Annotated in this window: 44 protein-coding genes (2 of these 44 only partly in view); 28 read left to right on the top strand and 16 right to left on the bottom strand. The window is 63.6% G+C overall.

Features of this window, described 5'->3' with window-relative positions; translation table 11 throughout:
- The 4 genes from flhF to ACERK3_10210 all read left to right on the top strand — a co-directional run.
- Positions 1 to 356: the 3' end of a flagellar biosynthesis protein FlhF gene (gene flhF / locus ACERK3_10195; protein ID MFA9478666.1), read on the top strand. Its footprint begins 1051 nt before the window's first position; 356 of the gene's 1407 nt are visible here — the last part of the coding sequence; its start codon lies beyond the left edge, outside the window; its stop codon occupies positions 354 to 356.
- Positions 353 to 1228, top strand: coding sequence for a MinD/ParA family protein (locus ACERK3_10200; GenBank protein MFA9478667.1), 876 nt, complete (start codon positions 353 to 355; stop codon positions 1226 to 1228). The genes flhF and ACERK3_10200 overlap by 4 nt, the downstream gene beginning before the upstream one ends.
- Positions 1229 to 1517: 289 nt before the next feature.
- The gene (locus ACERK3_10205; GenBank protein ID MFA9478668.1) at positions 1518 to 1838 is read left to right on the top strand and encodes a hypothetical protein; all 321 of its coding nucleotides are present in this window, start codon (positions 1518 to 1520) and stop codon (positions 1836 to 1838) included.
- Between the two features lie 103 nt (positions 1839 to 1941).
- Positions 1942 to 2757, top strand: a complete 816-nt coding sequence (locus ACERK3_10210; protein MFA9478669.1) for a FliA/WhiG family RNA polymerase sigma factor — start codon at positions 1942 to 1944, stop codon at positions 2755 to 2757.
- Positions 2758 to 2914: 157 nt separating this feature from the next.
- Here the strand turns inward: ACERK3_10210 and ACERK3_10215 are convergent, their stop codons facing one another.
- From ACERK3_10215 to ACERK3_10225, 3 genes are all read right to left on the bottom strand, one after another.
- On the bottom strand, positions 2915 to 3790 hold the full coding sequence (locus ACERK3_10215; protein MFA9478670.1) for a hypothetical protein: 876 nt from the start codon (positions 3788 to 3790) through the stop codon (positions 2915 to 2917).
- Positions 3791 to 3973: 183 nt separating this feature from the next.
- On the bottom strand, positions 3974 to 4978 hold the full coding sequence (gene hemB, locus ACERK3_10220; protein ID MFA9478671.1) for a porphobilinogen synthase: 1005 nt from the start codon (positions 4976 to 4978) through the stop codon (positions 3974 to 3976).
- Between the two features lie 184 nt (positions 4979 to 5162).
- Entirely contained in the window at positions 5163 to 6053 is an 891-nt protein-coding gene (locus ACERK3_10225) for a HEAT repeat domain-containing protein (protein MFA9478672.1), read from the bottom strand.
- A 288-nt stretch (positions 6054 to 6341) separates the two neighbouring features.
- On the opposite strand from ACERK3_10225, the gene cdaA reads away from it, so the two are divergent.
- The 4 genes from cdaA to ACERK3_10245 all read left to right on the top strand — a co-directional run bounded on the left by cdaA (position 6342) and on the right by ACERK3_10245 (position 9597).
- The gene (gene cdaA, locus ACERK3_10230) at positions 6342 to 7232 is read left to right on the top strand and encodes a diadenylate cyclase CdaA (GenBank protein ID MFA9478673.1); all 891 of its coding nucleotides are present in this window, start codon (positions 6342 to 6344) and stop codon (positions 7230 to 7232) included.
- 17 nt (positions 7233 to 7249) lie between these two features.
- A complete protein-coding gene (locus ACERK3_10235; GenBank protein MFA9478674.1) occupies positions 7250 to 8317 on the top strand; it encodes a hypothetical protein in 1068 nt (355 codons plus the stop codon).
- A gap of 194 nt (positions 8318 to 8511) precedes the next feature.
- Positions 8512 to 8787, top strand: coding sequence for a hypothetical protein (locus ACERK3_10240; GenBank protein MFA9478675.1), 276 nt, complete (start codon positions 8512 to 8514; stop codon positions 8785 to 8787).
- 348 nt (positions 8788 to 9135) lie between these two features.
- Positions 9136 to 9597 carry a hypothetical protein gene (locus tag ACERK3_10245; protein MFA9478676.1) on the top strand — a complete coding sequence of 154 codons (462 nt, stop codon included), beginning with the start codon at positions 9136 to 9138 and terminating at the stop codon, positions 9595 to 9597.
- Positions 9598 to 9775: 178 nt separating this feature from the next.
- On the opposite strand, the gene ACERK3_10250 is transcribed toward ACERK3_10245, so the two are convergent.
- Positions 9776 to 10450: a radical SAM protein gene (locus ACERK3_10250; protein MFA9478677.1), complete on the bottom strand. Its 675-nt coding sequence runs from the start codon at positions 10448 to 10450 to the stop codon at positions 9776 to 9778.
- Positions 10451 to 10493: 43 nt separating this feature from the next.
- Entirely contained in the window at positions 10494 to 11021 is a 528-nt protein-coding gene (gene folK, locus ACERK3_10255) for a 2-amino-4-hydroxy-6-hydroxymethyldihydropteridine diphosphokinase (GenBank protein ID MFA9478678.1), read from the bottom strand.
- 155 nt (positions 11022 to 11176) lie between these two features.
- Between folK and ACERK3_10260 the strand changes: the two genes are divergently transcribed.
- From ACERK3_10260 to ACERK3_10270, 3 genes are all read left to right on the top strand, one after another.
- On the top strand, positions 11177 to 11716 hold the full coding sequence (locus ACERK3_10260) for a hypothetical protein (GenBank protein MFA9478679.1): 540 nt from the start codon (positions 11177 to 11179) through the stop codon (positions 11714 to 11716).
- 26 nt (positions 11717 to 11742) lie between these two features.
- On the top strand, positions 11743 to 13491 hold the full coding sequence (locus ACERK3_10265; protein ID MFA9478680.1) for a peptide ABC transporter substrate-binding protein: 1749 nt from the start codon (positions 11743 to 11745) through the stop codon (positions 13489 to 13491).
- A 117-nt stretch (positions 13492 to 13608) separates the two neighbouring features.
- Complete coding sequence (locus tag ACERK3_10270; GenBank protein MFA9478681.1) at positions 13609 to 14544, top strand: ABC transporter permease; 936 nt, start codon at positions 13609 to 13611, stop codon at positions 14542 to 14544.
- A gap of 113 nt (positions 14545 to 14657) precedes the next feature.
- On the opposite strand, the gene lgt is transcribed toward ACERK3_10270, so the two are convergent.
- The 3 genes from lgt to rnr all read right to left on the bottom strand — a co-directional run bounded on the left by lgt (position 14658) and on the right by rnr (position 19341).
- Complete coding sequence (gene lgt, locus ACERK3_10275) at positions 14658 to 15710, bottom strand: prolipoprotein diacylglyceryl transferase (protein ID MFA9478682.1); 1053 nt, start codon at positions 15708 to 15710, stop codon at positions 14658 to 14660.
- Between the two features lie 55 nt (positions 15711 to 15765).
- Positions 15766 to 16719, bottom strand: coding sequence for an ion transporter (locus ACERK3_10280; protein MFA9478683.1), 954 nt, complete (start codon positions 16717 to 16719; stop codon positions 15766 to 15768).
- A 123-nt stretch (positions 16720 to 16842) separates the two neighbouring features.
- The gene (gene rnr / locus ACERK3_10285) at positions 16843 to 19341 is read right to left on the bottom strand and encodes a ribonuclease R (protein MFA9478684.1); all 2499 of its coding nucleotides are present in this window, start codon (positions 19339 to 19341) and stop codon (positions 16843 to 16845) included.
- 275 nt (positions 19342 to 19616) lie between these two features.
- Here rnr and ACERK3_10290 point away from each other — a divergent pair, with 275 nt between their 5' ends.
- Positions 19617 to 20021 carry a YlbF family regulator gene (locus tag ACERK3_10290; GenBank protein ID MFA9478685.1) on the top strand — a complete coding sequence of 135 codons (405 nt, stop codon included), beginning with the start codon at positions 19617 to 19619 and terminating at the stop codon, positions 20019 to 20021.
- Between the two features lie 42 nt (positions 20022 to 20063).
- Here the strand turns inward: ACERK3_10290 and ACERK3_10295 are convergent, their stop codons facing one another.
- Entirely contained in the window at positions 20064 to 21881 is a 1818-nt protein-coding gene (locus ACERK3_10295) for a hypothetical protein (protein ID MFA9478686.1), read from the bottom strand.
- Between the two features lie 134 nt (positions 21882 to 22015).
- Between ACERK3_10295 and mutL the strand changes: the two genes are divergently transcribed.
- From mutL to gndA, 5 genes are all read left to right on the top strand, one after another.
- Positions 22016 to 24037: a DNA mismatch repair endonuclease MutL gene (gene mutL / locus ACERK3_10300; GenBank protein MFA9478687.1), complete on the top strand. Its 2022-nt coding sequence runs from the start codon at positions 22016 to 22018 to the stop codon at positions 24035 to 24037.
- Positions 24038 to 24325: 288 nt separating this feature from the next.
- The gene (locus tag ACERK3_10305; protein MFA9478688.1) at positions 24326 to 25771 is read left to right on the top strand and encodes a sigma 54-interacting transcriptional regulator; all 1446 of its coding nucleotides are present in this window, start codon (positions 24326 to 24328) and stop codon (positions 25769 to 25771) included.
- 135 nt (positions 25772 to 25906) lie between these two features.
- Positions 25907 to 26092, top strand: coding sequence for a YqaE/Pmp3 family membrane protein (locus ACERK3_10310; protein ID MFA9478689.1), 186 nt, complete (start codon positions 25907 to 25909; stop codon positions 26090 to 26092).
- Between the two features lie 228 nt (positions 26093 to 26320).
- Complete coding sequence (locus tag ACERK3_10315) at positions 26321 to 27301, top strand: phosphoglycerate dehydrogenase (protein MFA9478690.1); 981 nt, start codon at positions 26321 to 26323, stop codon at positions 27299 to 27301.
- A 117-nt stretch (positions 27302 to 27418) separates the two neighbouring features.
- Positions 27419 to 28927: an NADP-dependent phosphogluconate dehydrogenase gene (gene gndA, locus ACERK3_10320; protein ID MFA9478691.1), complete on the top strand. Its 1509-nt coding sequence runs from the start codon at positions 27419 to 27421 to the stop codon at positions 28925 to 28927.
- A 103-nt stretch (positions 28928 to 29030) separates the two neighbouring features.
- Here the strand turns inward: gndA and ACERK3_10325 are convergent, their stop codons facing one another.
- From ACERK3_10325 to ACERK3_10340, 4 genes are all read right to left on the bottom strand, one after another.
- Positions 29031 to 30674 (bottom strand): nitrite/sulfite reductase, encoded by a 1644-nt coding sequence (locus ACERK3_10325; protein MFA9478692.1) that lies wholly within the window; start codon positions 30672 to 30674, stop codon positions 29031 to 29033.
- 243 nt (positions 30675 to 30917) lie between these two features.
- Complete coding sequence (locus ACERK3_10330) at positions 30918 to 31208, bottom strand: FliM/FliN family flagellar motor switch protein (protein ID MFA9478693.1); 291 nt, start codon at positions 31206 to 31208, stop codon at positions 30918 to 30920.
- A gap of 289 nt (positions 31209 to 31497) precedes the next feature.
- On the bottom strand, positions 31498 to 33129 hold the full coding sequence (gene trpE / locus ACERK3_10335; protein ID MFA9478694.1) for an anthranilate synthase component I: 1632 nt from the start codon (positions 33127 to 33129) through the stop codon (positions 31498 to 31500).
- Between the two features lie 120 nt (positions 33130 to 33249).
- Complete coding sequence (locus ACERK3_10340; protein ID MFA9478695.1) at positions 33250 to 33633, bottom strand: hypothetical protein; 384 nt, start codon at positions 33631 to 33633, stop codon at positions 33250 to 33252.
- 116 nt (positions 33634 to 33749) lie between these two features.
- Between ACERK3_10340 and ACERK3_10345 the strand changes: the two genes are divergently transcribed.
- Positions 33750 to 35279 (top strand): hypothetical protein, encoded by a 1530-nt coding sequence (locus ACERK3_10345; protein ID MFA9478696.1) that lies wholly within the window; start codon positions 33750 to 33752, stop codon positions 35277 to 35279.
- A gap of 497 nt (positions 35280 to 35776) precedes the next feature.
- Entirely contained in the window at positions 35777 to 36628 is an 852-nt protein-coding gene (locus ACERK3_10350) for a hypothetical protein (protein ID MFA9478697.1), read from the top strand.
- 200 nt (positions 36629 to 36828) lie between these two features.
- On the opposite strand, the gene lpdA is transcribed toward ACERK3_10350, so the two are convergent.
- The 3 genes from lpdA to ACERK3_10365 form a co-directional block, all read right to left on the bottom strand.
- Positions 36829 to 38217 (bottom strand): dihydrolipoyl dehydrogenase, encoded by a 1389-nt coding sequence (gene lpdA, locus ACERK3_10355; protein MFA9478698.1) that lies wholly within the window; start codon positions 38215 to 38217, stop codon positions 36829 to 36831.
- Positions 38218 to 38335: 118 nt separating this feature from the next.
- Positions 38336 to 39610 carry a 2-oxoglutarate dehydrogenase complex dihydrolipoyllysine-residue succinyltransferase gene (gene odhB, locus ACERK3_10360; GenBank protein MFA9478699.1) on the bottom strand — a complete coding sequence of 425 codons (1275 nt, stop codon included), beginning with the start codon at positions 39608 to 39610 and terminating at the stop codon, positions 38336 to 38338.
- 176 nt (positions 39611 to 39786) lie between these two features.
- Entirely contained in the window at positions 39787 to 42714 is a 2928-nt protein-coding gene (locus ACERK3_10365) for a 2-oxoglutarate dehydrogenase E1 component (protein MFA9478700.1), read from the bottom strand.
- 684 nt (positions 42715 to 43398) lie between these two features.
- Between ACERK3_10365 and ACERK3_10370 the strand changes: the two genes are divergently transcribed.
- The 9 genes from ACERK3_10370 to ACERK3_10410 all read left to right on the top strand — a co-directional run.
- A complete protein-coding gene (locus tag ACERK3_10370; GenBank protein MFA9478701.1) occupies positions 43399 to 44949 on the top strand; it encodes a S8 family serine peptidase in 1551 nt (516 codons plus the stop codon).
- 290 nt (positions 44950 to 45239) lie between these two features.
- On the top strand, positions 45240 to 47366 hold the full coding sequence (gene thrS / locus ACERK3_10375; protein MFA9478702.1) for a threonine--tRNA ligase: 2127 nt from the start codon (positions 45240 to 45242) through the stop codon (positions 47364 to 47366).
- 213 nt (positions 47367 to 47579) lie between these two features.
- The gene (locus ACERK3_10380; protein ID MFA9478703.1) at positions 47580 to 48242 is read left to right on the top strand and encodes a sigma-70 family RNA polymerase sigma factor; all 663 of its coding nucleotides are present in this window, start codon (positions 47580 to 47582) and stop codon (positions 48240 to 48242) included.
- Positions 48239 to 49168, top strand: a complete 930-nt coding sequence (locus ACERK3_10385; GenBank protein ID MFA9478704.1) for an anti-sigma factor domain-containing protein — start codon at positions 48239 to 48241, stop codon at positions 49166 to 49168. The genes ACERK3_10380 and ACERK3_10385 overlap by 4 nt, the downstream gene beginning before the upstream one ends.
- A 219-nt stretch (positions 49169 to 49387) precedes the next feature.
- Positions 49388 to 50149: an AAA family ATPase gene (locus ACERK3_10390; GenBank protein MFA9478705.1), complete on the top strand. Its 762-nt coding sequence runs from the start codon at positions 49388 to 49390 to the stop codon at positions 50147 to 50149.
- Positions 50150 to 50238: 89 nt separating this feature from the next.
- Positions 50239 to 51123 carry a PHP domain-containing protein gene (locus ACERK3_10395; GenBank protein ID MFA9478706.1) on the top strand — a complete coding sequence of 295 codons (885 nt, stop codon included), beginning with the start codon at positions 50239 to 50241 and terminating at the stop codon, positions 51121 to 51123.
- A gap of 613 nt (positions 51124 to 51736) precedes the next feature.
- Positions 51737 to 53191, top strand: a complete 1455-nt coding sequence (locus ACERK3_10400; GenBank protein MFA9478707.1) for an MFS transporter — start codon at positions 51737 to 51739, stop codon at positions 53189 to 53191.
- A gap of 250 nt (positions 53192 to 53441) precedes the next feature.
- The gene (locus tag ACERK3_10405) at positions 53442 to 56519 is read left to right on the top strand and encodes a PAS domain-containing protein (GenBank protein ID MFA9478708.1); all 3078 of its coding nucleotides are present in this window, start codon (positions 53442 to 53444) and stop codon (positions 56517 to 56519) included.
- Positions 56520 to 57210: 691 nt separating this feature from the next.
- Positions 57211 to 57671, top strand: partial view of an outer membrane beta-barrel protein gene (locus tag ACERK3_10410; protein ID MFA9478709.1) — the 5' portion only. It continues 64 nt past the right edge of the window; 461 of the gene's 525 nt are visible here — the first part of the coding sequence; its start codon is at positions 57211 to 57213; the stop codon falls past the right edge of the window.

A 57671-nucleotide genomic window follows, 5' to 3' on the forward strand; every position in this document is an offset into this window, starting at 1 on the left:
TGCTCATCGACACGGCCGGCCGATCGCAGCGCGACGACCCTCGCCTGGGCGAGTTGCAGTCGTTTATCGCGGCGGCGAAGCCGCATGAGGTGCATCTCGTGCTGTCGTCGACGTGTACGCAGAAGGTGCTCGAAGACACGATCGAACGGTTTGCCAGGATTCACACGGACCGCATCATTTTCACCAAGCTCGACGAAGCGGTGACGTTCGGCGTGGTGCTGAACGTGATGCGTAAGGTTCGCAAGCGGTTGAGTTACATCACCACAGGTCAGGAAGTGCCGCACCAGATTGAGCCCGGCCGACCCGATCGGCTGGCGGCGCTGGTGCTCGGGGAAGGGGTCGTTCAAGAATCATGATTGCGGATCAGGCGCAGGCATTACGCGGGCTCGTCGCCGACCAGCGACGGGCATCCAACGCGCCCCGGGCGCGGACGTTGGCCATCACCAGCGGCAAAGGCGGCGTGGGTAAGACCACGATGTCGGTCAATCTGTCGGTGCAGCTTGCACAGATGGGCAGGCGGATCGTGCTCATCGATGCGGACCTTGGCACGGCCAATGCAGACGTGCTGTGCAACGTCGCGCCGCGCGGCAGCCTGGCGCACGTCGTGGCGGGGCGGATGTCGCTTGATGAAGCAATGGTCGACGCGCCGGGCGGCTTTCGCCTCGTGCCGGGCGCGTCGGGTTTGGCGCAGATGGCGGCGCTGAGCGAATACGAACGCACCCGACTGATGGACCAGATGCATCAGCTGGAGTCGGCGGCGGACTTGATCATGATCGACACGGGCGCAGGCGTGGGCCCGAACGTGCTGGGCTTTCTCGTGGCGGTCGATGAAGTGCTCGTGGTGACGACGCCCGAGCCGACGGCGATCACCGATGCTTACGCGCTGATCAAAACACTCGTGCGTGCGAAGCGTGAACAGAACGAAGAGCCCTCGGTTCGCGTGCTGGTGAACCAGGTTCGCGACGAGGATGAAGCGAAGGCGGTGTACGATCGGGTCGCGGCGGTGTGCCAGCGGTTTCTGCAGATCACGCCGCGACTGGCGGGGCATGTGGTCAGCGACGCGCGGGTGTCGTTGTCGGTGCGTCGTCGCACGCCGTTTGTGCTTGAGAGTCCGTCGTCATTGGCGAGCACGTGTTTGAATCGGTTGGCGCATCGATTGGACCGTCACGCAGCGCAGCCGCCTGGCCGTAGCCTGTTTCGTCGGATGACCGGCTGGCTGGTGGGGTGATAGCGATAATATTTTTTTGGCTAGCGTGATCGGCTGAAAGCGCGTGTAGCGCGGTGAGCGCAGGTCGCGTGATGAAGTTGCATATCACGGACTTTTGCACAATGTGCAAAGGGATCTTTTTGTGTTATAAGGAGTCTCCCGCACCGGTGCGGCAAGAATTGCCTTTTTCGGCTTGATTTGCGATATGAATTGAAAAATTTTCGCATGAGCGCCGGGGCGAGGCTTCACAGAAGCAGTTGCTGTCTTTAGAATGAATTAACTCAGGATTGATTTCTAATCGGGCAAAGGAGTGCTCGCGATTCCATCAAGAGTCATCGCATCTAGTTTTGCGCTGGTCAGTTTCGCTGCAGCGTTGCTGATTGGTCTGCTGTCGGGCAACAGTGCCGGCGTGCTGATCTGGCGCGCGACGTTGGTGATGATTGCTTGTTGGATCATCGGCCGCATCGTTGGCGCAATTGCGCAGCGGGTTGTCGACGAACACATCGAACGCTACAAACAGGAGCATCCTATTCCAGGGGATGAGGTGGAAGACGCCATGGCCGGCGTTGCGGAGACCTCGAATGGCGAGGGGCAGGATCGGGCCGACCGTGCGGTGGCTGCGTCGGTGTGACGGATCACACCGGTTGACGTAAGCCAGGCGAACGGTTGGCGAAATGAAAACAGGCCCAGGGACGGGCCGAGGTTTGGGGGACAGCGTGGTCAAGGAGCAGACAATGGCGAAACCCCGTCAGGCCAGTACGCGGACAACCTCCGCGGACCAGGCAGCAATTCAGGAAGTCTGGAACGAATACAAGATGACCGGCGAGGAGGCGTTGCGAAACCGCCTCATGGAGAACTATCTCCCGCTGGTCAAATACAACGCCGAGCGGATTCACCAGAAGCTGCCCGACGAGGTCGATGTGGACGACCTGATGAGTGCGGGGATCTTCGGCTTGATGGACGCCATCGACGCGTTCGACCGCGACCGCGGCGTCAAGTTCGAAACCTATTGCGCACCGCGCATCCGTGGTGCGATTCTCGACGAGCTGCGCTCGATGGACTGGGTGCCGCGCCTCGTGCGTTCGCGCTCCAGCCAGGTGGACCAGGCGCGTAAACGCCTTGAGATGCGCATGGGTCGCAAGGCGACCGATGACGAGATCGCCAAGGAGATGGGGCTCAACCAGGACGAGTTCGCCAAGATCCGCAAAGACGCCGGCGCGGTCGGCGTTGTGTCGCTTTCGCGTAAGTGGTTCGAGACCGACTCGAACAAAGACGTACGCGAGATCGACGTGTTGGAAGACAATCGACAGGTCAACCCCTTTTCGGCCGTGTCCAAGCGGGACATGAAAGAGCTCGTCACGAAGGGCCTCTCGCGAGCCGAGCGACTGATCATCATCCTCTACTACTACGAGGAGATGACCATGAAGGAAATCGGCGTCACGCTCGACCTTTCCGAGTCGCGCGTCAGCCAGATGCACAGTTCCATCCTCGCGCGACTGAAGGCTCAGCTTCAGCATCGAGGCAAAGAGTTGCAAGCCGAGTCGGAATGAGCCGGCGGTGACTCGCGCGGGTTCAACCCCGCTTTCGCGAACATGTCAAGCATGGTGGTTCGTTGCGCCCACGGGTGGCTACGTGGGCTAACCGCGACGATTTGATTGCCGGCGCACTGGCACGCGATCCATTCAAGCCTTGCGGTGGAGCGTTGCGTTATGCGGGCGTGGCGAGTGCTGCTCGCGAGTGTTCGATGGACTGGTGCATGCCGAGCCCTGCCGTGACGCCGACGAGTCCCGCGCCAAGGTAGTGGATTGGCAAGGCGAGCGCCGGCCCCCACACACCGCTGACGTACCACGCGGCGTAGAGTTCGACGGCGTCGCCGTACTGCACGGGCACGTGGGCGTAGGCGACGATCGCCAGCAGCGCCGGCGAGATCAGCAGCGGCAGCGGGTTGCTCTGGGGCACGATGGACTGCGTCACCACCGCTGCGATGCCGAACGCGAGGACGAGCGACCCGATCACCTGCCCGGTGTCGCTGACCGCGATCAGCAGCGTCGCCAGCGCGCCGCCCACGCCGGCACAGACCAGCCCGGCGATCAGCGCCCGCCCATCGGGCAGTCGTACGCCCGGGTCGGCTTTGCCGAAGTGGTCGGTCGTCGTCAATCGGGGCAGTGCGTCGCGGATTGGCTGGCGGGCCGCGTCCATCAGCACAATGACGCCGAGCAATGCCCCGGTCCAGACGATCATCTCGACGATCAGCAGGACATAGGCCGTCGGCTCACCATGCCGCCACAGCCAGCCGTCGATCCGCCCGCCCATGATCGCGGGAAACAGCAGCGCTACGCCGAGCACGAACAGTCCGCTGAGCGGGTTGCCCATCGCCCCGACGAGTACCGCCAGCACGATCGCGACGAGCCCGGTCAGCAGCATCAGCAGCACCGCGAACACCACGCCCACCTGCGCATCAAACAGGCTCAACCCCCCGCGCCCGTCGGCCGCTTCGATCAGCGGCGCCGCCCAAAGCCAGGCCATGCCGGCAACGATGGCAGCGATCGGAATGAACACGCGTTGGAAGAGAGGTGGGAACATTTGGAATTTCGAATTTGGGATTTCGGATTTCGAATTTGAGAACTCAAGGCAATGGGAGCAGGCCATAAGCGTTTTTTGCGCGCTGTTGCCGGGTCCAGATTCTACCGAGTTTCTTCCGCCACCACGCCGTCCGCCCCAAATCCGAAACCCGAAATCCGAAATCCCAAATTCGAAATTCCACACTCAAACCCACATCGCCAGTTGCGGTGCAAAGTACGTCACCACCAGATCCGCGCCCGCGCGGCGGATGGCGTATGTGCTTTCCAACGCGGCTTGCTCCAGATCCAGCCAGCCACGTTCCGCGGCGGCGTGCAGCATCGCGTACTCGCCGCTGACGTGATATGCCGCCACGGGCACGTCGCATGATGAGCGCACCTGTTGCACGATGTCCAGGTACGCCATCGCCGGCTTGACCATGACCATGTCAGCGCCCTCGGCGAGGTCGGCGTGCAACTCGCTTTGCCACTCGCGCGATCGGCGGTAGTCCATCTGGTAGCCCCGCCGGTCGCCGAACTGCATGCCGCCGCCGCCGGCTTCGCGGAACGGGCCGTAGAAGCTCGAGGCGTACTTGATGGCATAGCTGAGGATGGCGGCGTGTTCGTGGCCTGCCGCATCGAGTGCCTGGCGGATCGCGGCGACCTGGCCGTCCATCATGCCCGAAGGCGCGACGACATCCGCGCCGGCCTCGGCCTGGGCGACCGCCGTCTGGCCGAGCAGCGCGAGCGTGCGGTCGTTGTCCACCGTCCACACCGCGCCGGTCGGCGTCGACGTATCCAGCAGCGCCCCGCAATGACCATGCTCCGTGTACTCGCAGAAGCAAAGGTCCGCGTAGAGCACGGCGTCCAGCCCCGCCTCGCGAGCAGCGCGGAGCGTACGATTCACCGGCGCATCGGGCGATGCGGCGAAGCTGCCGTGCGCGTCTTTGTGTTCGTCCGCCGTGACGCCAAAGAGGATGAACTGTTGCACGCCCTGCTTGATGAGGTCGCGCATCGTGTTCACCGCCGCGTCGACGGGCAGTTGTTTGACGCCCGGCATGGAAGCGACGGGCTTGGCTTCGCGCATCTCGCCGACGAATAGCGGGTATATCAGCCGGTCGGCCGAGAGGCCCACATCAGCGACAGCGTCGCGCAGCCGCTGCCCACGTCGCAACCGTCGAAGGCGTTGTTGGGGGAAGGAGGAATCGGACATGGGAGCATGATAGGGGATGGGGGGAAGTTTCGAGTTTCTGGTTTCGAGTTTCGAGTTGGGCAACACCGGAGCGTTCATGCCGGTAGGGGGGACAAACGCTACGAACGTACCTTCAACTCGCCCGCTGAATTGCAGGCCGAGCGTCAACTCGAAACCGGAAACTCGAAACTAGAAACGCTCCGCCTCACCCGTTATCCGACTCGATCCCCGCCGGCCGTTGGGGCTCGGCGAGGGGGTCGGCGAAGTATCGGCCGGGGCGTTTGAAGAAACTGGGGATCGGCGTCCAGGGCTGGTATGTGTACTGCCGGGCATTGGCAAACAAGCCATCGCGACCGCGACGGTCGGCGGCCCAGCTCAGCCAGTCGCGGGCTTCCGTGCCCTGGTCTTCGCCGGTGAGGGTGATCAGCGCATCGCGGGCCGCGCGGGCGACGCCGTGGTTCGTGTCGTGCAACGCACCGACGAGCGACTGGAAGGCCGTGCTCGTACGGTACTGGCCCAGCGCTCGCGCCGCGTCTTGCCGAACGTCTGCGTCTTCGTCGTTCTGCACCGCCGCGGCCAGCGGCGACACAGCCGCGGGGTCGTGCAGCTTCTGCAACGCCTTGGCCGCTTCCCATCGCACGAACGACGCGTCTTCTTCGAGCATCGGCAAGATCCGCCGTACATCCGCCGGCGAGCCGTGCAACCCCAGCGCTTTGACGCACGACGCCCGTACGGACGCGTCGGGGTCGTCGATGAGCAGGCGGTACATGCGGACATAGACCGGCTCGCCGCCGAAGGGCGCGGCGCTGAGGCGGTCGACTGCTTCGCGCCGCCGGTCGGGGCTGTAGACGTAGAACGCATCGCGCGCGATCTGCCCAGCGGTCGGCTCGCCGAAGCCGGGCAACAGGTCGGCGAGCCAGTGCGGTTGATCGCTGGCGGGCCGCTGACGGGCCGACTGGCAGCCGACGAGCGTCATCGGCAACAGCATCGCGACGAGGGACAGTGCGTGGATCAGACGAAAGTTGCGCATCACGTGAAAGAGTGTATCGCCGGTGGCGTGCGCCTGCACATGCACGGCAGCGTTTGGGCGAAACAATGACCCTGCTCGCGATTTGTGCGTACAGATGTGTACAACGATGCGGTTTCGCGGTTGCAACATTTAGCCGCGGTGCTTGCACCGCGCTCTTTTGGCGTGAAGCGCGTCGCAAGCGACGCGGCTAAATGGGGTCGCGGAATCGCGGTCGCGTGGTGGGATCAGCAGCACAACTCGGCCGATTGGGGCGGAAGATTATCGGTCACGCGGCGTTTTGGCACGATTCGGCCATTTATAGCCGATAGAATGTTCATTGTCGTTCGGGCAGGTAAACCGTGATGGGATACGATTTTGACCTTTGACCGCCTGGAGCAGTTGCTTCGCCGCATCCAGGGCTACCTCTGGACTGAACCGCTCGAAGTTCTCATCGAGATCGCGGTCATCTGGGTGGTGGTTTACGTGATCCTGCGCTTCCTTCGCGGGACGCGCGGGGCTCGCGTGATCAAAGGCATGGCCGTCGTGCTGATTATCGGTACGCTCGCGATTCAGATCCTCGGTCGGCAGAACGCGTTCGAACGGCTGAACTTCCTCTACACCAACTTCCTCGCCTTCGCGTCGCTGATGCTCGTGATCGTCTTCCAGCCGGAGCTGCGGCGGGCGCTGGTTCGGCTGGGCGAAGCGCGATTCTTCCGACAAAGCGGCCTGCGCAAGGCTCGCGTCGTTGAAGAAGTGCTCGGCGCGGTGCAGTACCTGGCACGCAACAAGATCGGAGCGCTGATCGCCATCGAGCGACAGGTCGGCTTGCAGGGCATCGTGGAACTGGGCACGCGCCTCGACGCGGAGGTGTCCAAAGAACTGTTGAACACGCTGTTCTGGCCCGGCTCGGCGTTGCACGACATGGGCGTGGTCGTCCGCGGCGACCGGATCATCGCGGCGGGCGTACAATTTCCGCTGGCCGAGGGTGAAAACATCCCGCAGGAGCTCGGCTCCCGCCACCGCGCGGCGTGGGGGCTCTCGCAGGAGGCCGACGCCCTGGTCATCGTCGTCAGCGAAGAGACCGGCGCGATCAGCGTGGCCGAACGTGGCGAACTGACCCGGGGCCTGAGCCCGGAAGAGCTGCGACCGATCCTCATCCGCGGCCTGGGCAGCGTGACCATCGCCGAACGAAACGAGACCAACGGCAGCGATGCCGGCAGTGACAGCACCCTGAGCAATGAAGGCGCCCTCGGCTCGCGAAGCTGAGGCAAGACGAGAAACGCGTGGGCAAGCGAAACCCGGCCAACCCGAACCCCAGCCCGACGCTGAGCGTGGATATCCCGACGCTCGGCAAGGGGGAGCACCGCGCGGACCGTGGCGTGCTGGACAAGATTCAGACGGCCGTGCTTGTCACGATCATCGCCGTGCTCGTCTGGCTCTACGCCGAGGGCGAAGCCGTGCAGGAGCGCCCCAAGCAGGTGCGGATTCAGTTCGTCACGCCGGGCACGACCGACGTGGGCATCGCGCCCAACAGCCCGCTGACCATCGGCGTCACGTTCCAGGCCTCCACCGGACAGATCACGCAGGTCGAGCAACTGCTCAGCCGGGGGCCAATCGAGATCCCCGTCACGCCGGAGCAGACGAATGACAACCAGCAGGTGATCGTGCTTCGCGAGGCTCTCGAGCGATCCGCGCTGGGCGAGTTGGGCGTGAACATCAAAGAAACCAGCCCGGCGACGCAGACGGTGCGCGTGGAACAGTTGCAGACGGTCGCGCTGGATGTGGCGTTGGAGTTGGCCCAGCCGGAGATGGTGGCCCCTCGGCCGCGGATCGACCCCAGCCGTGTGTCGGTGACCGTGCCGGCGAGCATGGTGGGGCAGATGCGCGGGATGCGGGCGATCGCCCGGCTGGACGACCTGAGCACCTTCGAGCCGGACGAGCAACACACCACCAGCCTGCGCGTGACGCTGCCGGATACGCTGGACCCGACGTGGGTTCGCGTCGAGCCGGGCACGGTGGACGTGACATTCACCCTGCGCGAGCAGACAGACGAGATAACACTGACGAGCGTATCGATCAACGTGGTGCTCTCCGCGCCGCTGGCTCGGCAGTACATCGTCGAAGTGCCGGAAGAGCACAATGTGCTCCGCGACGTGGTGCTTCGCGGCCCGGCGGACCAGATTGACCTTATCCGTCGAAAAGAACGGCCGATCCGCGCCTACCTCCGCCCGACTGCCGACGAACTGGACCGCGGCGTCGAGATGCTGAACGTCGAATTGGACAAGCCTGGCAGTGTGTCCGTCGAGTCGCCGCTGCCGTCCGTGCCGGTGGTGGTCAGCCGACGGGATTGATCAAGCCCCGGATCGGCGGAATTTCTAATCGCTGATTTCTAATCGCTGCCCACATCGACAAACCACCCACGACCAGCCCGAAACCCGAAACAAGAAACCACAAACCGCCTCCCATCCTCCCTTTGCCATTTGACACCCCCGGCGGAAGTGGGCACAATTTCAGTGGTATCCCTCCGTTCATGAAAGGATTTGCGATGCGCAACGCGTTTCACGCCTCGCTCAAGTGCTCCGGTGCGGCCGTCCTGGTTGTGATGATGCTGGTGTTTGCCGGCTGCCACTCGCCGACGTCGGCTGCGGGCGTGCGGGCCAACTTCAGCCCGGAACTGCACTCCACTGCAAATTCCTACGAACAGCACCTGAATCGCGAAGCCCGCACGAGGGACATGAACCTTCGTGGCGTGTGGGACGACGGCTCGCGGCTGCTGCTGCTGGACCGCCCCTCGCGCCTGTCGCCGTACCCGATCCCCTGATCGGCGTGCACTGGTGGAAATCAACGTGATCCAACCGACCCACGCTCTAACCGGCGTGGGTTTTTATTTTGACGGTGTGAAAATTTATCTGCCTGCATGAAGGGTTTTTGCGTTTATCGTCGAAGTTCAATGGAACGTTGACCGATAGATATCGTAAGAACCTAACGGTTATCGCTCGCCGGTTCAGTGGATCAAGCAAGTTTTGCTGGCCACGATGGTCATTGCACGTCGCGATGCCCCACCCGACCGGCGTGTGCAACGTTAAGGGGGGTCTTATGTTAACGTCCCAATCGCCCGGGCCAATCCCGCGCGGTCGAGGGGGCGATCCCGTCCACGCTGGAGTTTGCGATGCCTGGGAGCGGACCGCTTAACCTGCTTGAAGAACTGAAACGGCTCGAAACCCTTCGAAGTCCGAAATCCGACGGCCAGCGTCGTCATCAGCGGTTCCTCCTCCGCACCGACGCCGAGCTGCACCCGATGAGCCCGCAGCAGCTCGACCGCACGCCGTTGGATATCAAACTACGCGATATCAGTCGTTGCGGGATGGGCTTCATCAGCCAGACACCCCTGCCGCAAGGCTCAACCTGGCGCGCCTGCTTCATGCAACGCGGGCATGTCGTCGGCCAGCAGGGCCTGCTCGTCCGGCACTGTCGAAACGTCGGCGATGGCCTCTACCTCATCGGTGGCCAGTTCTGCATCGACACCGGCCTGCTGGTCACCCTCGGCGTCGAACCCAATCGCGTCTACGAAGGCGACGCCCACTACGGCGACGAAGACGACGCCTTCATCCCCCCCGGTGACGTCGACTGACCCCCCGCAACCACAAACCAGAGCAGCTTTAATCCAAATTCAGCGGCATGCTCCATGTTTAGCCTCCGCGGCCACGCGGGGTGCTTCCGGGGGGGCCGCCGTAGGCGGCGGGGCTACGTAACATCTGGGTTCAACCTGCGATAGAAACTACAAACCGCAAACCACAACCCCTTCCCAACTACACCCCCCGGGCCGCCGGGTCCCAGATCAGCTTGTGCAACTGCGTCTGCAGCCGCACCGCCAAACCGTCTTCCAGCACCCACGCTGCCAGATCACGCAGCGACAGCCCCGTCGCCCCCGGCAGCTCTCGGCCGGGCGGAATCTCGTGCACCGCACTCAGCAGTACCGCCTTCACCCGCTCCGGCAGCCGATGCTCCGCGATCACCTGACGGGCCCACGCGTAGTCTTCGCGCGAGGTGAGCACGAGCTTCACCTCGTCGCGCTGCGTGAGCTGTTCGATATTCGACCAGCGGTTTCGCTCGACCTCGCCGCTGCCGGGCGTTTTCAGGTCCATGATGCGGATGACCCGCTCGTCGCAGGCTGCGATGTCGCACGCCCCGCTGGTCTCCACGAGCACCGTCTTGCCCGCATCGCATAGCCGACGCATCAGCTCGTGCACGCTCGGCTGAAGCAACGGCTCGCCGCCGGTCACTTCCACCAGCGAGCACCCGCCGCCGATCCGCTCGACCTCGGCCAGCACGTCGTCCACCGCCCATCGTTTGCCCTCGTGAAACGCATATTCCGTATCACAGTACCCGCAGCGCAGATGGCAACCCATCAGCCGAACGAACACGCAAGGCAGCCCCGCCCACGTGCTCTCGCCCTGGATCGAGTAGAAAATCTCGTTGATCATCAACGTCGCCGACTTCACAATTGCACCTGCTTACGGTTTGTCTTCATCGTTCATCTTCCGCCCCCAGGCCCGCCGACGCTCGTAGCGCGTCCGGCGCGTGCCGCCGTGCCGCCGCATCCGCCTCAACCGCCTCCAGCATCGCCGCCACCGACGCCCCGGTCAGCGGATGTCGCCACGCCGGGCTCGCCACATCCGCCAGCGGCCGCAGCACAAACCACCGCTCATGCAGCCGTGGATGCGGCACGTGCAGGCCCGGCTCGTCGATCACCCGTTCATCGTAGGCCAGCACATCCAGATCCAGCGGCCGCGGTCCCCAATGCGTCCGCTCCGCCCGGCTCGGCCGACCCGCCGACCGCTCCACCGCCTGCAACGCAGCCAGCAGCTCGCTCGGCGAAAGCGTCGTCTCCAACGCCACCACCGCGTTCAAAAACGCCCCCTGACCGCTCGGCCCACCCACCGGCGCCGTCTCATACACCCCGCTCACCGCCGCCACCCGCGTGTCCGCCAGCGCCGCCAACGCTTGGCAGGCCGCCGTCAGATGCCCCCAGCGGTCGCCGAGGTTCGAACCCATTGCTACATAAACCCGCGCCATTCGGCCATTGTCGCCACCAACCCCGCCACAGCAAATCCCACGCCCCCCAAGCCCCAAGCCTCACGCCCAATCCCTCAAGCCCCAAGCCCCCACGCCTCACCCCACACCGCCCCCGGCGCGGTAAACTGCCGCTCATGCCAATCACCATTCTCAGTCCGTACTCCGGCCGTCCGGTCAAGGTCCGCGATCAGGATCTCGGCCGAGCGATTCGCGACGAGGAAGGCCGTATCTTCTACGTCATCCCCCGCAGCGATGGGCAAGGCCACTACGCCGCCCCCACCCGCAAGGGCTCGGAAAAGGATGAACAGCGTTACCGCGACCTCGAACGCAAGACTGCCGAGCAGGGCGAGATCGCTCGCGAAGTGCAGCAGCAGCCCGCGCACGACGCGACCGGCCCCGGTCGGCCGGTGAGCCCCGTACGGCTGATCGTGCTGCTGATCGTACTGCTGGCCGCGATCGCCGCCGGCCTCTGGCTGCTGCTGGACATCGACATCACCCCGCTCTCGCCTGACGAGCCCGCCCCCGTGCCCGTGCAGCCGACCGAGCCTGCCGACTCGCCGCAGAGCGGGTGGATCATCGAGGGTGGCGTGGCGTACAGCTTCGAGCCGATGATGATCACGATCGGCCAGCCCGCTTGCGTGACCTCGCAAGCGATGCGCCTGGGCGAAACCTGAACCCGCAAACGACGGAACGAAAACACATGCGACACGGATGGTCGATTTTATTTGCGATCGCGTTCACCTTCGCCAGCCTCCTCGCCGTCGGCTGCGGCCGACAGCCCGAGGCCGACGTGATCTTCCTCACCACCAGCGAGCACAACGACCTCGACCCGCAGCGGATCAGTTGGCTGCACGACTCGCGCGTCGTCGAGCAGATGTTCGAGCCGCTGGTCGTGCACGACTTCACCACACACGAAACAAAGCCCGGCGTCGCCGAGTCGTGGGACATCTCCGACGACGGGATGACCTACACCTTTCACCTCCGCGAAGACGCCCGCTGGTCCAACGGCGACCCGGTCACCGCCAACGACTTCGTCTTCGCCTGGCGTCGCGCGCTCACCCCCGATCTCGCGGCCCAATACGCCCGCATGCTCTACCGTATCGAAGGTGCGGAGGCGTTTCTCCACTGGCGAACCGAGCAGATCGAGCAGTACGCCCAGGTCAGCCGTGACGCCAACGGCGGCCGCGGCGAAATCGCCGAGCAGGTCTGGCAGCTTGCAGAGGATCGCTTCGAGCAGTCCGTCGGCGTCACCGCGGAAGACGACCGTACGCTCGTCGTCCGCCTCGAACGCCCCGCGCCCTACTTCCTCGAACTTGTCGCGTTCATCACCTTCTACCCCGTCCACGCCCGGAGCGTGCAGGAAGCGATGACCCTCGACCCCGCCACCGGCATGTGGCGGATGGACACCCGCTACTGGTCCGACCCCAACCGCCTCGTGAGCAACGGCGCGTACAAGCTCGCCGGCCGACGGTTCCGCCAGTACGTCCACATGACCGCCAACGAGCACTACTGGAACGCGGGCCAGGTGCAGAACGCCTCGATCATGGAACGCATCGTCAGCGACCCGCAAAACGCCATGACCACCTACCGCCGCGGCGGCGCGAACTTCTGGCCCGGCGTGCCCGCGGGGGCGATGGCCTCCGAACTCGTCCGCGACGACCGCCGCAATGACGTGCACACCCAGACCATGGCTGGCACGTACTTCTACAACTTCAACTGCATGCCCCAGCTTCGCGACGGCCGGGACAACCCCTTCGCCGACCCCCGCGTCCGCCGAGCCTTCTCCAAGGCCATCGACCGCGACACGATCGTCCAGCGCGTCACCCGTATGAACCAGCCCGTCGCCATGAGCTACATCCCTCCCGATGTCATCGGCGACTACAACCCACCCACCGAACACGGCATCACCTTCGACCCCGAGCGAGCACGCGAACTACTGGCAGAGGCCGGCTATCCCAACGGCGAAGGGCTCACCGGCCTGAGCATCCTCTACAACACCGGCGCGGAACATGGCGACATCGCCCAGGCCATCCGACGCATGTGGGAACAGCACCTCGGCGTCTCCGTCAGCCTCGAATCGGTCGAGGTGAACGCCTTCTTCGACCGCCTCCGCAGCCAGGACTACGTCATCGCCCGCGCGTCATGGTTCGGCGACTACCCCGACCCGACCAGTTGGCTCGACCGCATGCTCAGCGACGACGCGAACAACAACACCGCCTGGTCCAACGAAGCGTTCGATGCGCTGCTCACCGAAGCCGCCAACGAAACCGAGCCCAGCGCCCGCCTTGCCCTGCTGCGCGAAGCCGAAGCGTTGCTGCTCGACGAGCAGCCGATGGCCATGATCTTCCAGTACGTCTCCGTCAACCTCTGGAACCCCGACCAGCTCGAAGGCCTCAACGCCAACCCCTGGGCAAAATGGAACATGGACCGCATCCGCGTGAGACGTTAGTTTCTAGTTTCGAGTTCCGGGTTTCGAGTTGGCGCTCAACCCGGCCACTCCCCCGAACCATTCACCGGCCGATGCTCCCCAACTCGAAACTAAAAACTAGAAACTAGAAACTGATTTATGACCCACCTGATCTTCTGGCGAATGATGCAACTGCCGGCGATCCTGGGCGTGATCTTCCTGGTCACGTTCCTGCTGGTGTGGGTCGTGCCCGGCAATCCGCTCGAAGCGCCCGAAGGCCAGCGCCCCCCGCCCGAAATCGCCGCGGCCATGCAACGCCAGTACAACCTGCACAGCCCCACCGCCTTCGCGCAAAGCTACCTCTCCGACCTGCTGCTGCGCGGCGACTTCGGCCCGTCACTGCAATACCGTGACCAGCGCGTGAACGACATCCTCGCCGACGGCCTCGCGGTCAGCGCCAGCCTCGGCGTGCTCGCAATGATCATCGCCATCTTCCTCGGCAGCGCCGCAGGCATCATCGGCGCGCTCCGCCCCGGCTCGGCGCTGGACTTCTCCAGCCTCGCGATCGCACTGATCGGCATCAGTCTGCCCGCGTTTGTCACCGGCTCGATCCTGCTCGTGGGGTTTGTCGCCATCGTGCTCGCACTGCCGCCGGGCACGATCGACCCCAACCTCGATCAGCTCATGACGCGCTGGATCCTCCCCGCCATCACGCTCGGCGTCGCGCCGGCGGCGTACATCGCCCGCCTTGTCCGCCTCGGCCTGGCCGACGTCATGTCCAGCGACTTCATCCGCACCGCCCGCGCCAAGGGCCTCTCCCAACGCCAAGCCTTATTCAAGCACGCCTTGAAAGTTGCTTACCTGCCCGTGCTCAGCTTCCTCGGCCCCGCCGCCGCCGCGGTCATGACCGGCTCGTTCGTCGTCGAAGAGGTCTTCAACATCCCCGGCATCGGCGAACACTTCGTCAACGCCGTCCGCAACAAAGACCAGTTTCTCATCCTCGGCGTCGTACTCGTTTACTCCGTCATCCTCGTGGTGTTCAACCTCATGGTCGACGTCGCCTACGTCTGGCTCGACCCGCGAATCGAGTTGTGATCGAGCGTTGGGAATCACGCCAAGACGCCAAGACGCCAAGAAGAAGAAACCCTTTTTGAAGAAGAAACCCTTTTTCTCTTCTGCCGGTTTCGACGTCTCCGTGCTTCTGCAATTCAATCCGCTTCCCTGCCTTTGTTTTTCACTTGGCGACTTGGCGTCTTGGCGTCTTGGCGTTGCAACTCGCTCGCCGTTTGAGTCCAAGGCCCGCGCCGCCAACCGCCCATCGCCGGCAGCTTCTGGCGCTGCACCCACCACACCAGCCACACGCCCAACGCCAGTAGCCCCAGGCTCAGCAACTGCCCGCGCGTGATCGCCAGCCATGCAAACTCCGCGTCCTGAATATGCACGTCCGGCCGACGGAAAAACTCGTTCACAATCCGCCCCGCCGCATACGTGATGCAGAACACCCCCGCCACCAGCCCCGGCACGCGCGGCTTCCGCCACAGCCAAAGCAATACAAGAAACACCACCAGCCCTTCGAGCACCGCCGCGTATAGCTGCGACGGATGTCGCGGCGTGAGCATCGGCTCGACCAGCGCGATCACGTGCTCATTGCCACGCTGCACCTGCGTCACGATCTGCGGGATGCTCAACTCCTGCAGCGCGCCCGGTGCCTGCTCCCACTGCTCTCGGGTCCAGTCGTACATCTCCTGCGGAAACTTCACCGCCCACGGCAGCCACTCCGGGGCAGCACGGCCGATCAGTTCGCCATTGATAAAGTTCGCAATCCGCCCGAACACCACGCCCAGCGGACCCGCAAAGACGATCAGGTCGAGCACATGTCGCATGGGCAGCGCATGCCGACGTGCGAATAACCAACTCGCGACAATCCCGCCGAGCATCCCGCCATGGCTCGCCATGCCGCCTTCGTTGATCGCCAGCACACCCCAGAACGGCAGGCCGGGGTAAAACGTCCACATCAGGTCCGGCCGATAGAACAGCACATAGCCCACCCGTCCGCCGACGATGATGCCGATCGCCACCGCGACCACCAGGTCACTCGTCTGCACTGGCTTCAACGGCGTGCTGCCGACGGTCAGCACCCGCCGAATCAACAGCCACGCAATCGCGAAGCCCGCCAGATAGGACAGCCCGTACCAGCGGATCGGTCCAAATGCTAACGGATCAAGATCATGCAGCCAGGCAGCAAGCGTAAAGTCCATCATCGTCTCAGTCCCCGTATCTCGTTAGCCGCGAAGCGCCAGCGGAGCGTCGTCCGCCTTACGACTTCGCTTCGCTTCGCCTCGTCTCCCGCTCCACGGCGTCCATCTTACGGCCGGCCGCCATCTCCTCCCGCACACGGATGCGAACCATGTGCAAATGCCGCTTCATGCTGTCCAGCTCATACTCCATCATCTCGATTTCCTGCTCGGTGGTCAGGCCTTCATCCGTCGCGCGGGCGACCGCCAATGCTTCGCGGTCGCGTTCGTCCTGCGCTTCCTGCATCGAGCTGAGGATCACGCCGATGACCAGGTTGAGCATGATGATCGTCCCCAGCAGCACGAAGCTGACGAAGTAGATCACCGCCACGAAGGGCATCGCGTAGGGGGTGGGCTCAAACGGCGGCGTGCCCTGCGGCGGGTAGACGTCCGACCCGTACATCTGCGTGTAAAGCACGTCCGTCCAGTCCTCCAGCGTCACCACGCGAAACAGCGTGATCATCGACGTCTGCAGGTCTGAAAAGTGAAACGGATCGTTCGCGCGGAACAGGAACACGCCCATCACCGCGTAAATGTAAAACAGCAGCAGCAACAGCAGGCCGACGTATCCCATGCTCGGCAATCCGCGCAGCAGACTGGAGACGATCAACTGCAATCGCGGGATCGCACTGATCAACCGCAACGTTCGCAGCACGCGGGCAAGGCGGAACACCGCCGCGTAAGGCCCCACCGCCGGGATGAAGCAAAGCGTCACGATCGTAAAGTCGAAACAGTTCCACGGGTCGTTGAAGTAGCGGTAGAACCGCCTGCCATGCGCCGCCATCTTCATCACCGCTTCGATCGCGAAGATCCAGATGATGATCCAGTCCAGCGTGATCAGCAGCCTGCCGTAACGCTCCATCAGATGCGGGTACGTCTCCAGCCCCACGATAACCGCCGCCGCGCCGATCATCAGAAGGATGAAGTTCTGGAACGCGGCGGAGTTGACGATGCTGTCGAGCCAACGCACGATCATGAGCAGATTGATTTCCAGGGTGGTAGGGGGGTTCGTGGATTCACGGCGGATCGCCACGGCAAGCGATATAACGTAGCGATTTCCACCGCTGACGACACCCCCCCCGTTCACGTGCCCGCAGACCTATTTCCCGCGACGTCGGCGGCTACGCGAACTCGACTTGCCCTTACTGCTTTGGCCGCTTTGGCCAGGCTCGGCCTGCTGTTTGGACTGCTGCTTGACCTTCTTCGTCGCTTCATGGGCCTTACGCGCGCCCGGCGACTGTCTGCGGGGCTTTTTCTTCGTCGATTTTTCGCCCGATTTCTCACCTGATTGCTTGCCCGACTGTTTGCCGCCGCCCTGGTCTTCGATGATCACCAGGTCCATCTGCCGACGTGCCAGGTCCACCTTCGCCACCCGCACTGTGAACTGATCGCCAATCGTGATCGCTCGGCCGGACCGCTGCGCCGTCAACGCTCCCGTGTTCGGGTTCATCTGCCAACGCTCGCCCTCCGGCCCCGGCAGGTCGGCGGCACGCACCAGTCCGTCCACCAGGTAACGGTTCAACTGCATGAACACCCCCATGCCCGTCACGCCCGTCACCGTCGCGGCGAAGTCTTCGCCAAGATGCTGCGTCAACAATTCCATCACCAGATAGCTTCGCAACTCGCGCTCCGCCTGCTCGCTGTTGCGCTCCGTGGTCGAGCAATGCTTGCCAAGGTTGTGCAGGCGATCTTCGTTGGGCACAAGATGCGAATCCATCACCGCCCGCGCAACCTGCTTGCGCTGCTTGGGCGACCCCACCCCCTTCTGCCCGTTGTCCGTCACCTTCAAATACGCATCCAGCCCGCGATGCACCACGAGGTCCGGGTATCGGCGAATCGGGCTGGTAAAGTGCGTGTAATGTTCGCTCGCCAGCGCGAAGTGGCCCACCAGGATCGGCGAGTACTCCGCCTTGCTCAGCGTTCGCAGCACCGCCAGATGCACCGCATGCTGCGCCGGCTTGCCGCGCACCTGTTCGAGTAACTGCTGCAACTCTTTCCGTGAGGGTTTCGCTGGGATGTTGAACCCCGCCACACGCGCGAAGTGTCGCAACTCGCCCACATCATGCGCGTCCGGGTCCGGGTGCACTCGGCGGATCATCGGCACGCCAAGCGAGTCGAACAGCCGCGCCGCCGCTTCGTTCGCCTCCACCATGAACATCTCGATCAGCGTATGCGTAAACGCGTCGTCCTCCGGCTGCGCATCGACCACACGCCCCGCCTCGTCAAAGACAAGCTCCACCTCAGGCAAGCCGAGCACGATCATGCCCTCGCTCATCCGACGCTTGCGGATTGTCTTCGCCAGCTCGTCCATCTGCTTCAGCGCCTGAATGATCGGCCGAGGGTACTTCGCCTCCGATCGCGTATGCTTCACCGCCTCGCGCAGATCGTCGTCGATCAACGCCTGCGCTTCGAGATACGTCAGCCGTTTGTCCGAGTGAATCACGCTGCGCGAAAACCGTTGCCCGACCACTCGCCCGTCCGCGTCGTAATAGATGAACGCACTTTTCGTAAACCGGTTCACACCGTCCTGCAGTGAGCATACGCCGTTGCTCAACAGCTCCGGCAGCATCGGGATCACCTTCCGCGGCAGGTAGGTGCTGTTGCCTCGCTCGTACGCTTCCTGATCCAGCGGCGAATCGAGACGCACGAAATGCGACACGTCCGCGATGTGCACGCCCAGCTCCCACACCGCCTCGTCGCCGGACTCGCCCCTTAAATGGCTCGCCTTCACCCCGCCTTCGATCTCATCCACCTTCCGCAGGCTGATCGCATCGTCAAAGTCCCGCGCGTCTGGCGGATCGATCGTCAACGTCAGCAAGCCCGTCAGGTCTTCGCGGTCGGTCGGCACGTCGTCGTCATGAAACTCCCGCGCCGCCGCCCGCGCGTTTTCCACGACAGCATCGTCGAACTTCTCCGCAAGCCCGTACGCGCGAATGACAGACAGCGTTTCGATTTCCGGCTCGCCCGATTCGCCGAGCACTTCCGTGATCACGCCTTCCGCCTTCTTGCCTGGGCGATCGGGGTACTCGATCAACTCGATGACGACCTTGTCGCCCAGTTTCGCGTTACTCGCGTGCGGGTCGCGGATGAGCACCGCGTCGTGCAACACGCGGCCGTCGACCTGCACGACAAACTGCTTACCATCTTTCTGCAGCGTGCCGACATATCGCTTGTCCGCCCGCTGGAGGATCTCGACGATCTGCCCGGTGTAAGGCGATTTGCCCGTCGCAGACCCACGGCGGGGCGAGTGGCGAACGCGGGCGCTGACGCGGTCGCCGGTCATCGCGTCCATGCTCGCGTTCGGCGGCACGAACAGGTCGCCGTGCTGCGTCAGCTCGTCCGGCACGATGAAGCCGAACCCACGCTCGTGCTTGCGGAAGATGCCCACCATCGTCTTGCCCGGCGGCGGCAGCAGCAGCGTCTCCGACGAGCCGGCGACCATCTGGCCCTCTTCGAGCAACTGGCGCACCGCTTCTTCGAAGGCCGGCTGCTCGTCTTCGGGGATGCTCAGGTCGCGTGCGAGTTCGTGGGCGGTACGTGGCTCGTATCGCTGGTCGGCAAGGTGCTCTAGGATGCGGCGGGCGAAGCGTTCGGGCATGATCGGATCAATCAACAGTCAATGAAAAAGGTCGGTCCGCCGGCTTCAACAGACGGACAGGGGTTAAAGTCACAACACAGCCAGGCGGTCGGTAGAGCAAAGCATAGGCCCCGAAAACGCCGATTTTCCAGCGTGGCCGCGTCCGGTCCCCCGTCCCGGCTGTCCTACGGACACGCCAGGCCACCTGCTGAAAACCGGCTCGGCCCCCGCCGACACGCCAATCCCATCCCGCTATGCTACACCGACCGGCCGAAATGCAACAGAAAGGACCACCCATGCCCAGCACCGAAGACATCCTCAAAGCCGCCCGCGAGCTTGGCGAAAAGATCAGCCAGCACGACGCCGCGAAGAAATTCCAGGACATCGTCACCCGCCTCCGCGACGATCAGGACGCTCAACGCCTGCTCAACGACTACAACCGCCACCTGCAGACCGTCAGCGAAAAAGAAATGAACCAGCAGCCGATCGAGGTTGAAGACAAGGCCCGGCTCAAAGAGCTCCAGACCAAGGTTGTCACCCACCCCGTCCTCCGCGACCTGCAGATCGCCCAGATGGACTACGTCGACCTCATGCGCCGCGTCGACGAAGCCATGACCGGCCAAACCCCCGACACCCCGCCCGCGCCCGGAGCCACCCCCGGAGCCACCCCCGGCGTCATGCCCGGCCAGGCGGGGCTGTAAGCGGCATCACGCACCCATCCTTTTCAGCGCCCCTCGCGCCGATCACTGACGGACGCGCACTCCCTCCACCTCGCGCCGCAGCGGGTGGCTTTGCGGATGCAACTCGCAATCGCGAAACAGCACGCCCGGCCCGTCCGCCTGAAACTGACGCGCCCCCTCGAAATCGTCACGAAACACCAACCGTTGATACGGCAGGGCCACCCGCTTGAACAAAACGTTCTCATGCCGGCTGTTGAGTTGCGACCACGGTGGCCCGCCGTTGGCCTGGTCGTTGATGTTCTCAAACGTCAGATCCACGAACGCGCAGTCGGTGAATGAACTTTGATGGTGGTCGAGGAAGATCGACTGCACCGCGTTGAGCCCGGTCGCATTGACGCCGGTGATGACGAGGTTTTCGTAGTGGCCGAAGAATTGCAGCACGTCGCTGTGAAATTCCAGCGCTTCGCCGTCGCTGCCGCCGACGCTTGCGCCGACGATCATCTGTGTGTTGGCCAGCGAGTCGCCGGAGATGTTCGTCGCGGTGACGTTGCGGGCGTAGGTCAGCCCCACGAAGCCGTAGAGCATATCCTCGACGGCGGAGTTGGTGACGTAGCGATGGCCGGTCTCGGCGCGGATCGGGTAAAGCTGCTGCCGTCGGCCAGGTGCGTCGTCGCGGTGGATCACCGGGCCGTGGCGGTCGAACCAGCGGACGTCGTCGAACCAGATCGCGTGTCCTTGCCCGTCGCGCGAGCCGTCGAGGTAGATCTGCACGATCGTGCCGAAGTCGAAGCTGACGTTTTGCCACTTCGATCGATTCAACCGCATCCGCGCATCGGATCGCTCCGCCCGGCCGAGCACAATCTCCTCACGGTCAAGACTGTCGTCGCCACGGATGGTCAGCCACCGCGACGTGCCAACGCTGACCGGGCCATGTGGATCGTGGCCGGTGGGGTAGTTGGGCAATTCGTAGAAGCCCGGCTCGATGATCGTGACGACGCCATAGTCGGCGTGCCCGGCGTCGCGCAGCTTACGCAAGGCAAGGCCGATCGACCGCATCGGCTCGTCGCGTGTGCCGCTATTGTCATCATCGCCCGACACCGCGACGAACAGCTCATGGCGCTCGACGCCGTCCGGGTAGGCATAGAGCACCATGCTGTGCACGCCGGTGTTGAGGCCGTCGTAGTTGCGATTGATCTCGCCCTGGAGCACGCGCGGGTAGCCGGTCGTGGGGTAGACGATGGCTCGGACCTCGACGGTGTCGCCTTGCTCGAAGTCGGCGGGGTCGAGTTGGACCCAGTATTCGTCAACGCCGGTGTGCGGGTTCAGCGATGTTTCGTCGACCGCCACCCACGCGCCGCCGTTGGCGCTGAACTCGACGCGGTCGATGCCGATCATGTGATACGCCAGCACGCCCACGCCGATTGGCTGATCGAATATCGGCCACGGCACGAGGTTCCAGCGGGCGATCGCCTTGGCATCCGCACCGAAGCCTGAGCCGACGTGGTCTGGCTGATCCGTCTCGCCCTCGAAGCCCTCGCCGGGCGGCAGCGTCGGCGCGTCGGTCGCAGGCACATCAGGCGGCGTCGGCTGGGCATCAGAGCCAGCACCGCCGCCGGCCACGCGCACCAACTCGGCTCGATAGTCCGCCAGCAGCCCGCGCGCCAGCTCCAGCGCACGGTACGCCGACAGCGATCGGCGGTGCAGCTCATCGCTGCCCGGCAGCTGCGCGTGATAGTGCGCCGTCCGCCGCTGGTCGACGTCCGCCACCACTCGGCGAAGGTCGCCCAGTGTCTCATCAATCGATCGGTCAAACACGGCCGGCACACCGGCAAACGCCGGCGAAACAATCAGCACGTACAACAGGGTCGCCATCCATCGCATGCGGGGTCCTTTCAGTTTAAAGACATGTCGCTCTCGGCCGCCGCGTCAACCCGGTGCGGGGCCCGATCATACCGCGCGCGCACCAACGCACCGGACCCGCGCGATCGGCGGGTCGGCTCTGGTACCATGTCGCCATGCCGATCCGTAAGCTGCCGCCACTGCTGGTCAACCAGATCGCCGCCGGCGAGGTCATCGAACGCCCCGCCTCGGTCGTCAAAGAGCTGGTCGAAAACAGCCTCGACGCCGGCGCAACGCGCATCGACGTGACTGTCGACGACGGCGGGCGCGAGCTGATCCGCATCGCCGACGACGGCAACGGCATCCCCGCGGACGAGTTGCCGTTGGCCCTCGCGGCCCACGCGACGAGCAAGCTGCACTCGGCCGAGCAACTGGCCGCCATCGACACGCTGGGCTTTCGCGGCGAGGCGCTCGCGTCGATCGCCAGTGTCAGCCGTATGCGCATCACCACCCGCGCCCGCGACGAGCAGGGCCAACTCGCCGAGGCCGCCGCAACCATCGAAGCCAGCGGCGACCAGCTCAGCGACCCCGCTCCCGCCGCCGGTGCGCCGGGGACAACCATCGAAATCCGCGACCTGTTTTTCAATACGCCCGCCCGCCGCAAGTTCCTGCGTACCGCCTCGACCGAGTTCGGCCACATCAACGAGCTGATCCAACGCCTCGCGATGGTGCATCACGCGGTCGCCTTCAGCCTGACCCACAACGGCCGCAAGTCGCTCGACCTGTCCGCCGAGCGCGAACGCGCCCGGCGATGCGTCGCAGTGCTCGGCAAAGACCTCGAAGAGGGCTTGCTCGCCTTCGAGCACGTCGACACGCCCGAGCGCGGCGGCATGCAGGTGTGGGGCCTGGCCGGCATGCCCTCGCTCGCCCGCGCGACGGGCAAGTTTCAATACCTCTGCGTCAACGGCCGACCCGTGCGCGACCGCCAGCTCACCCATGCCGTGCGCGAAGCCTATCGCGGACTCGTCCCGCCGGACCGCCACCCCGTTGCGGTGGTGTTCGTGCACATGGACCCGGCCGAGGTGGACGTGAACGTGCACCCGGCCAAGGCAGAGGTCCGCTTCCGCAACCCCAGTGCCGTGCACGGCCTCGTGCTCGCCGCGATCCGACAACGCCTGCTCGCTGCCGACCTCACCCCCAGCGCCCGCATGGCTGAGCGATCGTCGCCGTTCAACCTTCGCCCCTCAGCCGAGCCATCCCAGCCCTCACTGCTCGACACGCCAACACAAGACCAGACGCTCCCCCAAACCGACGCCCCCTCATTTAGCCGCGGGCCTTGGCCCGCGCGCTCCCCCACCGACATCAGCTCGCCCACGCCCGCCGGCCAGCCCACCGACCGACCGCAGCCCCACCCCAGTGGCGCCGGCGGGTTGTCCAGCGATGAGTTCGTCAATTATTTCCGTCGCATGGACCCAACGCAAAAAGGTTTCGTCTACCAGCAGGTGAAGCAGGCACTGGCCGAGGAGTCGCCCAACGCCTTCGCGAACGACGCCGACGACGCAAACGATGCCTCCCCCAAGCCCCAAGCCTCAAGCCTCAAGCCCATCAACATCCTCCAGGTGCACGAAAGCTACGTCGTCACGCAGGACGACGAAGGCCTGCTCATCGTCGACCAGCACGCGCTGCACGAGCGGGTGATGTTCGAGCAGCTTCGCCAGCGCGTGCTCGGGGAAGGGCGCATCCTTGAAAGCCAGCGCATGCTCATGCCGGCCGTGCTCCGGGCGAGCGCGAAACGGCAGGCGCTGCTGGAAGAGCTTGGCCCGCTGCTGGCCCGCATCGGCGTGGAGGTGGAGCCGATGGGCTCGAACGCGGTGGGCGTGCAGGCGTTTCCGTCGTTTTTGTTTGATCGTGGTGTCGAGCCGATCGAGTTTCTCGACGAGCTGCTCGACAAGGCGGAAGAAGGCGAAATCGAAGTCAGTGGCGCGACGGTGGACGAAGGCGTGCTGCACGAAGTGCTCGACATGATGGCGTGCAAGGCGGCAGTGAAGGCGGGCGACCGCATGAGCGAAGCCGAGCTTGAATCGCTGCTGCAGCAGCGCGATCGCATCGAGCGGTCGAGCAACTGCCCCCACGGCCGACCGACCACGCTCCGCCTGAGCCTCCGCGACCTCGCGAAACAGTTCGGCCGTAGTGGGTAGCACAGGGGTTTAACGCCAAGACGCCAAGACGCCAAGTCGCCAGGACGCCAAGGAAAAGGCAAAGAAGCGAAAAGCTTCATAACAGAGACATATGGGAAGATAAAAAGTTTTCTTTCAGCCGTACTCTGTGCCTCGGTGTCTCTAGGGTTTAGCCGGTCTTTTTCTTCTTGGCGTCTTGGCGTCTTGGCGACTTGGCGTAATACTCTCCGCTACCCCGCGAAACGCTTTGACTTACTGCATCATCCCTTCTAGCGTTCTTTGCCGCGATCTTCTTGCCGGGAACCGATCATGACCAGCCATCCCACGCCCGCCACGCTTGGCCAACTCAAGCAGACGCCATATCGCTATCGCAGCGTCAAGCAGGAACTGCGCGAAAACCTCGTCCGCCGACTCCAGTCCGGCGACGACGTCTTCCCCGGTATCCTCGGCTACAAGCACACCGTGCAGCCGCAGGTCGTCCACGCCATCCTCTCCCGACATGACATGCTCTTCCTCGGCCTGCGCGGACAAGCCAAGACGCGCATGCTCCGACTGCTGCCCGATCTGCTCGACGAATGGCTGCCGATCATCGACGGCATCGAAATCCCCGACGACCCGATCCAGCCTATGACCAGCATGGGCAAACGCCTCATCCGCGAGCAAGGCGACGACACGCCCGTCCGCTGGCTGCACCGCAGCGACCGCTATCACGAAAAGCTCGCCACGCCCGACGTGACCATCGCTGACCTCATCGGCGAAATCGACATCGTCAAGCACGCTGAGGGCCGCTACCTCTCCGACGAGAGCACGATGCACTTCGGCCTGATCCCGCGCACCAACCGCGGCATCTTCGCCGTCAACGAACTGCCCGACCTCTCGCCCCGCATTCAGGTCGGCCTGTTCAACGTTCTCGAAGAACGCGACGTGCAGATCCGTGGCTACCCCGTCCGCCTGAACCTCGACGTCTGCCTCGTCTTCAGCGCCAACCCCGAAGACTACACCAACCGCGGCCGTATCGTCACGCCCCTGAAAGACCGCATCGGCAGCGTCATCCGCACCCACTACCCGCACACCACCGACGAGGCCATGCAGATCACGCGCGGCAACGCCTGGCTGCAACGCGAAAACGAGCCCGACGAAGCCGCCGCCCTGCCCAAGGTCGACGTGCCCGACCTCATGCTCCGCATCGTTGAGGAAGCCGTCGCCCAGGCGCGCAAGAGCCCGCACATCAACCAGGCCTCGGGCGTCAGCGTGCGGACGAGCATTGCCTGCATTGAAAACCTCGTCAGTTCCGCCGAGCGCCGCGGGCTGATCACCGGCGAGCCCCGCGTCGTCCCGCGCGTCTGCGATCTCCAGCACATCCTCGCCAGCACGCGCGGCAAGATCGAGCTCATGCTCGCAGACGATGGCGACGCCACCGAGGACAAGCTTGTCACCTCCCTCGTCGGTGAAGCGGTCAAAGCCATCTTCGATCAGGTCGCCGACGTCGACGAATACGAAGCCATCGTCGAGCCGTTCGAGGAAGGCCTCAAGCTTACCGTCGGCGACGAAGTCTCCGCAGCCGAGCAGATCGCGAGCATGAAGCACGTCAAAGGTCTGCTCCCCGCGACGACCAAGCTGGCCAAGAAGCTCGGCCTCGATGAAAAGGACGAGCAACTGCTCGCCTGCGCCGGCGAGTTTCTGCTCGAAGCGCTCTACGTGCACAACCGCCTGAGCAAGCACGGCGGCCCGGGCGAAAGCCGATACAGCCGATGACCCAGCCGCCGCCCGCTACGCAGTATCGCACCACACGGCCGCGCTTTTTTGCTCGCCCGAACCGGCTGCCCTGCCTATGCTGATGAAGCGGTCGGCCGTCGCCCTCCGTCATCACAACCCCGAAGGGCAGCCGCCATGCTTATTACCGTCCTACTGATCGTCCTGGCCATTCTGCTCCCCCCGGTGGCCGCATTTTTGATGGTGGGCTTCGGCCTGCACTTCTGGCTGAACATCCTGCTAACGCTGCTGTTCATCATCCCCGGCGAAATCCACGCCATCTACCTCGTTGTCACCCGCCACGGCGGCCAGGCCAAGCCCTGACCCTCGCCACGCCGGGCCCAGCCCCCGCGCGACGCCGGTTCCGTCCTGTTTGACAGCCCCGCTGCAACAGGTATTTTCAATCAAACCCAGCACGGAGGTCGTCGGTCGCCCACCCCCGCTCATGTCGGCGTAGGGCGATGTCTGGAGGGACGTGCTGCACGGTGAGCGGGAGCTCAAAACCGTGTGGTGCTCCCGACCAAACTTTCTTGACGAAAGGACGATCCTCCCATGCCAGAACAGCCTAAACGCATCCTCCTCACCACCACGTCCTACCAGGACACGCCCGGCAAGCATCACGAGCTGCTCAAACAGTCGGGCCACGAAGTCGTCCGCGCCCGCGGACCGCTGCCCGAAAATGAAATGCTCAAACTGGTGACCTCCGACGGCGGCTTCGACGGCCTGCTGCACGGCGACGACGCCATCACCCGCAAGGTCATCGAAGCCGCGCTGCCCCGACTGCAATGCCTCTCCAAATACGGCATCGGCCTCGACTCGGTCGACGTCACCGCCGCGACCGACCTGAAAGTGCCCGTGCTCTTCACCCCGGGCGTCAACCACACGACCGTCGCCGAGCACACCTTCGGGCTGATGATCGCCCTCGCCAAGCATTTCATCCCCGAAGTCAACCACGTCAAAGCGGGCAACTGGAAGCGCATCACCGGCAGCGAACTGGCGAACAAGACGATCGCCATCCTCGGCCTCGGCCGGATCGGCAAGGAAGTCGCCAAGCGCGCCCGCGCGTTCGATATGAACGTCATCGCCTACGACGTGTACTGGGACGAGGAATTCGTCAAGCAGTACGACGTTCGCAAGTGTGACACCGCCGACCAGGCCGCCCGCGAGGCCGACGTCGTCAGCATGCACATGAACCTCACCGAAGAAAACCGCCACTTCATCAACAAAGACCGCATCGCCACGATGAAAGACGGCGCGATGATCATCAACTGCTCGCGCGGCGGACTGGTCAACGAAGCCGACGTCGCCGAGGCGTGCAAGTCCGGCAAGCTGCTCGGCTACGGCACGGACGTGCTCGACAAGGAACCGATGCAGACGCCGCATCCGTTCCAGACCATCGACAACATCATCGTCACCCCGCACATCGGCTCGCGCACGTTTGAAAGCGTCGAACGCCAGGCGGTCATGGCGACCGAAAACCTGCTCCGCCTGCTCAACGGTGAAAAGCCGCTTGCGCAAGCAAATCAGTTTTAAACATCGATTTCGATACGCCCATTTAGCCGCGGGCCTTGGCCCGCGATCTTCGGCAAACCACCATACAACCCAGCGCGGGGCAAGCCCCGCGGCTAAATTTCAGAGGAAGAAAACATCATGGCAAACGCAGACATCGGACTCATCGGCCTGGCCGTCATGGGCCAGAACCTCGTGCTCAACATTGCGGACCACGGCTACAACGTCGCCGTCTACAACCGCACCACCGCGAAGATGACCGACTTCATCGAGCGGGCCCAAAAAGAAGAGCCCAGCCGTGATCGACTCATCGGCTGCGAAAAGCTCGAAGACTTCGTCAAGGCCATCAAGCGCCCGCGCAAGATCATCATCCTCGTCCAGGCCGGCAAGCCCACCGACGCGGTGATCGACGGCCTCGTGCCGCTGCTGGAAAAAGGCGACATTATCGTCGACGGCGGCAACGCGCTGTGGACCGATACCATCCGCCGTGAAAAAGACCTCAAAGCCAAGGGCCTCTACTTCATCGGCTCGGGCGTGTCCGGTGGCGAAGTGGGCGCACGCTTCGGCCCGTCCATGATGCCCGGCGGCGACCCGGAAGCCTGGCAACACCTCGAACCGATCTGGAAAGCCGTCTCCGCCAAGGTCGACCCCGAATCGGGCAAGCCTTACGAAGACTACCAGCCCGGCAAGCCGATCACCGAAGGCGAGCCCTGCACCGCCCACATCGGCGCCAACGGCGCGGGCCATTACGTCAAGATGGTGCACAACGGCATCGAATACATCGACATGCAGCTGATCTGCGAAGCCTACCAGCTCATGAAGACGCTGCTGGGCCTCGACGCCGGCGAGATGAGCGAAGTGTTCGGCAGCTGGAACGAAGGCGACCTCGACTCGTTCCTCATCGAAATCACCACCGACATTCTCCAGCAGCGCGACCCGGCCGACCCGAGCAAGTTCCTCGTCGACGCGGTGCTCGACACCGCTGGGCAAAAGGGCACGGGCAAGTGGACGTCCACCAACGCGCTGGACATGGGCATCCCCGCCAACGCGATCGCCGAGGCCGTGTTCGCCCGCTGCCTCTCGGCGTTGAAGGAAGAACGCGTCGGCGCGTCGAAGGTCCTGCAAGGCCCGGCCCCGGAATACAAGGATGACAAGAAAGAGCTGATCGACGCGATCCGCGACGCCCTCTACTGCTCCAAGATCTGCGCCTACGCCCAGGGCTTCCAGCTCATGCGCGAAGCTCAGAAGGAATACGACTGGAAGCTGGACTTCGGCCACATCGCCAAGATCTGGCGCGGCGGCTGCATCATCCGTGCCCGCTTCCTCCAGAAAATCACCGACGCGTACGCCCGCGACCCGAAGCTGGTCAACCTCATGCTCGACCCGTACTTCAAAGACGCGCTGCACAACGCCCAGGCCAACTGGCGAAAGGTCGTCGCCATCGCCGCGACCAATGGTGTCTCGGCCCCGGCGTTCATGTCGGCGCTGGCCTACTACGACGGCTACCGCAGCGACCGCCTGCCCGCCAACCTGCTCCAGGCCCAGCGCGATTACTTCGGCGCTCACACCTTCGAGCGCGTCGACCAGCCACGCGGCAAGTTCTTCCACGTTGACTGGCCCGACAAGGCTCGCCCGCAGGTCGAAGCGTAAGCTTCACTGACATTGTCACGCCACAAATAAAGCCCACGGATGGCCATCCGTGGGCTTTATTATTTGTTAAACGGTGATCTTTTGATCTTTCCCAGCGATCGCCTTACGCCGTGAGAGCGACCGCCTCGGCGGACTCCACCGGCTCGGTGATCAGCTTCGCGAGGTACTCCGGCTCGTTGCGGGCGGTCCACATCTTGAACGTTTCGTCCTCATCAACGCGGTCAGCCATGTACGCATCGACCAGCGCTTTGAGGGCGAGGTGGATCTTGTCGCCTTCGACCTTCTTCGCGATGACTTCGCCGAACTGCGGCGTTTCGCCGAGCGTCGCGCCGAGCAGCACGTTGTAGCCGTCGACCTTGAGCGGCTTGCCGTTCTCATCCTTTTCGCCCTTGATCACCACCGGAATGCCGGTGAGGCCGATGTCGGCGATCTGGTATTGCGAGCACGCGTTCGGGCAGCCGGTGAACGAGATCATGATCGGTACGTCGATCTCCGTATTCTCCTCCAGCCACTTGAGCACTCGGCCGGCGCGGTGCTTGGTTTCCACCACCGCCAGGTTGCAGAACTCGCTGCCCGTGCAACTCACCAGACTGTCGCGCAGCGAGTGCGCCACGGGCGGCAGGCCGACGTTGTCGAGTTCTTTGGTCAGCTTCTCGACGTTGGCTTCGGGGATGTCGAGGAAGATGACGTTTTGCTTGCTGGTGAGGCGGATGCGTTTTTCGCCTTCGCCGTATTGCTCAGCGAGGCGGGCAATGTCCGTCATGTTCTTCGCCGTCCATCGGCCGCGCTCGATGGGCACGCCGACGTAGTAGTTGCCATCCTTCTGCTTGCCGATGCCCATGTGGTCGCTGTGCACGGCAGGGGGGTGCTGGAGGCTGTCGTCATGCTCCAGTTTGTAGCCGAGGATTTCTTCGACCTTGTCGCGGGTCCACTGCCAGCCCTGGTCAGCGACGAGGAACTTGAGTCGGGCGCGGGTGCGTTTTTCGCGGTAGCCGTGGTCTCGGAAGAGGGCGCAGACGGCTTTGGCGACTTCGACGACCTGTTCGGGCTTGACGAAGACGCGCAGCGGTTGGCCGTAGTGTGGGGTGGACGAGAGTCCGCCGCCGACGAGCAGGCCGTAGCCGACTTCGCCGTTTTCGCGCTTGACGCCGTAGAACCCGAAGTCGTTGATCTGGGGCTGGTGGCAGTGGAGCTTGCAGCCGCCGATCGAGGGCTTGAACTTGCGTGGCAGGTTCGAGAACTCGGTTTTCCCTTCGACGAAGGCGTTCTGGATATCAACGGCGTGTTGTGCCGAGTCGATGATTTCGTCTTCGAGCACGCCGGCGAGCGGGCAGCCGACGATGTTCCGTGGGACGTCGCCGCAGGCGAACTGGCTGGTCATGCCGATGGCCCAGAGCTTTTCGAAGATGGGCTTGAGGTCTTCGGTGGTGAGCCAGTGCAGCTGAATGGTCTGGCGGGTGGTGATATCGCCGAAGCCGCGGGCGTACTTGTCGGTCAGCTCGGCGATGGCGTTCAGCTCGGCGGGGTTGAGCTGTCCACCGGGGATTTTGATGCGGAGCATGAAGTGGCCGACGTTGGGCTTCTGGCGGTAGACGCCCCACCACTTGAAGCGGTTGGCGACGTCGTCTTCGCTGATGGCGTCGTAGTCGCCGGCTTCGGAGTGGGCGATGAGGTCTTTGAGGACGTCATAGCCGTCTTTGGCTTTTTTGAGCTCTTCGACCTTGTTGACACGTTTGACGGTGGCCATGGGGACCTCGCTTTGTTGCGATTTCGACACCCGCGTCGGCTGCGTCTGGACGTCAGCGACGGGTGCGTGGGGCTGATGTTGCGGTTGCGTTGAGACTCGATCTCAACAGAAGGCATCGCGCAATGCTGAATATGCCACTATAGCGGCTGGGGCGGCGGATAGGCAAGGGGTGGTCGCGGGAGACGTGGGGGGAGGGGGGTGGGGCTTGGGGGAGGTGTCCCGAAAGGCAGAGCGACTCAAGCCTCAAGCCCCATCCGCGTCCGCTTCGCCCGCGAGGGCTTCGATGCGCTCGCGGGGGCTGCCGATGGCGGTTAGGCGGAGGCCGAAGTTTTCGCCGATTTTCACCGCATTGCCCGTCCCGATCGGCTTGGTGGTCACCAGCAGGTCCAGCTCCTCGTCGGCGTGCTTGTCCAGCTCGACGATCGCGCCGGGCCCGAGGGCGAGCACGTCGCTGAGTGACAGCTTCCGGTGGCCGATGCGGACAATCACCGGCACGCGAAGCTTGAGGATGGTCTGAACGTCAGGCTTGCTCACAATTCACCTTATCGGCACGGCGACGCGGTCGGCTGCAACAGCGGATGAATGTCACGGCGGCGATTTACGTCAGGTCACTGATTTACGCCAAGTCGCCAAGCCGCCAAGACGCCAGGAAGAAAAAGACAGAAGGCAGATAAATAGAAACCGCAGATTGACGCAGATGAACGCGGAGGGGAGAAAATTTCAACTCTTATCCGCGCACATCTGCGTTCATCCGCGATTTCAAACCTCTTCCTCCTGCCTTGTCTTTGGCATCTTGGCGTCTTGGCGTTAGTTCCCAAGACCGTCAGCCACGCTCATCCGCGGCCCCCGCCGCTTTGCCGAACGCTTTTTCCGCGAGGTCGACCGCTTTGGCCAGCGCCGCCGCCTTGTTGACCGTCTCCTGGTGTTCGGCGTCCGGGTCGCTGTCCGCGACGATGCCGCCGCCGGCTTGCAGGTGCACCCGCCACGCGCCGTCGACCTTGCCTGGCAGCACGACCATCGTTCGCAGCGCGATGGCCATATCCATATTCCCCGCGAAGTCGGCGTAGCCCACCGCGCCGGCGTAGGGGCCACGCTTCCACGGCTCCAACTCATCAATAATCTGCATCGCCCGCACCTTCGGCGCACCGCTCACCGTGCCCACCGGCAGGCTCACCTGCAACGCATCCCAGCAACTGAGTCCTTCGCGAAGCCTGCCTGTCACCGTGCTCGAAAGATGCATCACATGGCTGTACCGCTCAACCGCCATCACCTCCGGCAGCTTCACCGAGCCGGGCTCACACACCCGCCCCACATCGTTCCGCCCGAGGTCGACGAGCATGATGTGCTCCGCCCGGTCCTTCGGATCGTCGACCAGCTCGCGCTCCATCGCTGCGTCTTCCGCCGCGTCGCGCCCGCGACGGCGCGTGCCCGCCAGCGGCCGATTCGTCACTTCCCGCCCGTCCACCCGGCAGAGAATCTCCGGGCTCGACCCCACGAGCATGCCGCCTTCGATCTGAAGGTAGAACATGTAAGGCGACGGGTTCACCACGCGCAGCGCCCGGTACACGTCAAACGGGTCGGCCGACGTCGCCAACTCGAACCGCTGACTGGGCACGACCTGGAAGATATCGCCCGCCGCGACGTATTCCTTCGCCTTGAGCACGGCCTGCTGGTAGCCGCCTTCGCCCATCGTGCTCACGGGCAACGTCGGCGGCGGCGCTGCGAGGTCAACATGACCGGTGGGCAACTCGCCTTCGCTGTCTTGTGAGGGGTCGGCCTCCGCGGCGGCCTTCTGTCGGCGGGGCGTGACCAGGCAGTGCACCAGCGCATCAAGCTGTTTTTCGCCCGCTGCGTACGCAGCTTCGAGCGAGTCGTGTTCGTCGGTGAGCACGTGCGTGATAACCAGCAGCGTCTTTTGCACGTGGTCGAACGCGATCACGTCGTGGTAGAGCTGAAAGTGCATGTCCGGCAGACCGCGGTCGTCGGCGGGCGGCGAAGGTAGCTTTTCGCCTTCGAGATAGCGGACCGTGTCGTAGCCGGCGTAGCCCACCCAGCCGCCGGTGAAATCGGGCAGGCCCGGCACGCGGGCGAGCGTCCAGTCGCGGGTCAGGCGGTCCATTTCGCGCAATGGGTCCGCCGAGTCGTACTGCTTGTTGCGGCTCGGCTGACGGTGATCGCGATAGGTGACGCGTTTGTCGTGGGCGAGCAACTCGGCAATGGGGCGAGCGCCGAGGTAGCTGTAGCGAGCGGAGTGCTCGCCGCCCACGACGGATTCGAGCAGGAAGCTGGGCGCGTGGCGGTCATCGCCGGAGACGAACCGCCGGTACGCCAGCACGGGCGAAAGCTGGTCGGCGAACAGTCGGCGATAGACGGGCACGAGGTTGCCCCCACCTTCGTCGGCCGACGAAGACGCGAGTCGCTTGAAGCTCTGAAAATCGGGAAGGCTGCGGGGCATGAGGGTCGAATTTGGAATTTCGGATTTCGGATTTGGAATTTGCCGGATGGGACGAACAGGCGTGGTGGTACGTTCACAGCCAGATTCGAAATCCGAAATTCCAAATTCGAAATTCCAAACTCACTCCAGGGGTTCGGATTCGATGGAGGCTGCTTCGCCTCGCTGTTTTTTCTCGACGTATTTTTTGACCCATGTTTCCCAGCTTTTGCCTGCTGCGGGGTCGCGGCCGGTGAATTCGAGGCTGGCGATCTCGTCGCAGGCGACTTCCATCCGCTCGCCGGGCTTGTCCTCGGGCATGAGGCGGACGATGGCCTTGCCCGCCTTCGTTCGGCGGTCGAACACGTAGCCGACGTACGTCTGGCCGGCGTGGGTCTGGATCGTGACATCGCCGCGGTAGTCGACGGCCTCGGCCATCGCCGCGTCGCGCTGCTCGGCGGAACTGAGGGCGAAGGCGCGCCCTTCCAGCGATTTTCCGCCATCTTCGGGTTTGGGTGACTCGCTCATGGGCGATAGTCTATAGGAACCGGTTTCTGGTTTCTCGTTTCTGGTTTTTCATTCCGGCCGACCAGAAACCAGAAATGAAAAACCTCGGACGCCCGGCCTCCGTATGGACCTTCAATATGAACATTGACACCTTCCTCGCGCATTACCACATCAAAGAGAACCCGTTCGGCGCTGAAGAGGCTCGGCATGACCCGGTCTTCGAACGGCTGGCGGAGACGGCGGCGAAGCACCCGGACTTTCCCAAGATCCTCGGCCGGGTGGATCGGCCCGGCACGGCGGTCGCGTTCGGCGAAAAAGGCAGCGGCAAGACCGCCATGCGCCTGCTCATCGGCCGAAACGTCGACGAACACAATCGCAAGGAGCCCGAGTCGCGCGTCCTCGTCGTGCCTTACGACGACTTCAACCCCGTGATCGACAACCTCGTCCGCCAGACCGGCCGGGACGAGGCGGAGGCGCTGGCGAACATTCGCCTGGCGGACCACCAGGATGCGATCCTCTCGCTGGCGGTCACGCAACTCAACGACTCGTTGCTGGGTGAAGCCACGCGTGACGAAGAGCCGGTGCACCTGCCCAACAGCGATCCGCGTGAGCTGAAAAAATTTATCCGCAAGCTCCCGCCGCAGACGCGGACCGATTGGGGTTTGCTGTCCGCGTTGTACGACGAGCCGCGTGCGGGCACGTTGAGCGGGCGTTGGCAGAAAGTGCGTACGAAGCTTCGGCTGGGCGGCGGGCTGCCGATGGGCCTGCCGTTGCACGCCGCGGGCGTCGCGGCGGTGGTGGCGGTGGCGTTGGGGGTGTGGATGGCTGTCGAGCCGACGACGCCGAACTGGCTGCCGATCGCGGTGGGGGTGGCGATCGCGGCGGCGGTGCTGCTGGGCGGCTACTGGTTGTGGCGGCATAGCCAGTCGTGGTTTTTGGCGCGCCAGGTTCGGCAGGACATGCCATCGGTGCGTCGGACCGCCGGCGAGCTGCGGCAGATGTTCGCGGACCTGGGGACGGGCGTCGTATCGCGTCAGCCGCTGCCTCGGCCGGAGGGGGCGACGGATGTGCGGTATCAGATGACGCGTCGGCTGCTGGACGTGCTGGGCGAGCTGAATTACGTGGGCATCATCGTGCTGATCGACCGTGTGGACGAGCCGAGCGCGATCAGCGGCAACCCCGACCGGATGAAGGCGTTGATCTGGCCGACGTTTGACAACAAGTTCCTCCAGCAGGAGCGGGTGGGCATCAAGCTGCTGCTGCCGATTGAGCTGAGGCATATTCTGCATCGCGAGACGGCGGCCTTTTTCCAGGAGGCCCGGCTGGACAAGCAGAACCTGGTCGATCGCCTGACGTGGTCGGGAGCAACTTTGTATGACCTGTGCTCGACGCGTTTGCGTGCATGTCGGCCGGACGACGCTGGGCCGATTTCGCTGACCGACCTGTTCGCCGACGATGTGACCAGTGAGATGCTGGTGGATGCGTTGGATCAGATGCACCAGCCGCGCGATGCGTTCAAGTTCATGTACTCGGTGTTGCAGGAGCACTGCCGAACCGTGCCGGAGGACGAGGCGAACTATGAGGTTCCGCGTTTGACACTGGAATCGGTTCGTCGATCGCAGTCGCAGCGCGTGCAGGAGTTGTATCGCGGCTTGACGCCTGCTTGATTGGGTTGCCCGATCAATTTGCGACGTATTTGACCGTCACGAAACAATCATACACCTCATGCCCCATAGCCCCACGCGGGAGCGTGGGGTTTGGTGCATTATGGCGCGAACCCTCCGCTTCCGCGGAGGGCTATTGCCCTTGACATCGTGGCTTCATGTCCGATCCGTATCACATGCCCGATAATGGCGTGGCTTTCCATACGCATAGCGGCGTTTTTTCACCGGCGGGTCGGTTCAGGCGACACAACACACGTTTTGTGGACGTAAATCGATCGGCGGTCCGATGAAAGAGGTCGAAGCGATTTGATGACCCGATCGCCTGCTATGCATCTTTAACGGTCTGGCAAAGCGACTCGGGTTTTCGTTCAAAGTTGCGTCAAACTTAAGAGGTGGCCCCGGACCGTCGCGTGGGCGGTCGGCAAGGGCGCACCTGTAGGGTTCCGCTTTAGTATCGAACAAGGAGTCTCGAAATGGTACACGGACGAAATTGGACCGGGATGAACCTGGTCGCAGGTGCACTGGTGACGGCCGGCCTGGTTGCCAGCCCCGCAATGGCGCAGGACGTGCCCGCAATCAATCAGGGCAATGTGAGCTTGGAAATCGGCGCCGACGTGGCGAGCGAATACATCTTCCGCGGCGTGACGAAGCAGAACAAGGGCTTCATCTTCCAGCCTTACGCCACGGTCGGCGTGGCCATGCCGGAGTTTGCCGGTATCGAGTCGGAAGTTTACTTCGGCACGTGGAACAGCTTCCACGATCGCGGCCAGAAGTGGTTCCAGGCAGACTTCTTCATCGGCGCTGCCGCGGAAGTTTACGAAGGCCTGGTGATCGACGCCGCTTACGTGACGCGACGGGACCCGGCGGCTGACGCCTCGCTGACTTCGGAAGTCAACATCGGCGTCTCGTACGACGAAAGTGAACTGACCGAGCCTTACGGCATGCCCGCCCTCAACCCGTTCGCGCTGGTCGCGATCGAAACGCAGGGTGGCCTGTATGGCGCCAACCGCGGTGTGTTCCTCGAACTCGGCGTTGAGCCGTCATTCGAACTGACCCCCGAGGAATCGGACTACCCGATCACCCTCAGCGTGCCCACGACCGTTGGTGTGAACGTGCATCGTTACCATCAGGTTGAAGGCAACGCGGACCACGCGTTCAGCTACTTCAACGTCGGTGCCCGCGTCGGCATGCCGCTGCGGTTCATCCCGCGTGAGTATGGCCAGTGGTCCGCCAGCGCTGGTGTGCACGCTCAGTGGTCCGGCCGAAACGTTCGCGCTCTGAACCAGATGGGCGGCTTCGGTGGCGACGTGTTCAACACGTACGGCACGATCGGCGTCAGCATGACCTACTGATTCGATTGATGAAAAACTTCGCCCACCCGACCCACGTGAAAACCTGGGTCATGCCGGCGAAGCGAATATCTGAAAAGGCCCGATCGCATACGCGGTCGGGCCTTTTTTCGTGATGTGATGTGGGGCCGTGTCGCGGGCAATTCGGCTATGCCGTTTAGCGCATTCCCCGTCCACCCGCCAGCTGTCGAACGACGCGAAAATCAAATGTGGATCGCACGATCGTCGACCGCCATCGCCGCCTCGCGCACCGCCTCGGCGAGCGTCGGGTGTGCGTGGCAGGCCATGACCAGATCTTCCGACGATGCGCCGAACGTCATCGCAGTGGCGCACTCGGCGATCAGGTCGCCTGCCCGCGGGCCGAGGATGTGCACGCCCAGCACGCGGTCGGTCTTTTCGTCCGCGAGAATCTTCACCATGCCGTCGGTCTGCTCCAGCGAGCGCGCCCGGCCGTTGGCCATGAACGGGAACGTGCCCTTGCGGTACGCGACCCCCTGTTGCTTGAGTTGCTCTTCCGTTCGGCCGACCGAAGCGATCTCCGGATGCGTGTAGACCACGGCGGGGATGGCGTTGTAGTCGACATGCCCCCGGCCGAGCACGATCTTCTCCACACACGCGACGCCTTCGTCCTCGGCTTTGTGTGCGAGCATCGCCCCGGCGACGACGTCGCCTACCGCGTACACGTTGGCAACGCTGGTCTTGAAGTCGCTGTCGATCTTGATCCGCCCGCGCTCGTCCAGCTCAACCCCCGCTTCGTCGAGGCCCAGGCCTTCGGTGTTAGGCTTGCGGCCGACGGCGACCAGCACGCGGTCGGCTTCAATCGTCTCGCCGCCTTCCAGTTCGACCACCGCGCCCTTGCCCTTGCTCTTCGCGCCGGTGACTTTCGCGCCCAGCCGAAAGTTCAGCCCCTGCTTCTTGAACAGCTTGTGGGCGAGAGTCGCCATCTCGCTATCCATGCCGGGCAGGATGCGGTCGAGGTATTCGATCATCGTTACTTCGGAACCGAGGCGCCGCCAGACCGCGCCAAGCTCCAGGCCGATGTAACCCGCGCCGATAACCGCGAGCTTTTTGGGCACTTTGTCATAGCTGAGCGCGTCTGTGCTCGTGTCGACCCGCTTGTCGCTGAGGTCGATGCCCGGCAGGGTCGCAGGCGTTGAGCCGGTGGCGATGATGATGTGCTTGGCAGCGTGGGTCTGCTCGTTGCCTTTGTCGTCGGTGACGATGACGGCGCGGTCTTTGTTGAGTCGGGCACGGCCCTGATAGTGGGTGACCTTGTTCTTTTTGAAGAGGCTTTTCACGCCGCGCGTCAGCGACTGGACCACCTTGTCCTTGCGTTTGAGCATGGTGGGCAGGTCGAGCTTGACGCTGCCGACGGTCACGCCGTGGTCGGCGAGGTGGTGTTGGGCTTCGTCGTAGCGTTCGGACGACTCGAGCATGGCCTTGCTCGGGATGCATCCGACGCGAAGGCAAGTGCCGCCCGGCTCGGCGTTGTCGTCGACGCAGGCGACGTTGAGCCCAAGTTGTGCAGCGCGAATCGCTGCGACATAGCCGCCCGGCCCGGCCCCGATGACGATCAGATCGTGTTCGCTCATGCTGACCAGCATACGTCATGCACGCCGGCCGACAAGTTTGGCCGGTTCGCCGCGGAGCGCGTCGGAGCGCGGGCTTGAATGAGTGTCCCCCGCGGCGCGCTCCGCGGCTAACGGTTGATCACACTTCCATCAGCATGCGGTTGGGGTCTTCGCAGGCGTCCTTGATGCGTTTGAGGAAGCTCACTGCTTCGCGGCCGTCGATCACGCGGTGGTCGTACGTCAGCGCGATGTACATCATCGGCCGAATCTCGACCTTGCCGTCAACCGCGATGGGGCGTTGCTGAATGGTGTGCATGCCCAGCACGCCGGACTGAGGCGGGTTGAGGATGGGCGTCGACATCAGCGAGCCGAACACGCCGCCGTTGGTGATGGTGAACGTGCCGCCTTGCAGTTCTTCGATCTTGATCTTGCCATCGCGGGCCCGCTTGCCGAAGTCGGCGATGGTCTGCTCGATCTCGGCGAAGCTCAAACGCTCGGTGTTCCGCACGACGGGCACGACGAGGCCTTTCTCCGTGCTGACCGCGATGCCGATGTCGTAATAGTTTTTATAGACGATGTCACGATCGCGGATTTCCGCGTTGACCGCGGGGAACTGCTTGAGCGCGTCGATGCAGGCCTTGACGAAAAAGCTCATGAACCCGAGCTTGATGCCGTAGCGTTTTTCGAAGCTGTCTTTGTATTGATTGCGCAGGTTCATGATGCCCGACATGTCCACCTCGTTGAAGGTGGTGAGCATGGCGGCGTTCTGCTGCGCCTGGACGAGCCGTTCGGCAATGCGTCGGCGAAGCGGGCTCATGGGCACGGCTTCTTCCTGACGGTCGCCAGCCGGTTGCGAGGCGGTCGAGGGGGCGGATCCGGAGCTGCGCGGCGCTTCGCTCCGGCTTGGGGTGGATGAGGTCGAGGCGGTTTCGAGGTGACGTTGGACGTCTTCCTTGAGGATGCGACCGCCGGGGCCGGTGGGCTCAATGTCGGCAGCGCGAACGGCGTGCTCCTCCATCATCCGCTGGGCGGCGGGCATGATGCGCGGCTCGCTGTCGGCTGCCGAGGGCGCGGGCGACTTGGCTTCGTCTGACTTCGACTCGTCCTTCGATTGGGCCTTCGCCTCCCCCTTGACGGGCTCTTTCTGCGACTCGGACTTCGACGCGGCGGGGGCGTCGCCTTCCTCGAAGTGGGCGACCACTTCGCCCACGCGAGCGGTTTCGCCGGTCTTCTTGAGCACCTTGGTCAGCGTGCCGTCGGCGGGCGCGACGAGTTCCTGCGTCACCTTGTCGGTTTCGATTTCGACGATCAGCTCGTCTTTCGCGACCTGCTCGCCTTCCTTTTTATGCCACGTGCCAAGTTCAACCTCGGTCACCGACTCACCCGCTTCAGGGACTTTCAATTCCACGGCCATGGCTGCTCCAGCGTTCGTGTCATCAAGGCGTATTTGTTATGCCACGAAGACACGAAGGGCACGAAGCAATCACGAAGGCGGATAGGGAAGTTGAAAGGAATTGGCTTTCACTTCTCTGTCTTACTTCGTGTCTCCTTCGTGAACTTCGTGTCTTCGTGGCGAAATCCGAACTTTCATCAGGATACCGACTGCCCGACGTCTTCGCCGAACGCCTCGGCGATGACGCGCTCCTGCTCGATCTGGTGGGCCGCGCGCGACCCGGTCGCCGGGCTGGCCGACTCCGGTCGTCCGATGCCTTCGAACGGCCAGCGGCCGAGCAGCCTGGTGCAGTGATCGCGGCGGAGCATCGGCCAGGCGCCCATGTTCACCGGTTCTTCCTGCACCCAGTAGACGGGCACTTGCTTGCCGTAGGGCTCGATCGCCTTGGCCAGCGCTTTGTCGGGGAACGGGTAGTACTGCTCCAGCCGAAGGATCGCGACGTCGTTGCGCTCGAGCTTTTCGCGTTGCTCGGCCAGCTCGTAGTAGATCTTGCCCGAGCACAGCAGCACGCGCGACACGTCTTTGCGTGGCTCGGTCGACACGTCCGCGAGCACGCGATGGAACCGCCCGCTGGCCATCGCGTCGATGCTCGACACGGCGGCGGGGTGGCGGAGCAGGCTCTTGGGGCTCATCACGATCAACGGCTTACGCCAGGGCCGGAGCACTTGCCTGCGAAGCAGGTGGAAATACTGGGCTGGCGTCGTCGGGTTGCAGACCTGAATGTTGTCCTCTGCGGAGAGCATGAGGAAGCGTTCGAGTCGTGCGGAGGAGTGTTCGGGGCCTTGGCCTTCGAAGCCGTGCGGCAGGAGCAGGACGAGGGCGTTGAGCCTTCGCCACTTGTCTTCCGCGGAGACGAGGAACTGGTCGATGATGACCTGCGCCGCGTTGACGAAGTCGCCGAACTGGGCTTCCCACATTACCAGGCCGTCGGGGTAGTCGAGGCTGTAGCCGAACTCAAAGCCCATGACGCCGGCTTCGGAGAGCGGGCTGTTAACGATTTCGATCGGGGCCTGTCCCTCGGCCAGGTGCTGGAGGGGGCAGTAGGTTTCGCCGGTCTTGATGTCGTGCACCACGGCGTGGCGATGGCTGAACGTGCCCCGCTGACAGTCCTGCCCGGAGAGACGGACGCGATAGCCTTCGACGGACAGGGTCGCCATCGCGAGGGCTTCGGCGCTGGCCCAGTCGAGCGAGCGTGCGCCCTCGGCCATCTGCCTGCGGATGCGGTGGAGGCGTTTGATCTTGGGGTGGAAGTTGAAATCGTCGGGCAGTCGGGTCTGTTTTTCGAGCAGTGATTGCAGCTCGGCCTTGTCGTAGCCGGTGTTGACGTCGGCGACGCTGGATTCGAGGCCGCCGAAGTAGTTCTCCCAAATGCCGCCGAGTTCCTGGGCCTGGCTGACGTAGTTTTCGCTACGAGCGGCCGAGAGCTCTTTCTCCAGCAGTTCGGTGCGGCGGTGGGCGATGCGGTCCGCGTCTTCCTGGGTGACCCCGCCGAGTTGGAGCAGGTGGTCGAGGTAGCCTTCGTGGACGGACTTTCGCTTTTCGATGGCGTCGTACATGATCGGCTGGGTGAAGCCGGGCTCGTCGCCTTCGTTGTGTCCCCGGCGGCGGTAGCAGTACATGTCGATGACGACGTCGCGTTTGAACTCGCGTCGGAAGTCCATGGCGAGGCGGACGACGGAGGCGACCGCTTCGGGCGATTCGCCGTTGACGTGGAAGATGGGGATCTGGAGCATCTTCGCGACGTCGGTGGCGTATCGGCTGGAGCGAGCTTCAGGCGGGCTGGTGGTGAAGCCGATCTGGTTGTTGACGACGATGTGCAGCGTGCCGCCGATGGTGTAGCCGGGGAGGTTGGAGAGGTTAAGCGTTTCCTGGATGATGCCTTCGCCGGCGAAGGCGGCGTCGCCGTGGATGAGCACGACCATGCCTTTTTCACCGCGTGTGGCTTCGCCGGTGCGGTCCTGCTTGGCGCGCATTCGGCCGAGGGCGACCGGGTTGACGAATTCGAGGTGGCTGGGGTTGAAGCAGAGCGAGAGGTGGATGTTCTGGCCGTGGCGGGTGCGCCAGTCGCCGGAGTAGCCGAGGTGGTATTTCACGTCGCCGCGTCCGATGTAGCGGTCGGGGTCGACGTCTTCGAACTCGCGGAAGATCTGCTGCGGGCCTTTGCCGATGATGTTGGCGAGCACGTTGAGTCGGCCGCGGTGGGCCATGCCGATGACCACTTCGCGGACGCCCTGGTCGCCTGCTTTTTCCAGCGAGAGGTCGAGCAGGGGGATGAGGCTTTCCGCGCCTTCGAGCGAGAAGCTTTTCGCGCCGGTGAACTTTTTCTGGATGAACTGCTCGAAGATGACCGCGTCGGTGAGGCGGGTGAGGATACGGATCTGTTCTTTGCGGGAGAGATCGACCTTGTTCTCGTCGGCTTCCATGCGGTCTTGAAGCCACTGGCGGACGCCGAGGTTGTCGATGTGCATGAACTGCGCGCCGATGTTTCGGCAGTAGGTGTTTCGCAGCTGTTCGATGATCTGTCGGAGGGTGCGGATGTTGGGGCCGGGCATGGTGGCGGTGTGGAAGGGCCTGTCCATGTCGGCGTCGGTGAAGCCGTACGTACCGGGGTCGAGTTCGGAGGGGTCTTCGCGTTTCGTGCCCAGCGGATCGAGCTGGGCGACGATGTGCCCGCGGACGCGGTAGTTTCGGATGAGCTGGTCGACGCGATCCTGCAATGAGCTGAGGCTCATGGCCTGGCGTTCGAGTTCGCGGTTGAGGGCGGGCTGCGAGGTGATGGCGGACGGGCTCACGGCCGGGTGTCCGTTGCCGTGATGATGCTGTCCATTGCCACTGCCACTGCCGTTGCCGTTGGTGGCTTGGCTGGCGGGGTTGAAGATGCTGCGGGCCTGGAAGGAGGGGCCGAGGCCGTTGGAGCGGGTGGGCACATCCTCGCGGGCCCAGCGGTCGAAGTATTCTCGCCATGTCGGGTCGAGCGAGTCGGGGTCTTGCACGTATCGCCCGTAGAGTTGTTCGACGTAGGCGAGGTTGGTGCTGTCGGGCCAGGGCAGGTCGGTCTGATCCACGGTGGGGTGCCTTTCATGTCCAGCGAACGTGAGGAAAAACGCCCACGTTGGCGGCTCGGCGTCCCACCCCAAACGGGTTACACCGAGCCTGCGGCGTAGCAGGCGATCGCTTGCTTGTAGAGTAACACATCGGCCCGGTGGCGCATGGCCTTAATACGCGTTGTTTTAGCCGACGGTTATGGGGCGTACAGATGACGTCTCCCATGTCTAATGAATCATAGCCGGGCACCCCGACGGCGACACCCCTGAATGACCCTAAACCCGAGCAGGGGCAATCGGCGGCGGCCGGGGGTGTCGAGCGGGGGGCGTTGCGGGTGGGGGGTTGGCTTTGTTTACCCATCAATGATCTGAATATGGACTACCCATCCAACTCAGGCGCGGTGTAGGAGGGTGACGCCCACGGATTAAATCCGTGGGCTTCGTCTGTGCAATCGAGACCGTGAATGATGAGCGCAAGTTGTTAATTCGACAATATCTACAGCGAATCAGTGGGGTGGAGGTCTCCGCAATTGGTCGACATTTGCAAAAAAACGTGGTATCGCGGCGGTTGCGAAGTATATTTGTGGCGTCTGCCGCATCATGCGGACGTTGGAATGGGGGGGCGGCCGCGGTGTTATGGGTTGGCCGACGGAAGGCGATGATCACGTCGTAATCGCGATTCAGCTTGGAGGAGTTGAAATAACCATGACCACCCCCGCCCCTGTCGGAAGGTCCGCCCCCGGCCGCAGCGCCGCATCGGACGATCGTCGGCCGACCGGTTCGACGCGCACACTCATAAGGCTTGCCATTATCGCGATGGCGCTGCTGCTGCTGGTCGTCGGCGTCAGCCGGGCCGAGGCGGGCTATCGCGACCTGATGGGCTTCCCCGAACTCGAAGCCCTGCTGGGTAGTAACGTGCCCACCGGATTCGGCATCGGCGTGACGCACGTGGAAAGTGCGCCCAGCACCGGCCACAACGAGTTCAACGGCAAATTCTTCGTGAATGTCTCCGAAGCCAGCACCAGTACGCATGCCACCCGCGTCGGTCGCAACTTCTACGGCAACAACACCTCCATCGCACCGGGCATCGGCCTGGACGAAGACAACCCCATCCGCCTCTACTCGTTCAGCGATTGGGTTCAGTCCGACTTCCTTCGCCTCGGCCAGAACGCCCTCCCCCTGCAGACCAACAGCCGGGTCGCCAATCACAGCTATATTGCCGCCACCGACTTCGACAGCGAACTGCTCCGTCGATTCGATTACGTCGTCGAGCGGGATGATTACATCCAGGTCGCCGGGGTGAACAACGGCAGTACAAGCAGCAATCAGCCGCTCTGGTCAAGTGCCTACAACGTCATCAGTGTCGGTGTGACCAACGGCAACCACGCCACTGGCACCGCGGGCGTCGACAGCACCTATACCGCCGGCCGGGTTGCGCCCACGCTTGTCACGCCCGGCTATCGCCACGACGACAATGAGATCGCCACCAGTTGGGCCACGCCCATGGTCTCCGCCGCCGTGGCGCTGCTGCTGGAAACCGGGCAGGATGCGTCGCTGTCCAACAACAACACGATCACGAACCGCACGCGCGAAATCAACCACGCTGAAACGAGCGAAATTATCCGGGCCGTGCTCATGGCCGGTGCGGATCGGTATGTCATCAACCCGCGCGGCGACAGCCTGACCGACTACACCGCCGATACCACCAACAACCTCGACAGCCGATACGGCGCGGGGCAGATGAACATTTACAACAGCTACCGCATCCTCGCCGGCGGCGAGCAGGACGCAGGCAGCACCATCACCACGCACGGCTGGGACTACAACCCGGCGTTCGGCGGCGATAACGGCACGGCGAGCGAGGCGTCGTACTTCTTCACGCCAGGCTCGGCGAGCGAAACCGAACTGCTCGCGTCGCTGGTGTGGAACCTCGACGTCAACATCACGCCCGGCATCGGGCCGTTTCCGGCGACGTTCAGCGAAGTCCTGCACAACCTCGACCTGTTTCTCTACGACGTGACCCTCGGCGAAGTCCTGCTGGACAGCTCCGAAAGCACCATCCACAACAGCGAGCACATCTGGTTCGACGGCCTCTTGGTCGGCCGAGACTACGAGCTGCGTGTGGTGGCGAACGGGACGTTCGAGTGGGATTACGGCCTCGCGTGGCAGATCATCCCCGAGCCGGGCACGGGTGCGTTGCTGTTGACCGTGACGCTGCTGGCGTTTCGCCGATCGCGTCGGCCGCGGGCGGCGTGAGCGGGCGTTGACATCATCCGGGCAAGGGATATGCTTCGAATCATGCGTTGCAGGATGACGACCACGATCACGACGACTACCACCGCTGGGCAGGTCTGCCCGAGCGTCCGTCGCTGATCGTGCCCCGAGATTTGAGGCAAGCGAACGACGGCCGTCCGGGTGGACGGCCGTTATTTATTGCGCGTGCTTTTGCGGGTGTGTCGGCGTGGGGTCGGCTTGCATGTGCGGGCGTGGGGGGCAGCGTGGAATCGAAGCTGATATAAACGATGGTTTGCGATGGAGAACATGCTATGAAGATCACTCTGCCCGACGGCAGCGAAAAGCAGTATGACGGGCCGGTGTCGGCTCGCGAGGTGGCGGCGGAGATCGGGGCCGGGCTTGCGAAGGCGGCCATCGGCGCGAAGGTTGACGGTGTGCTGGTGGACGCGGATCGGCCGATCGCCGAGGACGCGAAGCTGGAGATCGTCACCGCGCCGCGGCAGGACAAGAAAGGCCGAAGCAAGTTCCGCGATGAACAGCATGAGAAGGATGCGCTCTACCTGCTGCGCCACTCGACGGCGCATGTGATGGCGGAGGCGATCCAGCGGATCTGGCCGGAGGCGATGCTGGCGTACGGGCCGCCGTTGGATACCGGGTTTTACTATGACATTGCGCTGGCGACGCCCATCTCGGCGAGCGACTTTGAGAAGATCGAAGCCGAGATGCAGAAGATCGTCGCGGAAGATCGGCCGTTCACGCGGTACGAGCTGGCGACGGATGTGGGGATGAAAAAGCTCGACGCGGAGGGGAACAAGTACAAGCTCGACAACGCGCAGCGGGCGATCGAAGGCGGCGCCGCGGCGCTGTCGTGGTATGTGACGGGTGAGGTTGCTGGGGTAACGCCCAGGGATGGCCATCCCTGGGCTTTGCAGGATGTGTTGCAACAGGGGGTGTGGGAAGACCTCTGCCAGGGGCCGCATGTGCCGGCGACGGGGTTGATCGGCGCGTTCAAGGTGACGAGCATCGCGCAATCGCATTGGCATGGCGATGTGACCAGCGACAAGTTTCAGCGCGTGTACGGCACGGCCTTCTTCAGCGCGGCAGACCTTGACGCACACATGGAACAGCTCGAACAAGCCAGGCAGCGCGACCATCGCGTGCTCGGCCAACGACTGGGGCTGTTCACCATCGATGAAATGGTCGGGCAGGGGCTGATCCTCTGGAAGCCCAAGGGCGCGGTGGTGCGCGACGAGCTTCAGAAGTTCATCAGCGAGCACCTGCGTCGGCAAGGCTACAGCCAGGTGTTTACGCCACACATCGGCAAGCTGGACCTCTTTAAGACGAGCGGGCATTTTCCGTATTACCAGGACAGCCAGTATCCGCCGATGATTCACCACGAGCATTTGAAGCATCTCGCAGACGAGGGGTGCACCTGTGCGCAGTTGTCCGCGTCGATGCGAGAGGGTGATATCGAAGGCTACCTGCTCAAGCCGATGAACTGCCCGTTTCACATCAAGATTTTCGACAGCGAAAAGCGCAGCTACCGCGATCTGCCGATTCGGCTGGCGGAGTTCGGCACGGTGTATCGCTGGGAGCAGTCGGGCGAGATCGGCGGCATGACCCGCGTGCGAGGGTTCACGCAGGATGATGCTCACCTGTTCGTCACCGAAGACCAGCTCGACGACGAGGTGGCGGGCTGCCTGGAGTTGGTGAAGATCGTGTTCGCGACGCTGGGCATGGACGACTATCGCGTGCGGGTCGGGCTGCGCGATCCGGACGGCACGAAATATGTCGGTGAGCCATCGCAGTGGGACAAGGCGGAGGCGGCGTGCAAGCGGGCGGCGGCGGGATTGGGTGTGCCGTTTGTCGCCGAGCCGGGCGAGGCGGCTTTTTATGGGCCGAAGATCGACTTCGTGGTGCGCGACGTGATCGGGCGGGAGTGGCAGTTGGGGACGGTGCAGGTGGATTACCAGCTGCCGCAGCGGTTTGATCTGTCGTATGTGGGTGCGGACAACAAGTCGCATCGGCCGGTGATGATCCATCGTGCGCCGTTCGGGTCGATGGAGCGGTTTGTGGGTGTGTTGATCGAGCACTTCAACGGGGCGTTTCCGACGTGGCTTTCGCCGGAGCAGGTGCGTGTGCTACCGATCAGCGACAAGTTTGTCGACTACGCGCAGCAGGTGGCGGACGAGCTGAAGGCCGCGGGCGTGCGCGTGTCGATGGACGACGGCAACGATCGGCTGAACGCGAAGATCAAGGTCGCGCAGGACGCGAAAGTGCCCTACATGCTCGTCGTCGGCGGGAAAGACCAGGATGCGGGCACGGTGAGCGTCCGGCATCGCAGCGAAGGCGACCTCGGCGCGATGCCGCGCGAGGCATTCGTGACGCGGATCGGCGCGGAGATCGCAGAACGGTCGGCGACGGTGGCGGCGGTGTGAAATGACGTGGTGATGGCGGCGGACAACTCACCCAACGCCGACATACAGCCGCCCAGGTTATGGGTTCCCCCCCCCCCCCCGTGAACCACAGCGTCGTCAGTTTCGTCTTGATATTTCCGCCGGTTCGAAGTAGAAGATTGCGCGGCATCTGTCGCATGTAAGAGTTGTACCAGTCCCCCCGCGCGCTCGTGAAGGCGTGGTCACCGAGCGTTCATGACGACCCACCACTCAGAACCTGAAAATGCCGAGCCTTCGCTGTTGGGTGAAATTCATGGCGGGGCGAACGGTTCACTGGAGACCCTGACGGATCAGGAGCTTATGCGCCGGGTCAGTCAGGCGGATGAGGCAGCGCTCGAGGCATTGTTTGACCGCTATAATCGGACGGTTTACGCGATTTGCCTGCGTGTGTTGCGGAACCCGAGCGATGCGGAGGAGACGTTGGTCGACGTATTTTGGGAGTTGTGGGCCCAATCAGCTCGATTTAACGCCCGCCGGGGCTCGGTGTCGACGTATCTGATGATGCTGGCGCGTAGCCGGGCGATTGATCATCACCGCTCGCGAGCGGCTCGTTCGCGTGCGGGAAATTCGACGAGCCCGCTGGATGTGGACGATCGAGGCGACGACGGGAAGGCCGACCCTGCGGAGCGTGTTTGGATCACAGAGCGTCGACAACAGGTTCGCACGGCGCTAGGGTCGCTTTCGCCGGATCAGCGTGAGGCGGTGGTATTGTCGTTTTTCAACGGGATGAGCCATCAGCAGATTGCGGAGGAGCTTGATAAGCCGTTAGGCACGATTAAGACCAGAATTCGATTGGGCCTCATCCGACTACGCGACGCGCTGCGTAGTACAGGTGGGGGCGAGGAGAGTCACCGATGAGCTGTAAGGAGCAACATCGTGACCAGATTCTCCTCTACCTTGCTGGTGCTTTGGACGAGCAGCAGCAGCAGGCGCTGGAGGAACATCTGGACACTAGCTGTCCGGTCTGTGCCGCATACATGGCCGAGGCTGAGGCGACGTTGGCCAATCTGGCTTTGGCGTTGCCGCCCGACGAGCCGTCTGTCGGTTCGCGTGAGCGGTTGATGGCGCGGGTGCAGCGTGATCGGCAGGACACGGCCCGCGCGGCGAAGGCCTCGGCTGCGCCGTCGCCTCGCGATTCGCCGACGATGCCCGAGTCGCGGTCCCGGTCGGAAGATGCGGACGATCAGACGATGGTGTTCGGTGGGCGGAGGCGGGGCATGATGGCCCGGCTGCTGCCGATGGGCGCGGTCGCGGCGGCGGCGGCGGTGGTGACGGCGATCGTGCTGCTCGGGCCGTTGACCGCCAATCGCGAGCGCGTCGCCGAGCTGGAGCAGCAGCTTCACGCCGCCGGCGAGACGGTCACGGAGCACGAAAGCAGCATGGCGCAGATGTCCCGTGCGATGGACGGCACGGCCAACCTGTTCGACTCGCTGTATTCGTCGGCGATGCAGATGGTCTCGTTCCGCAGCGAAGACGAGAGCTACGCCGACGCGGTGGCCCGGCTGCTGTGGGACGAGGAGCGGAACGTATGTCACTTTTTCGTTCGCAGTCTTCGGCCGCCGAGCGAGGGCAAGGTGTACCACCTCTGGCTGGTGACGGAGGATGATCGGATGGTCCGGGCCGGGCGGTTTAAGCCGGACGAAGATGGGGGCATGCATATCGAGTTCGAGTTGCCCAACGGCGTGGAGTCGTTCAGCCGGGCGGCGGTGAGCTACGCGAATGCGGATGCGGACGATGCGGATGATCTGCGAGGCACGCTGGTGATGGAAGGTCTGCTGCGGTAACGCGTGAGCCAACGGGCCATCGTCGGGCAGCCACCCGCCATCCACGGTTGGAAGCCGTGGGCTTCCGGTCTACAGACGATTCACATTTGCCGTGGCATGAGGCGGTGCGTCGGCTGACGGATGATATTACGATTACATACAATGCCCGGCCGACCTCCGGGTCAGCGCGACATTGCGCGACGACATTGACAGCCACGACGCGAAAGAAGGTTTGTTTGCATGACACGGTACAACTCGATCATCGGAGCCATTGCCGCCACCGCTCGCAGTGAGACGTCGCACGACGACGGGCCCCAGCCGTTCATCACGATCAGCCGACAGGCCGGTGCGGGCGCTCATACGTTGCAGGAGAAGCTCATCACGCGCCTGCGTCAGTTCGACCCGACGCCCGAAGGCCAGCACGACTGGACCGGCATTGACCGCGAACTGGTGGAGATGGTCGCCGGCGACGACGAATTGCTCGCGCAACTGGTCGAAGGCCTCGGCGAACAGTCGCGGAGTTGGCTGGAGGAAGTGCTCGCCGGGATGTTCAATACCAACGCCACCGAGATTCGCGCGTACCGCCAGGCGGCCAAGGCGATGCGTGCGCTGGCTCAGCGCGGCCGGGTGATTCTCATCGGCCGGGGCGGAGTGTTCGTGACGCGCGGCATGCCGTTGGGCGTGCACGTCTATCTCGTCGCGCCGGAGCGTGACCGGATCGAGCACATGCGGCACCAGTTCAGCATCACGCGCGACGCGGCGACTGAGCGTGTACGCGAGATTGACGCGAACCGTCAGGCGTTTTACCAGCGCTACTGGCCGGGCGAGTCGCTGTCGCCCGAGCGTTTCACCGTAACCTTCAACACGACCACCGCGACGGATGATGAGATCGCCGACGCGGTGCTGACGCTCGTGCCGACGCTGAACGTGCAGGTCACCGCCGAGCCGGTGCAGATGCCGCGGCTGACGGGTGTCTTCCAACGCGTCTCGACCGAGTCGTAGGGGATCAGGTTTCTGGTTTCTCGTTTCGGGTTTCTGGTTTAGACATGGGGGCGGTTTGCGTGGGGAGCAAACGGCCTACAATGCGGCGCATGCGTTGCGATCTGCACCTGCATTCGACGGCTTCCGACGGCACGGACCTGCCACAGGATCTGCCGCGCCTCGCGCGCGAGGCCGAGCTGGGCGCGATTGCGCTGACGGACCACGACACCACGGCCGGGCTCGCGGCGTGCGCCGAGGCGGCGGCGAAGCATGATCTACCGTTCGTGCCGGGTATCGAACTGTCTGCCGACCCGCTGCTGGATCGACAGACCGCCAGGGCAACCCCACCCCGGCGACTGGGTACGCTGCATATCCTCGGCTATTTCATCGACCCGGCGGACGAGCAGCTCGCGCTGGTGCAGGGCTGGCTGCACGAAGCCCGGCAGCAGCGCAACCCGGAAATGGTCGAACGGCTGAACGATCTGGGGATGAAGCTTCATTACGACGAAGTGATCGAACTGGCAGGCGGCGATGTGCCGGCGACGGTGGTGGGTCGGCCACACATCGCGGAGCTGCTGGTGCGCAAGGGGTACGTGAAGTCGAAGCATGAGGCGTTCGCGCGATACCTCGGCGAAGGCGGCGAGGCGTATATCCGCAAGGATCGCCTGAGCGCGGAAAAGGCCATCGAAGCCATTCACCACGCGGGCGGACTGGCGTTGCTGGCACACCCGGTGCAACTCGGCCTGGCGGACCACGATGCACTGGAACACATGGTCGCTCGTTTGCGCGATCTTGGTCTGGACGGGATTGAAACCCATCACAGCGACCACCGCCCGCGCGACGTCGAGCGTTTCGCCGGGCTGGCGGATCGGTACGAGTTGCTGACGTGTGGCGGCAGCGACTATCACGGTACGCGGAAGACGGTCAAGCTCGATCATGCACGGGTGCCGCTGGATGTGTATCACCAGTTGCGCGAGGCGTACGAACGGCGATGAGTTTTTGAGAGGCCGGGGGCAGGGCCATCGCATCTGATTTAGCCGTCGATTTTCAACGCCAAGACGCCAAGGACAGCAGATCGTTCTTGCCACGAAGACACGAAGGACACGAAGAAAACACGAAGAAAGGCAGAGCATTAGTTTTGGCAAGGCAGGGAAGCGTGCATATGTTCCTGAACACCTGCCCCTCCCAGTCATCCCCCTTCCTTCTAATTCTTGCTTCCCCCTTCGTGCCCCCTTCATCCCCTTCGTGCCTTCGTGGCTTGCCTTTCTTTCTGGCGTCTTGGCGTCTCTGCGTCTTGGCGTAACGAGCGATTATACGGTTTCAAGTTATTTCCAGCGCGTTTTCCCACCCCCTCTCCCTCCCAGGGAGAGGGCTGGGGTGAGGGTGAAACGGTTCCGCAGTCGAGACCCAACAGCATGCTGCGTCGCGGATGGTACGGGGTCGTCCGACCCTCTCCCTGGGAGGGAGAGGGAACCGGACGCGCTGGGATTAACTTGAAGCCGTATTAGATGCGTAGGCCCCGGCGGCCGGGGTCATCAATTCGACAACGGCAGGTGAATTCAGCATGATGGCGGTTTCGTTTCTGCTCGCCCCCGCCTGCGTGCTGCTATGTTCGATCGCCTGGTCAAGCCATTTGCTCCGCGAAGTCAGCCCTGGATCACCCGGCAGAGCTATACGTACGAGTTGCGCAATGCGCTGACTTATCCGATCGCGATCGCGATGGTCGAAGGCGGCGTGGTGGGCATTCTCGCGGCGAAGGCGTTCAACGTCGCGCCGTGGCAGTTCGCCATGATCATGGCAGCGCCAATGTTCGCGAACATGACCAGCTTCATCTGGGCGTTTCTCGCGCGCGGCAAGCGGAAAATTGCGGCGATCAACGTGCTCCAGGTCACGACGCTGCTGTGCGTGGCGGGCATCGCGCTGCTGCCCGGCGGCGGCGGGGAGCATCATCCGCTGGGCGCGATGCTGCTGACCGTGTTGGTGGTGCTGTCGCGTTGCCTGCTGTCGGGCGTGGTCACATTGCGGTCGACGGTGTGGCGGATGAACTATCCGCGAAATGTCCGCGCGCAGGTGACAGGTCGGCTGGCGTTGATCAACTCGCTGATTTTGGGGTTCGCGCCGCTGCTGGGCTATTTCCTGCTGGACTTGCGCGACGATGCATTCCGCGTGGTGTATCCGCTGAGCGCGGGGTTGGCGTTGCTGGGGGTGTTCAGCTTTTCGCATGTTCGACTACGCGGCGAGCGGGAGTTGCTGCGTTACGAGCAGACGCCAACCGCGCGGCCGCTGCCGCACGGCCTGCCGGGGCCGATTTACGAGTATGACCCGAAGCAGGCCCGCACGGAGCGCAACGACAAGCCGAACTTCTGGGCTGTGCTCAAGCAGGACCACTTTTTTCGTAGTTACATGATCTGGCAGTTCGTGGCCGGCGCGGCGAATATGACCAGCGAAGTGGTGATCATCTATATCATCGCGGAGCTGACTGCCGAGCTGCCGGTGGAGTACATGCTCTCGATTCTACTGAGCACGGCGATCCCGATGTCGCTGGCGGTGGCGACGATGCCGTTGTGGGCCCGGCAGCTGGACAGCATGCACGTGGCGCAGTTTCGCGCGCGGCAGGGGTGGTACTGGATCACCAATCAGCTTGCCAACTGGGTGGCGGCGTTTCTGGCGTTCGGGGTGAGCGGGTCGCTTTGGGCGGCGATGGCGGTGCTGATCGGGGCGCGGGCGATTCAGGGCATCACGCGCGGCGCGGGGATGTTGGCGTGGAATCTGGGGCATAACGACTTCGCCGACCGGCGGCTGGTGGGCACGTACATGGGCATTCACGTCACGCTCACGGGCGTGCGTGGGGCGATCGTGCCGTTTGTGGGGATGGCGCTTTATGCCGGGTGGCCTGAGATCACGCTGCCGGGCACGGCTTGGATATTGCTGCCGAGTTTCGGGGGGATCGGGTACCATGTGTTTCTTGTGACCGCTGCCGGGGCGATGGCGGCCGAGTTCGGGTTCAAGAGCCTGCATCGCGCAATAGTTCGTGAGAACCATGGCGGCGTGCCGGGGGATTAGTCGGCGGATTCGTACGACAACGCGTTTGTCCGTTACGAAGGCCAACGCGCGGGCCAAGGCCCGCGGCTAAATGGGAGCGGGATCGCAAGCCAACGATTCTCTGTGGGGGATAAAGTTATTAGTGATATGGTGGTATTTTGTATCTAGTCGTCGAGGTTGAGCCTACGATTCGGATGCTGCGGCGGCGTTGCCTGTCCCCGGCTGATCCGAACCCGATGAACGAGTGGATTGCTGGGGGGCGGAGTTGCTGATGAACCGTCGCCTAAGCGAACAATGGTTGGTTGCTCAGAATCGCGTGCTGGAGCAGTTCAGCTCGGCGCAGCCGTTGTCGGCAGTGATGCGGAGCCTCGCCGAGGGTGCCGAGCGGCAATTGGCGGGAGCGCGGTGTGTGATCATGCTGGCGGATGAGCAGGGCGAGAAGCTGCGGGTTGTTGCCGCGCCGAGCATGTCCGAAGCGTTTCGCGAGCAGATGCCGGCCTTGTCGGTAAGTGAGCAGCACGCGACCTGCGGCATGGCGGCGTATTTGCGCCAGCCTGTGGTGACGACGGACGTGCGGGCGGATGCATGCTGGGCGAATTTCCGCGAGGCGGCGGAGGCGTTTGGCATTCGCGCGTGCTGGTCGACGCCGATGATCGGTGGTGACGGGCACCTGCTGGGCACGTTCGCGCTGACGTACGATCATCCGCGCGAGCCGATGGATGGCGAGACACAGGTGGTCGATACGTGCACGCATCTGGCGGTGATGATCATCGAACGCCGACGACATGAGCGGGCCTTGCGCGAGAGCGAGCAACGCTTTCGCGCGACAGCCGACGCGGCCCCCGTGTTGATCTGGATGTCGGGCCTGGACAAAAAGTGCTTTTACTTCAACAAGGGTTGGCTGGCGTTCACCGGCCGATCGATGGAAGAGGAAGTCGGCGACGGCTGGGCGGAGGGCGTCCACGCGGAGGACCGTGAACGCTGCCTCAAGGTTTACACGGAGGCGTTCGCTCGGCGTGAGCCATTCCGGATGGATTATCGCCTGCGGCGGGCGGACGGCGAATATCGCTGGGTGCTGGATCATGGCGTGCCCCGCCGCATGTCGGACGGCACGTTCGCCGGCTTTATCGGCACTTGCGTGGACATCACCGAACAGCGGCGAACCGAGGAAGAACTTCGCGAAAGCGAGAGTCGGCTACGCTTCACCCTCGACGCGGCGCGCATCGGCACGTGGCAGTGGGACATCGCCACCGGGGCCGTGCATTGGTCGGACAACCTCGCCCGCATCCACGGCCAGAAACCCGAGGAGTTGACCGGACAGTTCGAAGACTTCGTGCAGCATGTCGACCCGGATCATCGCGAGCGCGTGTTGGGCGAAATACGCCAGGCCATCGAGCAGCAAACCACGTACGAGACGGAGTATCCGACGCAGTTCGGGCCCGGCAAGCCGGGGTGGATGGCGACGCGGGGCAAGGTGGTTTACGGCGCGAACCACGAGCCGGTGCGGATGAACGGCGTTTGCATGGACATCACCGACCGTCGCGTGGCGGAGGATCGACTGCGGGCGCACGCGCGTCAGCAGGAGACGGTAGCGCAGCTCGGCCAGCTCGCGCTGGGTGGTGAGGATCTTCAAGGGTTGATGGACGAGATCGTCCGCCGTGTGGCCGAGACGCTGGACGTGCCGTTGACGAAGCTGCTTGAGCTTGAGCCCAGCGGCAAGCAGCTTCGGTTGTGTGCTGGGGTGGGCTGGCAGGAAGGGCTCGTCGGCGAGGGCCGGGTGGGTGCGGAGTTGGACTCGCAGGCGGGTTATACGTTGCAGTCGGATCGGCCGGTGGTGGTGACGGACCTTGCCAGTGAGCAGCGGTTCAACGGTCCGCAGCTGTTGCACGATTATGGTGTGGTCAGTGGGATGAGCGTGGTGGTCCCGGGGCTGGGCGGTCGGCCGTGGGGCGTGTTCGGCGTGCATACGACGGTGCCGCGCGAATTTACGCGGGATGACATCAACTTTCTTCAGTCGGTGGCGCACCTGCTGGCCGCGGCGATTCAGCGCAAAGCCAGCGAGCGCGAGTTGCAGACGCTCAACGAAACGCTGGAGCAGCGGGTGGCGGACCGCACGGCCGTGGCGGAACATCGCGCGGTGCAACTGCGGGCGCTCGCGGCGGAACTGGCGCAAGCGGAGCGGCGCGAACGTCGACGGCTGGCGAAGCTGCTGCACGATCACCTTCAACAGTTGCTCGTGGCGGCGAAGCTGCGCGTCGGGGCGATACAGGGTCGGCTTGAAGAGCCGGAGCTGGCCGACGCGGCCGACCAGGTGGACAAGTTGCTTGAGAAGTCGATCGAGGCGTCACGTTCGCTGACGGTGGAGCTGAGTCCGCCGATCCTTTACGACGCCGGCCTGCCCGCGGCGATCGAATGGCTTTGCCGATGGATGAACGACCAGCATGGCTTGACGGTGCAATTGGACATGGCGGTGGTGGAGGATCAGCGGCCGCTGGGCTCGGAAGTGTGTGTGTTCCTGTTTGATGCGGTGCGGGAGATGTTGTTCAACGTGGTCAAGCATGCGGGGGTGAAAGAGGCGATGGTGCGGGTGACGCATCAGCCGCCGGGGCCGTTGCGCATCGAGGTGGAAGATTGCGGCTCGGGCTTCGAAGCGGCGGCGCTGCATGCCAGCGATGTGACGGCGGCGGGGTTCGGGCTGTTCAGCATTCGAGAGCGCGTGCAGTTGTTCGGCGGCAAGCTGGACCTGCACAGCCAGCGGGGGGAGGGGACGCGCATTACGATCGAGCTGGCGTTGGGGGACGATCAGAGTTCGCCGGCGACGATCGGCGACGCGCCGGCCGGCGAAGGTGGCTCGGGTGGGGATTCACCAACGATTCCGTCGGCGGATGATGCGATTGTCCTGCCTTGCATCGGGCCGAAGGATTCGACGTCGAGCGGTGATAAGACGGATGACGATTCGTCGGAGCGACCGCGTGACCGGGTTCGTGTGCTGGTGGTGGACGATCACGCGCCGCTGCGCAAGGGGTTGATCACGCTGCTGTCGGGCCATCGTGATATCGAAGTGGTGGGTGAAGCGGTGGATGGTGAGATGGCGGTCGAGGCGGCGCAACGGCTTTGCCCGGACGTGGTGTTGATGGACGTGCATATGCCGGGGATTAATGGCATCGAGGCCACACGTCAGATTGCGCAGCTGATGCCGCGGGTGCGGGTTGTGGGCTTGTCGATTGAGGAGCACGAAGAGATGGGCCGAGCGATGCGGCAGGCCGGCGCGGCGCTGTATCTGCCCAAGGGCAGCCCGCCGGCGATGCTGTTCGATGCGATTCGCCAATACACGGCTGTGGCGGAGTGAGCGGGCGTACGGCGTGACAAAACGCAACATTTGGGTCGATCCCGCCATAAAAAAGCGATAAAACTCGATAAAAACAGGCGACTGCGCCGATATAAGGTGGAGACGCCGGCGTGGCCGGGTTCCGGCATTGCTCATGGGGCACGCAGGGGCCGCTGGGCGCTGGCTGGTCGACCGATCAGGCTGGGTCGGCGATATTTTGGTGGATTCGTCCAAGTTCGCGTGAGTGCGGTGGTTGTGGTTTTATGGGGGTCGCGAGGAGTTGAGCAATTGCGAGGTGGTCGTGTTTGTTCACATCCACAAGCTACTTACGAGCGTACTTCCTGCGGCTACGGTGCGCGCTGCTGGTCCGGGATGCGAGCGAAAAACCGGGCGAACCACCACCGAGTTGTTGCTTGCAATTGAGAGATTGCAGGCCTATAAGATGGGAGAGTTGAGTTAGGTGGTGAATCGTACGGGTGATCAAACTAACCCAGGGATCTGCGTTTGACCGGCGGAGGCTGGTACTCACGAATTCAGGGGGGATTCCAAACCGCGGTTCACAATTTGATGTTGACTGTATGTGCCTCTTGAAGGATGTGGTGTCTGCGCACCCTCCGCGAGAGGTCGGGTGATGACGCCGGACGTCGTTGTGCGACGACGAGACGCCGGCCGATGATTCGAAAAGATGCCAAACAATGAAGGAGGCGTCGTGATGCGATACCTGATGATGAGCTTGCTTGCGGTGGTTGTGTTTTCAGCCCCCGCCCTCGCCCAGCAGCCCGGAGCTTTTGGCCCGCGGCAAGGCGATTGGGAAATGACTGTTGCTGGCTTCGGTGCCAGCGATCGAAACATTGACAACGGCAACATTGCCGTGACTGGTGAAGTGGGTCACTACCTGACCCGCGAACTGCTCGTCGGTGCCCGCCAGGACCTGTCCTGGGTTGGCGGCAGCGACACGAGCGACTCGTACGCCGGTGCGACCCGCGCCGTGGCTCAGTGGCACTTTGACTTCGGCGAATGGCGTCCGTTCGTCGGTGCCAACCTGGGTTATGTGTACGGCCGCGACCGTGCCGACTCGGGTACGGTTGGCCCCGAAGGTGGCGTGAAGTGGTACCTGCAGGAGACGACCTTCGTCTTCGCCCGTGCCGGCTTCGACGTTGAGTTCCGCAGCTC

This window comes from Phycisphaerales bacterium AB-hyl4, from assembly GCA_041821185.1.
Taxonomy (GTDB): Bacteria; Planctomycetota; Phycisphaerae; order Phycisphaerales; family Phycisphaeraceae; genus Natronomicrosphaera; species Natronomicrosphaera hydrolytica.

Bases quoted from the DNA above. Each gene is read 5' to 3' on its own strand.
- ACERK3_10200 (MFA9478667.1), top strand. From the start codon at position 353: ATGATTGCGGATCAGGCGCAGGCATTACGCGGGCTCGTCGCCGACCAG.
- ACERK3_10210 (MFA9478669.1), top strand. From the start codon at position 1,942: ATGGCGAAACCCCGTCAGGCCAGTACGCGGACAACCTCCGCGGACCAG.
- ACERK3_10215 (MFA9478670.1), bottom strand. From the start codon at position 3,790: ATGTTCCCACCTCTCTTCCAACGCGTGTTCATTCCGATCGCTGCCATC.
- hemB (MFA9478671.1), bottom strand. From the start codon at position 4,978: ATGTCCGATTCCTCCTTCCCCCAACAACGCCTTCGACGGTTGCGACGT.
- ACERK3_10240 (MFA9478675.1), top strand. From the start codon at position 8,512: ATGCGCAACGCGTTTCACGCCTCGCTCAAGTGCTCCGGTGCGGCCGTC.
- ACERK3_10245 (MFA9478676.1), top strand. From the start codon at position 9,136: ATGCCTGGGAGCGGACCGCTTAACCTGCTTGAAGAACTGAAACGGCTC.
- ACERK3_10250 (MFA9478677.1), bottom strand. From the start codon at position 10,450: ATGATCAACGAGATTTTCTACTCGATCCAGGGCGAGAGCACGTGGGCG.
- folK (MFA9478678.1), bottom strand. From the start codon at position 11,021: ATGGGTTCGAACCTCGGCGACCGCTGGGGGCATCTGACGGCGGCCTGC.
- ACERK3_10260 (MFA9478679.1), top strand. From the start codon at position 11,177: ATGCCAATCACCATTCTCAGTCCGTACTCCGGCCGTCCGGTCAAGGTC.
- ACERK3_10265 (MFA9478680.1), top strand. From the start codon at position 11,743: ATGCGACACGGATGGTCGATTTTATTTGCGATCGCGTTCACCTTCGCC.
- ACERK3_10270 (MFA9478681.1), top strand. From the start codon at position 13,609: ATGACCCACCTGATCTTCTGGCGAATGATGCAACTGCCGGCGATCCTG.
- lgt (MFA9478682.1), bottom strand. From the start codon at position 15,710: ATGATGGACTTTACGCTTGCTGCCTGGCTGCATGATCTTGATCCGTTA.
- ACERK3_10280 (MFA9478683.1), bottom strand. From the start codon at position 16,719: ATGATCGTGCGTTGGCTCGACAGCATCGTCAACTCCGCCGCGTTCCAG.
- rnr (MFA9478684.1), bottom strand. From the start codon at position 19,341: ATGCCCGAACGCTTCGCCCGCCGCATCCTAGAGCACCTTGCCGACCAG.
- ACERK3_10290 (MFA9478685.1), top strand. From the start codon at position 19,617: ATGCCCAGCACCGAAGACATCCTCAAAGCCGCCCGCGAGCTTGGCGAA.
- ACERK3_10295 (MFA9478686.1), bottom strand. From the start codon at position 21,881: ATGCGATGGATGGCGACCCTGTTGTACGTGCTGATTGTTTCGCCGGCG.
- mutL (MFA9478687.1), top strand. From the start codon at position 22,016: ATGCCGATCCGTAAGCTGCCGCCACTGCTGGTCAACCAGATCGCCGCC.
- ACERK3_10305 (MFA9478688.1), top strand. From the start codon at position 24,326: ATGACCAGCCATCCCACGCCCGCCACGCTTGGCCAACTCAAGCAGACG.
- ACERK3_10310 (MFA9478689.1), top strand. From the start codon at position 25,907: ATGCTTATTACCGTCCTACTGATCGTCCTGGCCATTCTGCTCCCCCCG.
- ACERK3_10315 (MFA9478690.1), top strand. From the start codon at position 26,321: ATGCCAGAACAGCCTAAACGCATCCTCCTCACCACCACGTCCTACCAG.
- gndA (MFA9478691.1), top strand. From the start codon at position 27,419: ATGGCAAACGCAGACATCGGACTCATCGGCCTGGCCGTCATGGGCCAG.
- ACERK3_10325 (MFA9478692.1), bottom strand. From the start codon at position 30,674: ATGGCCACCGTCAAACGTGTCAACAAGGTCGAAGAGCTCAAAAAAGCC.
- trpE (MFA9478694.1), bottom strand. From the start codon at position 33,129: ATGCCCCGCAGCCTTCCCGATTTTCAGAGCTTCAAGCGACTCGCGTCT.
- ACERK3_10340 (MFA9478695.1), bottom strand. From the start codon at position 33,633: ATGAGCGAGTCACCCAAACCCGAAGATGGCGGAAAATCGCTGGAAGGG.
- ACERK3_10345 (MFA9478696.1), top strand. From the start codon at position 33,750: ATGAACATTGACACCTTCCTCGCGCATTACCACATCAAAGAGAACCCG.
- ACERK3_10350 (MFA9478697.1), top strand. From the start codon at position 35,777: ATGAACCTGGTCGCAGGTGCACTGGTGACGGCCGGCCTGGTTGCCAGC.
- lpdA (MFA9478698.1), bottom strand. From the start codon at position 38,217: ATGAGCGAACACGATCTGATCGTCATCGGGGCCGGGCCGGGCGGCTAT.
- odhB (MFA9478699.1), bottom strand. From the start codon at position 39,610: ATGGCCGTGGAATTGAAAGTCCCTGAAGCGGGTGAGTCGGTGACCGAG.
- ACERK3_10370 (MFA9478701.1), top strand. From the start codon at position 43,399: ATGACCACCCCCGCCCCTGTCGGAAGGTCCGCCCCCGGCCGCAGCGCC.
- thrS (MFA9478702.1), top strand. From the start codon at position 45,240: ATGAAGATCACTCTGCCCGACGGCAGCGAAAAGCAGTATGACGGGCCG.
- ACERK3_10380 (MFA9478703.1), top strand. From the start codon at position 47,580: ATGACGACCCACCACTCAGAACCTGAAAATGCCGAGCCTTCGCTGTTG.
- ACERK3_10385 (MFA9478704.1), top strand. From the start codon at position 48,239: ATGAGCTGTAAGGAGCAACATCGTGACCAGATTCTCCTCTACCTTGCT.
- ACERK3_10390 (MFA9478705.1), top strand. From the start codon at position 49,388: ATGACACGGTACAACTCGATCATCGGAGCCATTGCCGCCACCGCTCGC.
- ACERK3_10395 (MFA9478706.1), top strand. From the start codon at position 50,239: ATGCGTTGCGATCTGCACCTGCATTCGACGGCTTCCGACGGCACGGAC.
- ACERK3_10400 (MFA9478707.1), top strand. From the start codon at position 51,737: ATGTTCGATCGCCTGGTCAAGCCATTTGCTCCGCGAAGTCAGCCCTGG.
- ACERK3_10405 (MFA9478708.1), top strand. From the start codon at position 53,442: ATGAACCGTCGCCTAAGCGAACAATGGTTGGTTGCTCAGAATCGCGTG.